Source organism: Actinomadura napierensis (genome assembly GCF_039529375.1).
In the GTDB taxonomy this organism is placed as follows: domain Bacteria; phylum Actinomycetota; class Actinomycetes; order Streptosporangiales; family Streptosporangiaceae; genus Spirillospora; species Spirillospora napierensis.
This window is the reverse complement of record NZ_BAAAMR010000063.1, coordinates 1-55,119: the sequence shown is the minus strand read 5'-3', so window position 1 is coordinate 55,119 and position 55,119 is coordinate 1. Positions and strand designations below refer to the sequence as shown.

Annotated in this window: 57 protein-coding genes (1 of these 57 only partly in view); 19 read left to right on the top strand and 38 right to left on the bottom strand. The window is 72.1% G+C overall.

What is annotated here, in order from left to right; translation table 11 throughout:
• Window positions 1–444 carry the start of an FAD-dependent oxidoreductase gene (locus ABD296_RS30360; protein ID WP_344274761.1) on the bottom strand. Its footprint begins 1,041 nt before the window's first position, so 444 of the gene's 1,485 nt are visible here — the first part of the coding sequence; it begins with the start codon at window positions 442–444; its stop codon lies beyond the left edge, outside the window.
• A 4-nt stretch (window positions 445–448) separates the two neighbouring features.
• Window positions 449–1,354: a VOC family protein gene (locus tag ABD296_RS30355; protein WP_344274758.1), complete on the bottom strand. Its 906-nt coding sequence runs from the start codon at window positions 1,352–1,354 to the stop codon at window positions 449–451.
• Window positions 1,355–1,501: 147 nt separating this feature from the next.
• Here ABD296_RS30355 and ABD296_RS30350 point away from each other — a divergent pair, with 147 nt between their 5' ends.
• The gene (locus tag ABD296_RS30350) at window positions 1,502–2,329 is read left to right on the top strand and encodes an SDR family NAD(P)-dependent oxidoreductase (protein WP_344274755.1); all 828 of its coding nucleotides are present in this window, start codon (window positions 1,502–1,504) and stop codon (window positions 2,327–2,329) included.
• 58 nt (window positions 2,330–2,387) lie between these two features.
• Here the strand turns inward: ABD296_RS30350 and ABD296_RS30345 are convergent, their stop codons facing one another.
• The 4 genes from ABD296_RS30345 to ABD296_RS30330 are packed head-to-tail and all read right to left on the bottom strand — an operon-like array spanning window position 2,388 to window position 7,208.
• Window positions 2,388–3,572: an acyl-CoA dehydrogenase family protein gene (locus tag ABD296_RS30345; protein WP_344274752.1), complete on the bottom strand. Its 1,185-nt coding sequence runs from the start codon at window positions 3,570–3,572 to the stop codon at window positions 2,388–2,390.
• Window positions 3,573–3,592: 20 nt separating this feature from the next.
• Entirely contained in the window at window positions 3,593–4,618 is a 1,026-nt protein-coding gene (locus ABD296_RS30340) for a ferredoxin--NADP reductase (protein ID WP_344274749.1), read from the bottom strand.
• A complete protein-coding gene (locus ABD296_RS30335) occupies window positions 4,615–6,342 on the bottom strand; it encodes an FAD-binding protein (protein ID WP_344274746.1) in 1,728 nt (575 codons plus the stop codon). Before ABD296_RS30335 ends, ABD296_RS30340 begins: the two co-directional genes overlap by 4 nt.
• Window positions 6,339–7,208 (bottom strand): alpha/beta fold hydrolase, encoded by an 870-nt coding sequence (locus ABD296_RS30330; protein ID WP_344274743.1) that lies wholly within the window; start codon window positions 7,206–7,208, stop codon window positions 6,339–6,341. Before ABD296_RS30330 ends, ABD296_RS30335 begins: the two co-directional genes overlap by 4 nt.
• 236 nt (window positions 7,209–7,444) lie before the next feature.
• On the opposite strand from ABD296_RS30330, the gene ABD296_RS30325 reads away from it, so the two are divergent.
• Window positions 7,445–8,035, top strand: a complete 591-nt coding sequence (locus ABD296_RS30325; RefSeq protein ID WP_344274739.1) for a flavin reductase family protein — start codon at window positions 7,445–7,447, stop codon at window positions 8,033–8,035.
• Between the two features lie 56 nt (window positions 8,036–8,091).
• On the opposite strand, the gene ABD296_RS30320 is transcribed toward ABD296_RS30325, so the two are convergent.
• On the bottom strand, window positions 8,092–8,988 hold the full coding sequence (locus ABD296_RS30320) for an IclR family transcriptional regulator (RefSeq protein WP_344274736.1): 897 nt from the start codon (window positions 8,986–8,988) through the stop codon (window positions 8,092–8,094).
• Between the two features lie 176 nt (window positions 8,989–9,164).
• Here ABD296_RS30320 and ABD296_RS30315 point away from each other — a divergent pair, with 176 nt between their 5' ends.
• On the top strand, window positions 9,165–10,040 hold the full coding sequence (locus tag ABD296_RS30315) for an LLM class F420-dependent oxidoreductase (protein WP_344274733.1): 876 nt from the start codon (window positions 9,165–9,167) through the stop codon (window positions 10,038–10,040).
• The gene (locus ABD296_RS30310) at window positions 10,037–10,531 is read left to right on the top strand and encodes a nuclear transport factor 2 family protein (RefSeq protein ID WP_344274730.1); all 495 of its coding nucleotides are present in this window, start codon (window positions 10,037–10,039) and stop codon (window positions 10,529–10,531) included. Before ABD296_RS30315 ends, ABD296_RS30310 begins: the two co-directional genes overlap by 4 nt.
• A gap of 52 nt (window positions 10,532–10,583) precedes the next feature.
• On the opposite strand, the gene ABD296_RS30305 is transcribed toward ABD296_RS30310, so the two are convergent.
• From ABD296_RS30305 to ABD296_RS30250, 12 genes are all read right to left on the bottom strand, one after another.
• Window positions 10,584–11,636, bottom strand: coding sequence for a phosphotransferase (locus tag ABD296_RS30305; protein ID WP_344274726.1), 1,053 nt, complete (start codon window positions 11,634–11,636; stop codon window positions 10,584–10,586).
• Window positions 11,633–12,613, bottom strand: a complete 981-nt coding sequence (locus ABD296_RS30300; protein ID WP_344274723.1) for a DUF7064 domain-containing protein — start codon at window positions 12,611–12,613, stop codon at window positions 11,633–11,635. The genes ABD296_RS30305 and ABD296_RS30300 overlap by 4 nt, the downstream gene beginning before the upstream one ends.
• A 27-nt stretch (window positions 12,614–12,640) precedes the next feature.
• On the bottom strand, window positions 12,641–14,122 hold the full coding sequence (locus ABD296_RS30295; protein WP_344274720.1) for a class I adenylate-forming enzyme family protein: 1,482 nt from the start codon (window positions 14,120–14,122) through the stop codon (window positions 12,641–12,643).
• Between the two features lie 10 nt (window positions 14,123–14,132).
• Window positions 14,133–15,170 (bottom strand): acyl-CoA dehydrogenase family protein, encoded by a 1,038-nt coding sequence (locus tag ABD296_RS30290; protein WP_344274716.1) that lies wholly within the window; start codon window positions 15,168–15,170, stop codon window positions 14,133–14,135.
• Window positions 15,167–16,387, bottom strand: coding sequence for an acyl-CoA dehydrogenase family protein (locus tag ABD296_RS30285; protein ID WP_344274713.1), 1,221 nt, complete (start codon window positions 16,385–16,387; stop codon window positions 15,167–15,169). The genes ABD296_RS30290 and ABD296_RS30285 overlap by 4 nt, the downstream gene beginning before the upstream one ends.
• Entirely contained in the window at window positions 16,384–17,772 is a 1,389-nt protein-coding gene (locus tag ABD296_RS30280; protein ID WP_344274710.1) for a 4-hydroxyphenylacetate 3-hydroxylase N-terminal domain-containing protein, read from the bottom strand. Before ABD296_RS30280 ends, ABD296_RS30285 begins: the two co-directional genes overlap by 4 nt.
• A 48-nt stretch (window positions 17,773–17,820) precedes the next feature.
• Window positions 17,821–19,047 carry an alpha/beta fold hydrolase gene (locus ABD296_RS30275; RefSeq protein WP_344274706.1) on the bottom strand — a complete coding sequence of 409 codons (1,227 nt, stop codon included), beginning with the start codon at window positions 19,045–19,047 and terminating at the stop codon, window positions 17,821–17,823.
• A gap of 8 nt (window positions 19,048–19,055) precedes the next feature.
• On the bottom strand, window positions 19,056–19,592 hold the full coding sequence (locus ABD296_RS30270) for a VOC family protein (RefSeq protein ID WP_344274703.1): 537 nt from the start codon (window positions 19,590–19,592) through the stop codon (window positions 19,056–19,058).
• Between the two features lie 226 nt (window positions 19,593–19,818).
• Window positions 19,819–21,246, bottom strand: coding sequence for an SDR family oxidoreductase (locus tag ABD296_RS30265; protein WP_344274700.1), 1,428 nt, complete (start codon window positions 21,244–21,246; stop codon window positions 19,819–19,821).
• Between the two features lie 134 nt (window positions 21,247–21,380).
• Window positions 21,381–22,472: a hypothetical protein gene (locus ABD296_RS30260; RefSeq protein ID WP_344274697.1), complete on the bottom strand. Its 1,092-nt coding sequence runs from the start codon at window positions 22,470–22,472 to the stop codon at window positions 21,381–21,383.
• A gap of 107 nt (window positions 22,473–22,579) precedes the next feature.
• Window positions 22,580–23,383 carry a maleylpyruvate isomerase family mycothiol-dependent enzyme gene (locus ABD296_RS30255; RefSeq protein WP_344274694.1) on the bottom strand — a complete coding sequence of 268 codons (804 nt, stop codon included), beginning with the start codon at window positions 23,381–23,383 and terminating at the stop codon, window positions 22,580–22,582.
• A 144-nt stretch (window positions 23,384–23,527) separates the two neighbouring features.
• Window positions 23,528–24,379 carry an SGNH/GDSL hydrolase family protein gene (locus ABD296_RS30250; RefSeq protein WP_344274691.1) on the bottom strand — a complete coding sequence of 284 codons (852 nt, stop codon included), beginning with the start codon at window positions 24,377–24,379 and terminating at the stop codon, window positions 23,528–23,530.
• Between the two features lie 100 nt (window positions 24,380–24,479).
• Here ABD296_RS30250 and ABD296_RS30245 point away from each other — a divergent pair, with 100 nt between their 5' ends.
• Window positions 24,480–25,745 (top strand): PucR family transcriptional regulator, encoded by a 1,266-nt coding sequence (locus ABD296_RS30245; protein WP_344274688.1) that lies wholly within the window; start codon window positions 24,480–24,482, stop codon window positions 25,743–25,745.
• On the opposite strand, the gene ABD296_RS30240 is transcribed toward ABD296_RS30245, so the two are convergent.
• Complete coding sequence (locus tag ABD296_RS30240; protein ID WP_344274685.1) at window positions 25,742–27,511, bottom strand: hydroxysqualene dehydroxylase; 1,770 nt, start codon at window positions 27,509–27,511, stop codon at window positions 25,742–25,744. The two genes, ABD296_RS30245 and ABD296_RS30240, sit on opposite strands and share 4 nt — an antisense overlap.
• Window positions 27,512–27,758: 247 nt before the next feature.
• Here ABD296_RS30240 and ABD296_RS30235 point away from each other — a divergent pair, with 247 nt between their 5' ends.
• From ABD296_RS30235 to ABD296_RS30225, 3 genes are all read left to right on the top strand, one after another.
• The gene (locus ABD296_RS30235; RefSeq protein WP_344274682.1) at window positions 27,759–28,175 is read left to right on the top strand and encodes a hypothetical protein; all 417 of its coding nucleotides are present in this window, start codon (window positions 27,759–27,761) and stop codon (window positions 28,173–28,175) included.
• A 135-nt stretch (window positions 28,176–28,310) separates the two neighbouring features.
• The gene (locus ABD296_RS30230; RefSeq protein WP_344274679.1) at window positions 28,311–29,396 is read left to right on the top strand and encodes a DUF6973 domain-containing protein; all 1,086 of its coding nucleotides are present in this window, start codon (window positions 28,311–28,313) and stop codon (window positions 29,394–29,396) included.
• Window positions 29,393–30,226 (top strand): hypothetical protein, encoded by an 834-nt coding sequence (locus tag ABD296_RS30225; protein WP_344274676.1) that lies wholly within the window; start codon window positions 29,393–29,395, stop codon window positions 30,224–30,226. The genes ABD296_RS30230 and ABD296_RS30225 overlap by 4 nt, the downstream gene beginning before the upstream one ends.
• A 43-nt stretch (window positions 30,227–30,269) precedes the next feature.
• On the opposite strand, the gene fusA is transcribed toward ABD296_RS30225, so the two are convergent.
• On the bottom strand, window positions 30,270–32,288 hold the full coding sequence (fusA, locus tag ABD296_RS30220) for an elongation factor G (protein WP_344274673.1): 2,019 nt from the start codon (window positions 32,286–32,288) through the stop codon (window positions 30,270–30,272).
• A gap of 141 nt (window positions 32,289–32,429) precedes the next feature.
• Window positions 32,430–33,254, bottom strand: a complete 825-nt coding sequence (locus ABD296_RS30215) for an SCO6745 family protein (protein WP_344274669.1) — start codon at window positions 33,252–33,254, stop codon at window positions 32,430–32,432.
• A 187-nt stretch (window positions 33,255–33,441) separates the two neighbouring features.
• On the opposite strand from ABD296_RS30215, the gene ABD296_RS30210 reads away from it, so the two are divergent.
• Window positions 33,442–34,722 (top strand): phosphodiester glycosidase family protein, encoded by a 1,281-nt coding sequence (locus tag ABD296_RS30210; protein ID WP_344274666.1) that lies wholly within the window; start codon window positions 33,442–33,444, stop codon window positions 34,720–34,722.
• Window positions 34,723–34,757: 35 nt separating this feature from the next.
• On the opposite strand, the gene ABD296_RS30205 is transcribed toward ABD296_RS30210, so the two are convergent.
• Window positions 34,758–35,840, bottom strand: a complete 1,083-nt coding sequence (locus ABD296_RS30205) for an FUSC family protein (protein WP_344274663.1) — start codon at window positions 35,838–35,840, stop codon at window positions 34,758–34,760.
• Window positions 35,841–35,957: 117 nt separating this feature from the next.
• Here ABD296_RS30205 and ABD296_RS30200 point away from each other — a divergent pair, with 117 nt between their 5' ends.
• A complete protein-coding gene (locus ABD296_RS30200; RefSeq protein ID WP_344274659.1) occupies window positions 35,958–36,227 on the top strand; it encodes a hypothetical protein in 270 nt (89 codons plus the stop codon).
• Here ABD296_RS30200 and ABD296_RS30195 read toward each other — a convergent pair.
• The 6 genes from ABD296_RS30195 to ABD296_RS30170 form a co-directional block, all read right to left on the bottom strand.
• A complete protein-coding gene (locus ABD296_RS30195) occupies window positions 36,221–36,670 on the bottom strand; it encodes a hypothetical protein (protein WP_344274656.1) in 450 nt (149 codons plus the stop codon). The genes ABD296_RS30200 and ABD296_RS30195 overlap by 7 nt on opposite strands.
• Before the next feature lie 215 nt (window positions 36,671–36,885).
• Complete coding sequence (locus tag ABD296_RS30190; protein WP_344274652.1) at window positions 36,886–37,728, bottom strand: VOC family protein; 843 nt, start codon at window positions 37,726–37,728, stop codon at window positions 36,886–36,888.
• Window positions 37,725–38,531 carry a VOC family protein gene (locus ABD296_RS30185; protein WP_344274649.1) on the bottom strand — a complete coding sequence of 269 codons (807 nt, stop codon included), beginning with the start codon at window positions 38,529–38,531 and terminating at the stop codon, window positions 37,725–37,727. Before ABD296_RS30185 ends, ABD296_RS30190 begins: the two co-directional genes overlap by 4 nt.
• 118 nt (window positions 38,532–38,649) lie before the next feature.
• Window positions 38,650–39,204: a hypothetical protein gene (locus tag ABD296_RS30180; RefSeq protein WP_344274646.1), complete on the bottom strand. Its 555-nt coding sequence runs from the start codon at window positions 39,202–39,204 to the stop codon at window positions 38,650–38,652.
• A 49-nt stretch (window positions 39,205–39,253) separates the two neighbouring features.
• Complete coding sequence (locus ABD296_RS30175) at window positions 39,254–40,519, bottom strand: alpha/beta hydrolase-fold protein (RefSeq protein ID WP_344274643.1); 1,266 nt, start codon at window positions 40,517–40,519, stop codon at window positions 39,254–39,256.
• 124 nt (window positions 40,520–40,643) lie between these two features.
• A complete protein-coding gene (locus ABD296_RS30170; RefSeq protein WP_344274640.1) occupies window positions 40,644–40,787 on the bottom strand; it encodes a hypothetical protein in 144 nt (47 codons plus the stop codon).
• A gap of 3 nt (window positions 40,788–40,790) precedes the next feature.
• Here ABD296_RS30170 and ABD296_RS30165 point away from each other — a divergent pair, with 3 nt between their 5' ends.
• Together ABD296_RS30165 and ABD296_RS30160 are read left to right on the top strand one after the other, a co-directional pair.
• Complete coding sequence (locus ABD296_RS30165; RefSeq protein WP_344274637.1) at window positions 40,791–40,931, top strand: hypothetical protein; 141 nt, start codon at window positions 40,791–40,793, stop codon at window positions 40,929–40,931.
• 28 nt (window positions 40,932–40,959) lie between these two features.
• Window positions 40,960–41,502, top strand: a complete 543-nt coding sequence (locus ABD296_RS30160; protein WP_344274634.1) for an NUDIX hydrolase — start codon at window positions 40,960–40,962, stop codon at window positions 41,500–41,502.
• Window positions 41,503–41,506: 4 nt separating this feature from the next.
• Here ABD296_RS30160 and ABD296_RS30155 read toward each other — a convergent pair whose 3' ends face one another.
• The gene (locus tag ABD296_RS30155; protein WP_344274630.1) at window positions 41,507–41,821 is read right to left on the bottom strand and encodes a hypothetical protein; all 315 of its coding nucleotides are present in this window, start codon (window positions 41,819–41,821) and stop codon (window positions 41,507–41,509) included.
• The gene (locus tag ABD296_RS30150; protein WP_344274627.1) at window positions 41,818–42,048 is read right to left on the bottom strand and encodes a hypothetical protein; all 231 of its coding nucleotides are present in this window, start codon (window positions 42,046–42,048) and stop codon (window positions 41,818–41,820) included. Before ABD296_RS30150 ends, ABD296_RS30155 begins: the two co-directional genes overlap by 4 nt.
• Window positions 42,049–42,216: 168 nt before the next feature.
• Here ABD296_RS30150 and ABD296_RS30145 point away from each other — a divergent pair, with 168 nt between their 5' ends.
• Window positions 42,217–43,011, top strand: a complete 795-nt coding sequence (locus ABD296_RS30145; RefSeq protein WP_344274624.1) for a helix-turn-helix domain-containing protein — start codon at window positions 42,217–42,219, stop codon at window positions 43,009–43,011.
• Window positions 43,008–43,331 carry a DUF397 domain-containing protein gene (locus ABD296_RS30140; RefSeq protein ID WP_344274620.1) on the top strand — a complete coding sequence of 108 codons (324 nt, stop codon included), beginning with the start codon at window positions 43,008–43,010 and terminating at the stop codon, window positions 43,329–43,331. Before ABD296_RS30145 ends, ABD296_RS30140 begins: the two co-directional genes overlap by 4 nt.
• 64 nt (window positions 43,332–43,395) lie before the next feature.
• Here ABD296_RS30140 and ABD296_RS30135 read toward each other — a convergent pair whose 3' ends face one another.
• Window positions 43,396–43,881, bottom strand: a complete 486-nt coding sequence (locus tag ABD296_RS30135; RefSeq protein WP_344274618.1) for a hypothetical protein — start codon at window positions 43,879–43,881, stop codon at window positions 43,396–43,398.
• Window positions 43,882–44,386: 505 nt separating this feature from the next.
• Entirely contained in the window at window positions 44,387–45,907 is a 1,521-nt protein-coding gene (locus ABD296_RS30130) for an MFS transporter (protein WP_344274614.1), read from the bottom strand.
• 115 nt (window positions 45,908–46,022) lie between these two features.
• Here ABD296_RS30130 and ABD296_RS30125 point away from each other — a divergent pair, with 115 nt between their 5' ends.
• Window positions 46,023–47,036: an Lrp/AsnC family transcriptional regulator gene (locus ABD296_RS30125; protein ID WP_344274611.1), complete on the top strand. Its 1,014-nt coding sequence runs from the start codon at window positions 46,023–46,025 to the stop codon at window positions 47,034–47,036.
• A 51-nt stretch (window positions 47,037–47,087) separates the two neighbouring features.
• Here the strand turns inward: ABD296_RS30125 and ABD296_RS30120 are convergent, their stop codons facing one another.
• A complete protein-coding gene (locus tag ABD296_RS30120) occupies window positions 47,088–48,056 on the bottom strand; it encodes a TIGR03557 family F420-dependent LLM class oxidoreductase (protein WP_344274608.1) in 969 nt (322 codons plus the stop codon).
• Between the two features lie 51 nt (window positions 48,057–48,107).
• Window positions 48,108–48,644, bottom strand: a complete 537-nt coding sequence (locus ABD296_RS30115; RefSeq protein ID WP_344274605.1) for a ferritin-like domain-containing protein — start codon at window positions 48,642–48,644, stop codon at window positions 48,108–48,110.
• A gap of 241 nt (window positions 48,645–48,885) precedes the next feature.
• On the opposite strand from ABD296_RS30115, the gene ABD296_RS30110 reads away from it, so the two are divergent.
• From ABD296_RS30110 to ABD296_RS30095, 4 genes are all read left to right on the top strand, one after another.
• A complete protein-coding gene (locus ABD296_RS30110; RefSeq protein ID WP_344274602.1) occupies window positions 48,886–49,173 on the top strand; it encodes a hypothetical protein in 288 nt (95 codons plus the stop codon).
• Between the two features lie 102 nt (window positions 49,174–49,275).
• Window positions 49,276–49,569, top strand: a complete 294-nt coding sequence (locus ABD296_RS30105; RefSeq protein ID WP_344274599.1) for a hypothetical protein — start codon at window positions 49,276–49,278, stop codon at window positions 49,567–49,569.
• Window positions 49,566–51,080: a hypothetical protein gene (locus ABD296_RS30100; RefSeq protein ID WP_344274596.1), complete on the top strand. Its 1,515-nt coding sequence runs from the start codon at window positions 49,566–49,568 to the stop codon at window positions 51,078–51,080. The genes ABD296_RS30105 and ABD296_RS30100 overlap by 4 nt, the downstream gene beginning before the upstream one ends.
• 348 nt (window positions 51,081–51,428) lie before the next feature.
• Window positions 51,429–52,445: an alpha/beta hydrolase gene (locus tag ABD296_RS30095; protein ID WP_344274593.1), complete on the top strand. Its 1,017-nt coding sequence runs from the start codon at window positions 51,429–51,431 to the stop codon at window positions 52,443–52,445.
• Between the two features lie 58 nt (window positions 52,446–52,503).
• Here ABD296_RS30095 and ABD296_RS30090 read toward each other — a convergent pair whose 3' ends face one another.
• The 3 genes from ABD296_RS30090 to ABD296_RS30080 form a co-directional block, all read right to left on the bottom strand.
• Entirely contained in the window at window positions 52,504–53,760 is a 1,257-nt protein-coding gene (locus tag ABD296_RS30090) for a PP2C family protein-serine/threonine phosphatase (RefSeq protein WP_344274590.1), read from the bottom strand.
• Window positions 53,761–53,780: 20 nt separating this feature from the next.
• Window positions 53,781–54,287 (bottom strand): MSMEG_6728 family protein, encoded by a 507-nt coding sequence (locus tag ABD296_RS30085; protein ID WP_344274588.1) that lies wholly within the window; start codon window positions 54,285–54,287, stop codon window positions 53,781–53,783.
• Between the two features lie 28 nt (window positions 54,288–54,315).
• Window positions 54,316–55,119 (bottom strand): hypothetical protein (locus ABD296_RS30080; RefSeq protein ID WP_344274585.1); only part of this gene is annotated, 804 nt, incomplete at its 5' end.

Sequence of the window (55,119 nt, the reverse complement as noted above, 5' to 3'; positions counted from 1 at the left end):
GCCGATCCACATCAGCCCGTCCTCGGACATGGGCATCCACGTCGGCGAGTCGTAGAAGCTGTGGTTGAACGCGACGCCGCACTCGCGGAACCACGCGAAGTGCTCGACGCTCCCGTCGCAGTACAGCCGGATCTTCCCGGTGTCGGCGTTCGGGCCGAGCGCCTTCACCAGGTAGGCGTACATGTTGTCGGGGTCGTCGTCGAAGCCGCACGCCTTCTGCACCTCGGTGCCGCCGCCGAGGTACAGCTCGCCGCCGGACTGCGCCGACGACCCGCCGGGCCCGCTCGCCCGCTCCAGCACCAGCACGTCCGCGCCGGCGCGCGCCGCCTCGTACGCCGCCGCCGCGCCCGCGCAGCCGAACCCGACGACGAGCACGTCGCACTCGTGGTCGAACGCGCCGATCTCCGCGAGCGGGACCGGCTCGACCGGGGAACGAGGGCTCACCCGATCACTTCCCGGGCGGGGCGAACGCGGCCAGCGGCTCGGAGCCCGACCAGTCGTGGCCCCAGTAGCTGTCCTTGGTGATCTCCTCGGCGGTGTAGTGCGCCTCGTCGACGAGCATGCCCTCGCAGCCGTACTCGATGTCCCAGCCGCCGGGGGCGCGCACGTAGAACGACACCATCTTGTCGTTGGTGTGCCGGCCGAGGGTGGAGGAGATCGAGAAGCCGTGCTCCTTCACCGCGTCCAGGGCGATGCCGACGGCGTCGAGGGTGTCGACCTCCACCATCAGGTGCACCAGGCCGGGCGCGCCGTCGTGCGGGGCCGGGCAGATCGCCGCGCTGTGGTGCCGCTGGTTGACGCCCATGAAGCGGATCCGCACCGGGCCGCCGACCTTCATCGCGCCGCGCGGCAGGAAGCCGAGCACCTCGTTGTAGAACGCGGCGGTCTCGGCGAAGTTCGGGGTGGGCAGCACCACGTGGCCCATGCCCATCGCGCCGGTGACGAACTTCTGCGCGAAGCGGGTCCGCAGCGGGCTGTGGTCCAGGACCGGGCCGAAGAACACCTCGACGGGCGTGCCGCCGGGGTCGGTGAACGCGATGACCTCCTCGGCGTCGCGCTCGGCGGCCTCCTTCGCCGGCAGCGCCGTCACGGCCGTGCCGGACTTCTCGACGGCCTCGCGGACGGCGGCCAGCGCGTACTGGTCGCGGACCTCCCAGCCGACGGCGAGCACCTTGTCGGTGTCGCCGGGCACCAGCCGCAGCCGCGACCGGCGCTCGTCCATGCGCAGGTACAGGCCGTCGGGATCGGGGCCGTCGCCCTCGGCGAACCCGAGCCCCTCGAGGGCGAACTCGCGCCAGCGTTCGATGTGCTGGGTCTGGACCTTCAGATAGCCCAGCCCTCGGATGTGCGTCACTGTCCTCGGTCCCTTCGGTGGTGCGGCCCGTACGGCGGCGCGGCCGACGCGGCGGCCGTTTCCGTCAACCTGCCAAATCCGGTGCCGGGACGCGGAGACCTTCCCGCTCAGTGAGAGTCTTTCGCCGCAACCCAACGAGGAGGTCGGATGGCGAAGGTCGCGCTTGTCACGGGGGCCAGTCGCGGGATCGGGCGGCGGACGGCGCTGGCGCTCGCGGGCGCCGGGTACGACGTCGCGTTCACGGCGCGGACCGCCGAGGAGGGCCAGGGCCGGATACCGCCGCGCTACGGGCACGCGGACGCCATCCCGGTGCCGGGCAGCCTGGCGCGGACGCGGACGGAGATCGAGGCGCTCGGAGTGCGGGCGCTGCCGGTCCGGATGGACCTGCTCGATCGGGCGAGCGTGACGTCGGCCGCCGCGACCGTCCTGGACGCGTGGGGCCGGGTGGACGTGCTGGTCAACAACGCGGTGGCGCACATCGCGGGTACCCACGAGCGGTTCCTCGACCTGGACGTCGACGTCGCCGCGCAGGTCGTGACCGGCAACTACCTCAACCAGATCGCGCTGATCCAGGCCGTGCTGCCGGCGATGCTGGAGCGGGGCGGCGGGACGGTCGTGAACCTGTGCTCGGGGTCGGCGACCAGCGACCCGCCGGGGCCGCCCGGCGAGGGCGGCTGGGGCGTTGCGTACGCGGCGTCCAAGGCGGCGTTCGGCCGGCTCGCGGGCGCGGTCAACGCCGAGTACCGCGGTCGCGGCGTCCGCGCGTTCAACCTCGACCCCGGCTTCGTGATCACCGACGCGGGCGCCGCACGCGGCGGCCTCACCACGCTGCAGGAAGAGGGGTTCGAGGCGACCCCGGAGGAGGCGCCCGGCGCCGCGGTCGTCTGGCTCGTCACCTCACCGGACGCCGACGCGTTCCTCGGCCGGGTGATCTGGACACCGAAGCTCGTCGCCGACCACCACCTGCTTCGTTGAGTTGCGGCGAGTCGTCGTTGAAGCGGCTCCCATAACGACGACTCGCCGCAAGTCAACGTCAGATCATGGAGCGCATCGGGCCCTGCGGGGGCTCGATGTCCAGGTCGGTCAGGGCGGACACGTGGTAGACCGAGCCGGGGACGTGGATGGCGTGCGCGAGGCCGACGTGCGCGTCCCGCCAGAACCGCTGGATCGGGTTGTCCAGCCGCATCGCGTTGCCGCCCGACCGCACCACGATCTCGTTCATCGCCTGCGCAGCGCGCCACGCGGCGCGGACCTGGGTGCGGCGGCCCGCCGCCCGGTCGGCGAAGCTGATCTCCTCGCCCGCCGCGACCCGGTCGTACATCCGCGAGCAGTTGTCCAGCAGTGCGGTCCGGGACGCCTTGATCTCCTCGGCGGCCTCACTGATCGCGTACAGCACGTACGGGTCGTCCTTGATCCGGGTACCGGTGATCTGGACGCGGTTGCGCTGGTAGGCCAGGTGGTGGTGCAGCGCGCCCTCGGCGATGCCGATCACGGCGGCGGTGATGCCGAGCGGGAACACGCACGAGAACGGCATCAGGTAGGACGGGTTGGTCAGCCCCGCCTCGCGCGGCGCCGAGCCGTCGACGACCTTGTCGTACCAGAGCGTCCGGTACGACGGGACGAACGCGTCCTTGACGATGATGTCCTTGCTGCCGGTGCCCTTGAGGCCGGCGACCTCCCAGGAGCCCTCCACGATCTCGTAGTCCGAGCGCGGCAGGATCAGGTGCAGCGACCGCGGCGGCTGCGCCATCTTGCCCTCGTCGTCGCCGAGCATCCCGCCGAGGAAGATCCAGTCGCAGTGGTCGGTGCCGGAGGAGAACTGCCAGCGGCCGTTGAAGACGTAGCCGCCGTCGACCGGGCGGGCGATGCCCATCGGCGCGTACGGGGACGCGATCCACGTGTCGGGGTCCTGGCCCCAGATCTCCTCGCGGACCTTCGGGTCGGCGTAGGCCATCTCCCACGGGTGGACGCCCACGATCCCGGCGACCCAGCCGGTCGAGCCGTCCAGGGAGGCGATGCCCATCACCGTCTCGGCGAACTCGCGGGGGTGCACCTCCAGCCCGCCGTGCGCGCGGGGCTGCAGCTGGCGGATCACACCGGAGTCGCGCAGCGCCTTGGCGGCCTGGTCGTCGAGCCGGCCGAGCGACTCGTTCGACGGGCCGAGCGCGCGGATCTCCTCGGCCCGCTCCATCATCGCGTCGAGCACGGGGTTGGTCATCAAGTCCTCCGATGTGTCCGTCAGCCGTCGTAGCTGATCCTGAGCCGGTCGCTGACCGGCCTCGCCTGGCAGGCGAGGATGAGGCCGTCGGCGAGATCCTGCTCGTCGAGGACCGAGTTGGCGTCGAGCGCGACCTCGCCTTCCAGGGCCACGCAGGCGCAGGCGGAGCAGTTGCCCTCCCGGCAGGAGAACGGGGCGTCGACGCCGGCGCGCAGCAGCGCGTCCAGCAGCAGCTGCGACTTCGGCCACGGCACCGTCTGGGTCTCGCCGTCGATCTCCACCTCGATCTCGGCGACGCCGGCCTCGTCGGCCTCCGTCGGCGGGTCCGCGTCCGGTTCCTCGAACGGGTCGCCGGCCAGGGAGAAGAAGCGCTCGACGTTCACCCGCATGCCGAGGCCGGTCAGCGCGGCCTCCGCCATGTCCATGAACATCCCGGGCCCGCACACGAACGCCTCGCGGCCGGTGAAGTGCCGGGCGAGGGAGTGGAACGCGGCGGGCGTCGGCAGGCCCTGCACGGACTCCAGCCAGTGCACGACCGTGAGCCGCTCGCCGTGCTCCTCGGTGAGGGCGCGCAGCTCCTCCGCGAAGATCACCGACCGTTCGTCGCGGTTGGCGTACAGCAGCGTGACGGTGCCGGTGCCGCCCGCGAGGACCGACTTCAGGATCGACATCACCGGGGTGATGCCGCTGCCGCCCGCGACCAGCAGCAGGTCGGCGTCCAGGGAGTGCGGGGTGAACGTCCCGGCGGGCCGCAGCACCTCCAGCACGTCGCCCGCGGCGACGTTGTCGCAGATCCAGTTGGACCCGATCCCCTCGGCGACCCGCTTCACCGTCACCTTGAGCCGCTCGTCGCAGACCGGCGAGCTGCACAGCGAGTACGAGCGCGCGACCCAGCCGTCCCCGGCGGGCACCCGGACCGTGAGGAACTGGCCGGGACGGTAGGCGAACCGGCCCCCGTCCCCCTCCATCGGTTCCAGGACGAGCGAGTTCGCGTCGGGCGTCTCCCGGACGACCTCGACGACGCGCGCCTTGAGCGATGCGGTCATGCCCTTCCCGAAGCCTTGTCCGCCGTGTCCGTCCCGCCTGCCGTGTCCGCCGTGCCTGCCGTGTCGAGGCCGGCGGCGTGCCGCGCCGCGATGTAGCCGAACACGATGGACGGGCCGATCGTGGCGCCCGGGCCGGCGTACTCGTTGCCCATCACCGACGCGGACGTGTTGCCCGTCGCGTACAGGCCGCCGATGACCGAGCCGTCCCCGCGCAGCACGCGCGAGTGCTCGTCGCAGACCAGGCCGCCCTTGGTGCCGAGGTCGCCGACCTCCAGCCGGAACGCGTAGTACGGCGCGGTCTCCAGCACGTCCAGGTTCGGGTTCTTCAGGTTCGGGTCGCCGTAGTAGCGGTCGTAGGCGGAGTCGCCCCGGCCGAACTCGGGGTCCTTGCCGTCGCGGGCGTAGCCGTTGAACTTCTGGACGGTCTCCTCCAGCGCGTCCGCCGGGACGCCGATCTTCTCGGCCAGCTCCTTCAGCGTGTCCGCCTTGAAGACGATGCCCTTGTCGTAGAACGCCTTCGGGATGGGCGCGCCGGGCAGGATCTGCGCGAACGGGTAGCGGGCGCGGGACTTGGCGTCCATCACGAACCACGCCGGGACGTGCCCGCCCTCCAGCTGGTCGTGGACGAAGTTGACGTACGGGGCGGCCTCGTTGGTGAACCGCCTGCCGTCCCCGGACACGATGACCTGGCGCGGGATGGCCCGCTCGGACACCAGCGGGATCACCGCGCCGAGCGGGTGCCGGACGGCCGGCATCCACCACGCGTCGTCCATCAGGTCGATCGCGGCGCCGAGGCCCTCGCCGGCGCGGATGCCGTCGCCGGTGTTCTCGCGGGCGCCCATGGCGAAGTCCTCCTGGCCGCCCTTGGGCAGGTACCTGTCCCGCATGTCCTGGTTGTGGTCGAACCCGCCGGTCGCCAGCAGGACGCCCTTGCGGCCGCGGATCCGCAGCGTCTCGCCGTCGCGGGTCTGCGCGACGATCCCGACCACGCGGCCGTCGCCGTCGGTGACCAGCTCGGTCATCGCGGTCTTCAGCCGCAGCGGGATCCCGGCGTCCTTCAGCGCCATCCGCAGCCGCGCGACGAGCGCCCGGCCGCCGGTCGCCATGTGTCGGCGGCGGACCAGGTTCGACGACACCCGCCACGCCGCGACCAGCGACGCCCGCCGGCCGGCCCACGTGCGCTTGGCCATCGCGAGGTCGTGGTAGTCCTTCGCGGTCACCCAGAGCCCGAGCGGGCCCTTCATGTTGTTCGGGCGCTGGTACTGCTCGTCCTCGCCGAGCTTGCGGGTGTCGAACGGCTTGGCCTCGATGGACCGGCCGAGCGGCCGCCCGCCCTCCAGCTCGGGGTGGTAGTCGGCGTAGCCCTTCGTCCAGAAGAACTGCATCCACTTGCTCCTGCAGACCAGTTCCATGGCGGCGGGGCCGTTGTCGACGTAGGCGTCCAGCCGGGCCGCAGGCACCTTCCCCTGGGTGAGCAGGTCGAGGTAGCGGCGGATCGACTCGCGGCTGTCGTCGTGGCCGCGCGCCTTGAGCGTCGGGTTGTTCGGGACCCAGATGCCGCCGCCGGACAGCGCCGTCGAGCCGCCGAACTTCTTGCCCTTCTCGATGATCAGTGGCTTCAGCCCGGCGTCGTGCGCGGTGAGCGCGGCGGCCATGCCGCCTCCCCCGCTGCCGACGATGACGAGGTCGTACTCCTCGTCCCAGGCGGCCTCCCCGCCGCTCATGCCTGGTCCTTCCGCGTCAGGAAGGCCAGCACGGCGCTCTCCCAGGCCGCCTTCTGCTCGATCATCACCCAGTGCCCGCAGTTCGGGAAGATGTTCACCTGGACGTTCGGGATGGTCCGCATCGGGATGAGCGCCATGTCGACGGGGCTGACCCGGTCGTCGCGTCCCCAGGTGATGAGGGTCTCGGCCCTCAGCTTGTGGAGCATCGCCCAGTAGGGCGGCTCGGGCGAGCGGGCCTGCGCCTTGAAGTTCGCGGTCATCGCGGCCGTCGAGTACATGCGGCGCGCGGCGGCGAGGGTGTCGGGGTCGGTGGCCTGCTGCCAGCGCTCCTCGATCAGCTCCTCGGTCACCACCTTCGGGTTGAACACCATGGAGTGCAGCCACCGGATCAGGCCCTCGCGGGTCGGGTCGTCGGTGAACTCCATCAGCAGCTTGATGCCCTCGCCGGGCCCGGGGCTGAAGATGTTGCGGCCGATCCCGCCGATGGTAACCAGCCGCCGCACCCGCTCGGGGTGCGCGAGGGCCGTCTGGGTGCCGACGATGCCGCCCATGGAGTTGCCGATCACGTCGACCTGCTCCAGGCCGAGGCCGTCCAGGAAGCGGACCACCGCGCCGGACGCGGCGGCCATCGGGTGCTCGTCGGTCGGGTCGCTCACACCGAAGCCGGGGAACTCCAGCACCAGGCAGCGGAAGTGCTCGGCGAACCGCGCGAGGTTGCCGCGGAAGTTGCGCCAGCCCGTCACGCCGGGGCCCGAGCCGTGCAGCATCAGCAGCGGCGGGCCGTCGCCGGCCTCGTGGTAGCGCAGGACGCCCTGGTCCGTGGCGAGTTCGCGCAGCGTCGACTCGTGGGTCAGCTCCGTGGGCATGTTCTCAGTCCTTCTGGGTGGCTTGCCGGAAACCTAACGGTCGTTTGGTCGGGACCGTCCAGTGGATTCCCGATCAGCGGGACGCCTCGCCGGGCCCCGCCGGAACCGCCCCCTTGACGGCCGGCCGGGCGCGGGCTTCCACTCATCGGGATCCGGTGGCGCGCGCGGCGCGGCGCGTGCCTACGGTCCCGTCCAACGAGACCGGCGACAGCGCCAGAGAGCCGCGAGGTGACTTCATGCCAGCAGAGCCAGCGCTCACCGCGGAGCCCGCAGAGCCCGCGGACTCCCCCGACCCCCTGGAGTTCCGGCGGGCGATGGCGGAGTTCGCCACCGGCGTCACCGTGGTGACCGCCGTCGACGGGGACGAGCCCGTCGGGTTCGCCTGCCAGTCGTTCGCGTCGGTGTCGCTGGATCCGCCGCTGATCCTGTTCTGCGCGGACCGGCGGGGCCGGTCGTGGCCGCGGATCCGCGCGGCCGGCCGGTTCTGCGTGAACGTCCTCGGCGAGGACCAGGCCGACCTGTGCGCGCGGTTCGGGTCGAGCCGCGGCCTGAAGTTCGAGGGGCTCGACTGGGACCTGTCCCCGCACGGCACCCCGCAGCTGCGGGACGTGCTGCTGAACGTGCACGCGACCGTGCACGCCGTGCACGAGGCCGGCGACCACGACGTGGTGATCGGCCGGGTGCTGTCCGTCCGGGTGCACGAGGCGCCCGGCGGGGTGTGGCGCCGCCCGATGCTGTTCTTCCGCAGCCGGTTCGGCGTGCACCCGCCCGACGTGCCGTTCGCCCCCGACCCGTGGGGCGAGGGCGACCGCTGGGGCTGGGGCTGAGGCCGCGGCCGAAGACAAGGCCCGAGACGGGGCCGGGGCGCGGCCGGTCGGCAGGGTCACATCCAGTCGCCGCGGCCGTCCACGGCGAGCAGCCGGTTCATCGTCGCGGCCGACCAGGTGTGCTCCGGGACGGGGCGGTCGGCGTGCGGGCGCCGGGTGCGGCCGCCGGCGCGTCCCGCCGAAGCGGCGCCGGGGAACAGCACCTGCGCGGTCTCGCGGGCGGCGGTGACCACCAGCGGCGCGACGTTCTCCAGCGGCGTGTGGATGTCGCCGACCAGGGAGATCCCGGCGACCGGGCCCTCGGCGCCGCGGACCGCGGCGGCCACGCAGGCGATGCCGGGGAACGACTCGCCGCGCTCGAACGCCAGGCCGCGGCGCTGCCGGACGCGGTGCAGCTCCTGGTGCAGGGTGCCGAGCTCGCCGATGGTGCGGCTGGTCAGCCGGGTGATCGCGGTGCCGAGCAGCGCGTCGACCTGCTCGGGCTCCAGCCAGGCGAGCATCGCCTTGCCGAGCGCCGTCGAGTGCGCGGGGACGCGGCCGCCGACCCGGGAGGGCACCGACGCGGCCAGGCGCCCGCCGAGCTTGTCCAGGTAGAAGACCTCGGCGCCGTCCAGCACGGCCAGGTGCGCGACGAGCCCGGTGGTGACCTGCAGCTCGTGCAGGTACGGCGCGGCGGCCTCGCGGATCTTGCCGTGCCCGCCGTCCTGCCCGCCGAGGCCGAGCGCCCGCTGGCCGAGGCCGTAGCCGAAGGAGTGGTGGGCGAGCCAGCGCTGCCGGACGAGCTGGTCGAGGATCCGGTGCGCGGTGGAGCGCGGCAGCCCGGTGCGGCGGGCCACGTCCTCGAGGGTGAGCCGGGCGGAGGGCCCGTTGAAGGCGTCGAGGATCAGCGTCATCCGCTCGATCATCGAGGGCGGCGCATCGCGCCGCACGGGCGCGTCCAGGGTCTCGGTCATCGCACCTCCCGGGAACACGACTGAAATGAATTCTTGTTGAGTGGAATCTAGCAAGTCCTGGCGCGGACCGGAAGGGGTAGCGTCAGGCCAGGTCACACCTGACCAGGTGGCACGCCCCCGGATCCTGGACGGTCCCCGGACGGCGAGTAGAACGTTTTCTTTCGAGAGGGGACGCGATGCGAGTCGGCATCGTCACGCCGGTGGTGGCCCAGCCGCCGCCCGGGCACGCCGGATGGGAGCGGGACGCCGGCGTCGAGGACGTGGGGCGGATCGCCGAGACCGCCGACCGGCTCGGCTACCACCACCTGACCTGCAGCGAGCACGTCGCGGTGCCGGTCGGCGCGGCCGAGCAGCGCGGCGGCGTGTACTGGGACCCGCTCGCCACCTTCGGCTACCTCGCCGCCCGCACCTCCCGGATCCGGCTGGCCACGCAGGTGCTGGTGCTCGGCTACCACCACCCGCTCGCGATCGCCAAGCGGTACGGCACGCTCGACCGGATCAGCGGCGGGCGCCTCACCCTCGGCCTCGGCGTCGGCAGCCTGGAGGAGGAGTTCGACCTGCTCGGCGCCCCGTTCGCCGGACGCGGCGCGCGCGCCGACGACGCCATCGCCGCGCTACGGGCGTCGCTGTCGCGGCGGGTGCCGGAGTACCACGGCGAGCACTACGACTTCTCCGGCATGGTCGTCGAGCCGCACGCCGTGCAGGAGCACGTCCCGTTCTGGATCGGCGGCCGGACGGCGCGCTCGCTGCGCCGGGCGCTCGCCGCCGACGGCTGGGTGCCGTTCGGGCTGCCCCTCACCGAACTCGCCGGGATGCTCGCCGAAGCCGACGTCCCGGACGGCTTCGACGTGGTGCTCGGGCCGTCCCGCCCGCTGGACCCGATCGGCGACGCGGAGGGCGCGGGCAAGGCCCTCGTCCGGCTGCGCGATGCGGGCGCGACGATCGCCGGCGTCCGCATCGCGGCGGAGTCGGCGACCCACTACTGCGAGCAGCTCGCCGCGCTCCGCGACCTCGCCGGCACCTACGGCCTCACCTTTGGAGACAAGCTTTGACCGATGTCGAGACCCGGCTGGCTGCCCTGGAGAACCGCATCCGCGCCCTGGAGGACGAGCAGGAGATCACCCGGCTGATCCTGTCCTACGGGCCGCTGGTCGACAGCGGCTGCGCCGAGGCCGTCGCCGGGTTGTGGGACGAGGACGGCGTCTACGACGTGGACGAGATCATGATGGACGGCCGTCCCGCGATCGACGCGATGGTCCGCTCCTCCAACCACCAGCGGTGGATCGCGGGCGGCTGCGCGCACTTCGTCGGGCCGCCGCACGTCACCGTGTCCGGCGACACGGCCACCGCCGTCGGCTACACGCTGATGATCGTGAACCGGGAGAACGGGTTCGCGCTGCGCCGCGCGACCGCCAACCACTGGACGCTGCACCGCACGTCCGGCGGCTGGAGCGTCACCAACCGGACGAACCGCGTCCTGGACGGCCGCGCCGAGTCCCCCGACCTGCTCGCCTCGCACTTCCCCGGGGCGGAACGGGTTTGAGCCGGAACCGCCGTGGCGCCCCCGGACGCGGGGGCGCCACGGCGGGCGGTGGTCACAGCAACGACGCGGCGTCGAGGTCGAGCGCGTGGTGGGCGTGCCGCGTGGTCATGGTGCAGAACATCTCGTCGCCCCGGTCGGTGCGTTCGACCAGCATCGACGCGCCGATGGCCATGACGATGCCCTGGAAGGCGTGCCGCCGGTAGCCGTCCCAGCACTCGTCCCAGGACACTTCCACGCCGCGTCCGGTGAGGGCGGCGTGGTAGCGGCGGACGAGTGCGTGCTCGTGCTCGCGGCGGGCCTCGACGGGCAGGCTGGAGCCGAGGAAGTACGCCAGGTCGGCGGCGCCCGGCCCGTAGGCGCAGGTCTGCCAGTCCAGGACGACCGGGCGCGGCCCGCCGAACAGCAGGTTGTCGGCGCGGAAGTCGCCGTGCATGAGGGTGGACGCGCCGTCCCGCGCGGCGAGGTAGCCGCCCATGGCCGGCAGGAAGTCCTCGATCAAGCCGATGACCTCGGGTTCCAGCCGTTCCGCGTACCGCTCCTTGAAGCCCTCGTACAGGCCCGCGACCATCGCGGTGGTGAACTCGGCGGCCTCGGCGCTGTGCCGGTTCAGCCACGGCAGGGCCGCAAGTTCCGGATCGTTCCACCCGGCGGCGTGGAGCGCGGCCATCTCGTCGACCGCGGCGGCGGCCTCGTCCGGCGAGACGCCCGCGAGCTGGTCGCCCGGCCGCGCGGGCGCGAGGTCCTGCAGCAGGACGACGTACTCGTCCTTCTCGGGCTCGTAGGCGGAGAAGTAGCAGGCGGGCACGCTGGCGTCGAGCCCGCCCGCGATCCCGGCGTAGAAGCTCGCCTCCACCTCGTAGGTGCGGATCGCGCGGGCCGCCGCGCGGCTCGCCTCGTCCGCCGCGGGCACCTTCGCGATCATCGTCGCGGGCAGCCCGACCCGGCCGTCGTAGGTCAGGCTCAGGCGCAGGCTGTCGGAGACCTGGCCGGTGCCGACGGGCTCGGCCGCGACGGCGGTGACCGACGCGCCGCCGAGGTCGCGCGCGAGCGCCTCGGTCAGCCAGCCGGCGGTCAGTCCGGCACCGCCGGCGACCGCCCCGGTCACTTCTCGTCGCCTTCCAGGAGGTAGGACCAGCCGTGGTCCTGCCAGCCGGGCGGCTGGTGCCATTCGGTCCAGCCGTGCCCGGTGCGGCCGTCCTCGGCGTCGAAGCGGCAGAGCGCGCGCGGGAAGTGCGCCGTCTGACCGTCCGGCGAGACGACGGCGACGGGCGCGAACGCCAGCGGCGTCGCGGTCATCGGGGCGCCCGGCACCCGCAGGTGCGACGACGCGGGCAGGTCGTCGGCGCCGAAGCGGGTCTCGGCGGAGAAGCCGTCGCGGTGCTCGATCTCGCCGCCCGGCGGCACCGCGAACGACGGCCACGGGATCGCGAACCCGATGTTGGCCTGCATGCAGTGGAAGAACGCGCCGTCGTCCAGCCGCCCTGACGACCAGAGCCACGACGTCTTCCACCAGTCGCGCTCGCCCCAGCTGTGGTCGCGCTCGCCCAGCGCGTCGACGGCGATCGTCTCGCCGCCGACCGTCACCGTCCCGGAGACCATGCACGGGATCTCGTAGCGCGGGATGTCCTTGTAGGGGTAGACGCCGCTGACGGTGTCCCATTGCAGGTCGAAGGCCAGACGTGTCGTCTCCGCGCCCGACGTGTCGCCGTAGGCGGCGGTGGGGTCGGGCAGGATCACGGCCTCGCCGTCCAGCCCGATCTTCGCGGGCCCGAACGGGTCGGCGATGCGCTGCGTGGCGTCGTAGGTGCCGGTGTGGACGTCGGTGGTGCCCGGCTTCGGCAGCGGCGCGTCGTTGTCGGCGATCAGGACGAGCGGACGGTCCTTGCCGGTGACGCACGCCCAGTACCAGGCGCGGTCCCAGTTCGGATACAGGCCGAGCCGGACGTACCCGGCGACGGACCCGTCCGGTGCGGCGAAGTCGAAGTAGTAGGACTCGTTCCACAGCACCTCGGGCCCGGGCTCGTGCAACCGCTCGTCCTCGGGCGTCAACTGCCAGGTGCCATGCTCGATGATCTTCGCCATGGGCGAACCTCCGGGGGTGGGCGGGGGTCAGGGGGCGGCGAGGCCGCGCAGGCGGCTCTTGGAGATCTTCCCAGTCGGGGTCCGCGGAAGCGAGGGCACGACGATCACTTCGGACGGGCACTTGTAGTGCGCCATCCGGGACCGGCAGAACCCGATCACCTCGGCCGGGGCCACGCCCGCGTCGGTGACCACGGCGGCGCAGACCCGCTGCCCCCAGTGCTCGTCCGGGACGCCGAACACCGCCGTCTCCACCACGCCCGGCAGCGCCATGATCATCCGCTCGGTCTCCGCCGGGTGCACGTTCTCCCCGCCGGTGATGATCATGTCGTCGGCGCGGCCCGCGATGTGCAGGTAGCCCGCCGCGTCGAGATGCCCGAGGTCGCCGCTGCGCAGCCGGCCCGACGCGTCGAGGACCTCGCCGGTGCGGGCCGGGTCGCGCCAGTAGCCGCGCATCATGAAGTCGGACGCGATCATGATCTCGCCCTGCTCGCCGGGCGCGCACTCCTCGCCGGTGCCGGGACGGACCACCGTGAACCGGACGCCGGGGATGGGCCGTCCGGTCGCGCCGAGCCGGCCGTCCGGGTCGTCCAGGACGTGGTCGGACGGCTCCAGGTGCGCGCAGAGCCCGCCCGCCTCCGTCAGCCCGTACGCCTGCGTGAACCCGGTGCCCGCGAGCACCTTCACCGCCGTCTCCAGCAGCGGGCGCGGGATCGGCATGCTGCCGTAGGCGATGTGCCGCAGGTCCGGGAGGGCCGCGCCGGTGCGGGACAGCTCGTCCAGCACGGTCTTGATCAGCGTCGGCACCATCAGCGCGTGCGTGACGTGGTGGTAGCGCAGCGCCCGGACGATCGACGCCGCGCCCGCGTCCGCCAGGAACAGCTGGGTCGTGCCGGACGCCAGGGCCATCTGCACCCAGCACGACCCCGCGACATGGAACACCGGCGGGACGATCAGCGCCGTCGACGACGGCGTCATCGCGAACGGCATCTCCATCGTGTAGCAGGCGTCGTTCGGGCCGCGGTCGAGGAGCACGCCCTTCGGGGCACCGGTCGAGCCGGAGGTGAAGAACAGCAGCGCGGCGTCGCCGGGCTCCGGGGCGAGGATCGCGTCCGGGTCGACCGGCCCTTCCGACCAGGGGAGTTCGCCGTCCGGGACGACGTGGCCCGGCTCGGCGAGGCCGGCGCTCCTCGCGTCGGCGACGAGCAGCGCCGGCTCGACGGAGTCCAGCACGGGCCGCAGCTCGGACGGGTCGAGCCGCCAGTTCAGCCCGGCGAGCACCGCGCGGCGCCGCCACGCGCCGAGCAGCAGTACGGGGTAGGCGACGTCGTTGCGGCCGAGCCAGCCGACGCGGTCGCCGGGCCCGACGCCGCGCGCGGCGAGGAACGCGGCGGCGCGGTCGGCGGCGGCGTCCAGCTCGCCCCAGGTGACCGAGGTGGTGGTGCCGATGACGGCGACCCGGTCCGGTTGCGTCCGGGCGAAGTGCCGCACGCGGTCGTCGATGCTGGGCACGGTGCCCTCCCTAGGCTCGGGCGCGGTCGGGGGTGCCGAGAAGGACATGGTCCGCCTTGGCCCGGCGGTAGTACAGGTGCGCGGGGTGCTCGAAGGTGAACCCGATCCCGCCATGGATGCGGATGTTCTCGGCGGTGGTGCGCGCGGCGGCCTCGCACGCCCAGGTGCGGGCGAGCGCGGCCATCGAGGCGGTCTCGCCGGGCGGGGCGTCCCCGTCCAGGGCGCGGACGGCGGCGGCGACGCAGGACCGGGCCGCCTCGACCTCGACGAGCATCTCCGCGCAGCGGTGCTTGATCGCCTGGAACGAGCCGATCGGCCGGCCGAACTGGACGCGGTCGCGGGCGTACGAGACGGCCATGTCGAGAGCGCGCTGCGCGACGCCGAGCTGTTCGGCCGCGAGCAGGATCGCCGCCGCGTCGAGGGCGCGGCCGAGCACCGGCCCGGCGCGTCCGGCCAGGGTCGCGGGCGTGCCGTCGCAGCGGACGCGGGCCATCTTGCGCGTCCCGTCCATCGTCTCGACGGGCGTGCGCTCGGCGGCGGTGACGGCGAACAGCCGGTCGCCGGTCCCGGTGACCAGGACGACGTCGGCGAGCGCGCCGTCCGTGACGAACCCGGCGGTGCCGGTGACGGTCCAGCCGCCGTCCGTCTCCACCGCGTCGAACGGGCCGTCGAGCGCGAGCGTCGCGATCGTCGTGCCGTCGGCGATGCCGGGCAGCAGGTCCTTCTTCGCCTGCCCGGTGCCGCAGTGCAGGACGGCCTGCGCGGCGAGCACCGCACTCGACAGGAACGGGCCGCAGGTCACGGCGCGTCCCAGCTCCTCCATCGCGACGGCCAGCTCCGCGTGCCCGAAGCCGGCGCCGCCGTACTCCTCGGGGATCGCGAGCGCCTGGAGGCCGAGCTGACCGGCCATCAGCGACCACAGGCGCGGGTCGTGCCCGGTCCCGGTCTCCATCCACCGCCGCACGTGCTCCTCCGGCGCGTGCGCGGCGAGGAAGTCGCGCACGACCTGCTGGAGCTCGCGCTGTTCGGGCGTCCGGACGAGGGTCATGACGCTCCCTTCGGCAGCCGCAGGCCGCGCTCGGCGACGATGTTGCGCTGCACGTCGTCGGTGCCGCCCGCGATGCTGAACGCCGGGATGCCGAGGACGAACTCCGACCAGCAGAACCGCCCCCACGAGCCGTCGTCGGCGACCAGGCCGCGGCCGAGCAGCCCGGTCAGCAGCCGCTCGGTGTCGGCCAGCGCCCGCACCAGCAGCAGCTTCGCCACCGACCCCTCGACCCCGTTCAGGCCGCCGCCCGCTCCCCCGCGCTCCTGCTCGCCGTAGCGTTCGGCGGTGAGGCGCATCGCGTCCACGCTCATCAGCGCCCGCTCCGCGTCCCGGCGGACCAGCGGGTCGTCCGCCTCCGGCAGCACCGCGACCAGCTGCCGCAGCCGCGGGACGAACCCGGCGGGCAGCGGGCCGCCGCCCTCCCCGCCGAGCGACGACCGCTCGCCGAGCAGCGTGGTCAGCGCGACCCGCCAGCCCTCGCCGGGGCCGCCCACCCGGTCCCGGTCGGGGACGCGGGCGCCGCCGATGAACACCTCGTTGAACGACGCGCCGCCGGTCATCTGCCGGATCGGCTCCACCCGCACGCCCGGGTCGCGCATGTCGACCAGGAACATCGTCAGCCCGGCGTGCTTGGACGCCTCCGGGTCGGTGCGGGCCAGCGCGAGCCCGATGTCGGCGAGGTGCCCGCCGGACGTCCACACCTTGTGCCCGTTGAGGACCCATGCGTCGCCGTCGCGGCGCGCCGCCGTCCGGACCGCCGCGAGGTCCGACCCGGCCTCCGGCTCGGAGAACAGCTGGCACGCCATCAGCTCACCGCGGTGCAGCCCCGGCAGGACCCGCCGTTTCAGTTCGTCGTCGCCGTGGGCGAGGACGGCCGGCGCGACGATGTCGAGGCCGACCGTCAGCGGCCGCAGGTCGGGCGACTCGAACCCGGCGAGCAGCCCCCGGAACGCCGCCTCGTGCTCGGCCGTCAGCCCGGCCCCGCCCAGCTCGGCGGGTCCGTCGATCCAGCCGAACCCGGCGTCGAAGAGGTCGCGCTGCCAGCGGCGCGCCGCGTCCAGGGTCCGCCGCTCCGCCTCCGGGTCGATCTCCTCGAACAGCGAGATCCGGTCGTCGCCCTCGCCCCACGCCGCGTCCTCGCGCGGGGCCCGCCGTTCGAGGCGTCCCGCGAGGAAGCGGGCGGCCCGCTCGCGGAACGCGGCGAGGTCCCCGCTCACCCCGCCTCCTCGCCGGTGAGGCCGGCGGCGGCGAGGCCGAGGCGTTTCGCGCGGTCCATGTCGTAGTGCTTGGCGACGACGAGGCGCTGCGCGTACAGGCCGCCGCCGGACTGGATCATGGTGACGAGCTGCCAGCCGCCGTAGGCGTCGGCGGTGATGTCGCGGATCGCGTGGAACAGCCGCATCCGGTACTCGGCGGGCACCCCGTCCATCGTCCGCATGTACTTCTCGACGAACGGGCCGACCTCGGAGCTGCGCAGGTCGTTCATCGACGGCGCGGTGAGCACGGCGCCGCCCGCGATGTCGTGCAGGTGCCGGACCATCAGGTTGAACTCGGCGGCGCCGTAGTGCTTGGCGGCGTTGGTGAACAGCTCGTCGGGATACACCCAGCCCTCGGGCGTCGTCTTCGCGTTGGCGATCGCGGCCTCCAGCCCGGCACGGGTCAGGGTCGCGTAGATGATCATCTCGGCGATCTTGTCCTTGATGTGCGCGACGCGCTCCAGCCCGTTCGCCTCCGCGATCAGCTGCGCGAGGCCGACCAGCAGGTCGCCGCCCTCGGCGAGGTGCGCGCTGCCGCCGAGTCGCTCCCACAGGCCCAGCGAGTGCGCGAACGTCGCCGAGTACTCGGTCTCCCCGCACAGGAACACCCGCTCGTTCGGGACGAACACGTCGTCCAGGACGACGAACCCCTCCGGCATGTTGTAGCGGGAGCTGTAGGGGAAGTGCTCCTCCTCGGCGCGCGGCGCGTACGTCGTGTTGACGATCTTCACGCCGGGCGCGCCGACCGGGATCGCGCAGGCGACCGCCCAGTCCTCCTCGCCGGGCTTCATCATCTTCGTCGGCATCACGACCAGCTCGTGGCAGATCGCCGCGGCGGAGATGTGCAGCTTGGCGCCGCGCACGACGATGCCGTCCGGGCGGCGCTCGACGATGCGGGTGTAGAGGTCCGGGTCGTCCTGCTTGGACGGCGGCAGCTTCCGGTTCCCCTTGGCGTCCGTGATCGCCTGGACGCAGCGCAGGTCGCGGGACTTGCAGTACTCGAAGTAGTCCTCGATGCGCCGCGCGTACCCGGGGTGGGTGCCGCGCATCCGGGCGGCGGCGGTCAGCAGCGCGAGCAGGCCCTGCGCGGTGGTCACCGTGACCATGTCCCAGCCGAGCAGCAGTTCGAGCTGCTCGCGCAGGTCTTGAGGAGAGCCGGGGATGTCGTAGTACGGGCCCGCCTCACCGTCACCGGGACGGTGGGTCGCGTCATAGCCGGACGCGACCCACCGCGTGGCCGCCTCGAACAGCGGCTCGGCGGCGACGTCGTCCACACGCTGTCCGTCCAGGTAGATCTGCCGGCCGTCGTCGAGGGAGTCGAGATACTGCTTGCCGGTCATCATCATCGCGCTGTGCTCCTCATCGGGCGGGGCTCCTCATCGGGCAGGGCTCCTTCAGTGCGAGCGCAGCCAGTCGGCGACGACCGCCGCGGCCTGCTCGCGTCCCTTGTCGGCCGGGAGTCCGTAGTGGTCGCCGTCCACGTCGTGCCTGGTCACCGGGCCCGCGAGGGACGAGGCGATCAGGTCGGTCTCGGACGGGAAGATGCCGTTGTCGGCGCGGTAGCCGACGACGAGCGCGGGCAGCGCGACGTGCGGGCCGGTGCGCGCGATGTCGGCGCGCGACGACAGGCCCGACCAGGTGGACAGCCACGCCTCGGGCGACACGACGCGCCCGAACCCGACCGCGCCGTAGTTGATGAGGTCGGGGCGGCCGCCCCACAGCGACCCGTAGTCGCGGTCGGACGGGTCGAGCGACAGGTCGACGTACCGGGGGTCGGCGTCGGTGCGGTACACGACGAGGAACTGTGTCGCGATGGACGTCCGGCGATCCGCCGTCGCGCCGGTCTCGGCGTACCGCGCCTTCGCCTCGCGGCGGATGCGGATCAGCTCGCGGGCCTGCGCGTCGAGGCGGGCGACGCGGTCGCGCTGCGCCTGCCGGTACCGCTCGATGAACTCCGGCTCGTAGCGGGTCTCCTCGGGCGGCGGCGCGAACCCGTTGCGCGGGTCGTACATGTCGAGGCCGGGGTCGCAGGACAGCGCGTCGGCGTCGTCGGTGACGGACGGGTCGACGGCCCCCATCAGGAAGTGGCCCTCGCCGACGTGCGCGCCGACGTGGACCAGGGCGTCGGCCAGCGGGAGGTCGAAGTCGCCGAGGCGGAACGGGTCGCCGGCGGCGGTGTCGGTCAGGCGCTCGTCCTCGGGGGCCCCGGCCTGTGCGGCGTAGAACGTCATCAGCGACCCGCCGCCGGAGTTCCCGCACAGGACGACCCGGTCGTAGCGGGCGCGCAGCGCCTTCACGCACTCCGCGACGTCCAGCAGCAGCCGCTCGTGCACCAGCATCGAGTCGTTGTTCAGCCAGCGGCTCGCCCCGCACATCACCGCGTACCCGGCCTCGACCAGGCCCGGGACGAGGTAGTGGTGGAAGAAGTCGCCGCGCGGATGCATGATCAGCACCGCGGTGTCCTCGCCGCCGCGCGCGTACAGCCGCGCCTGCGCCAGGCCCCGGTCGGGCGTCGGGAGCAGCAGCGACTCCGTCTCCGTCCCGGCGGGCGGCTCGCGGTGCCAGTTCGCGACGCCGTAGGCGTTGCCGTATCGGCCGATCCGCTGCTTCGCGCCGCTCACCGCGCCGCTCACCGCGCCGCCCCGGCGCGCTCCTTCGGGCGGTGGACGACGCCCTCGATCTCCGGCTCCGGCTCGACCGCGTCGTCGAACAGCTCGCGCTCGGCGGCCAGCCGCTCCTCCTCGGTGAAGGGCCGCACGTCCAGGCAGAACTCGACCATGATCTTGTTCGGGTCGTGCACGTAGACCGAGCGGCAGAAGCCGTGGTCGACCTCGATCGCGGTGTACCCGTGGTCGAGGATCCGGGCGAGCCTCGCGTCGAGGCCGGCCTCGTCCTCGGCGCGGAACGCGATGTGGTTCGCCCAGGTCGGCAGGCCGAGGCCGCGCGAGATCGCCGGGTCGAAGTCGCCGGGGACGCCGTCCACGTGCAGGTCCCAGACGGCGAAGAACTCCCCGCCGCCGGTGTCGTAGAAGGCGTGCTTGGACCAGCCGCCCTCGGACGCCCGCGCCCGGACGATCTTGACCAGCGTGAAGCCCATCGCGCCGGTGTAGAAGTCGTGCGTCTCGCGCAGCCGGGTGGTGGCGATCGCGATGTGGTGCAGCCCCATGACGCCTCCGCTAAAACCGGATTCAGGTTCGTCGAGTATGAGCTGATTTTAGATTCGGATTCGGTTCTGTCAAGGGTGCGCGGGCGCCCGGTCGCGGCCGTCCGGGCATGCGCGAAGGGCAGGCGGCCGCCCTGGAGCGGCCTGCCTGCCCTTGCGAAAGCGAATCCGGATTCGGTGCGCGGGTCAGAGGATCGGCGGGTGAGCGCGGTCGGCGCGGTCGGCGCGGTCAGCGCGCGGTCCAGCCCCCGTCCACGGGGATCGTCTGGCCCGTGATGTAGGAGCCGGCCTGGCTGGCGAGCAGCAGCAGCGCCCCGTCCAGCTCCTGCGGCTCCCCCGGGCGGCGCATCGGCGTGTTCCGCTGCAGCCACCGCATGCTGCCCTCGTTGGTGAACATCTCCCCGGTCATCTCGCTCGGGAAGAACGCCGGCGCCAGCGCATTCACCCGCACCCCGCGCGACGCCCACTGCACGCCGAGCTCCCGCGTCAGGTTCACGACCGCCGCCTTGGACGCGGTGTAGCTGGCCTGCTTGACCGGCGACGACGCCACCAGCCCGAAGATCGAGGCGATGTTGACGATGCTGCCCGACCCGGCCTCCAGCATCGGCCGCGCCACCAGCTGCGTCAGCGCGAACACCGAGGTCAGGTTGGTGTCGATCACCCGCCGGAAGTCGGCGATGTCCTCGTCCTCGGCGGGCGCCTCCACGCTCGTCCCGGCGTTGTTGACCAGGACGTCCAGGGACCCGCAGCGCTCCAGCGTCGTCTCCACCAGCGCGCGCAGCGACGCGTCGTCGCCGACGTCGCAGCGCACCGGGACGAGCCGGTCGTCGCCGGCGGCGAGTTCCTCCAGCCGCTCCATCCGGCGGGCGGCGAGCACCACGGTCGCACCCGCGTCGGCGAGCACCCGCGCGAACCTCGCGCCGAGCCCGCTGGACGCGCCGGTCACCACCGCGACCTTCCCGTCCAGCGAGAACAGGTCGGCGGCCTGGTGCGCGGCGCTCGCCGGCCGCCCCGACGTGACCGACAGCGGCGCGGCGCCCGCGTCCGGCTCCGGCTCGGCCGCGCCGTACAGCGTCCGGTACCAGACCTCGGCGAGCGCGACGACGGCGCGCTCCTCGTCGAACTCGCCCTCGATCGGGTCGCCCTGCCGGGCCAGCCAGATGTAGCAGAAGTACTCGATCATCCCGGACAGCGCGGACGCGGTCAGCCACGGGTCCAGGTCGCGGGCGGCGCCGTGCCGCTGCGCCTGCCGGATGCCGCGCATCATGCCCTCGATGCCGTACCGGCGCACGGCCGCCCACCGCTCGGCGAACCGGTCGTCCACCATGGACAGCTGGAACACCCCGACGAGCTCGCCCATGTGCTCCTTGTAGAGGTTCCAGTAGGTGCGGACGGCCTCCAGGATGTTGCGGTGCGGCGCGCCGTGCCGGTGCGCCTGCTCGGTGCGCCCGAGCACCTCGCCGGCGAACCGGTCGGCGAGGCCCTCCAGCATGGACTCCTTGCTGTCCCAGTAGTTGTAGAAGGCCGCCGACGAGCGGCCCGCCTCCGCCGCGATGTCGGCGATCTTCGCGTTGAAGAAGCCCTTCTCGGCGATGACCTTGCGGGCCGCGTTCATGAACGCGGCCTCGGTCTCGCTCCCCCTGCGGGTGACCGCCATCTCGCCCTCCCCGTCCGGCCGGCGGCCAGCGTAGCAGCGACCTGAATCCGGATTCACCCGGACAGCGGGCGGGGGCGGTCTGCACCTCCCGAGGGGGGACGACCCCCCACACCCCCCGGCCGACGTCGTCGGGGTCAGTGGAACCGGTCGATCAGCAGCCGGTCGCCCGCGCCCGGTCCGACGCCCCAGACCGACTGCGTGCGGCCGACCTGCGCGAGGTCGTAGACCTGCGGCCAGCCGCCCAGGTCGTTGGCGGGACGCGGCACGTCCGTCCAGGCCGTGCCGTCGAAGTGCCGGTAGTAGGCGGTGCGGCTGTCCTGGAGCCAAATGCCGCCGCGCCCGTCGGACGCGATGTCGCCGAGGAACCCGACGTCCTGGGCGTAGGTGCCGACCTTCGCGGACGGCGACGGCGTCTTGGTCACGGTGAACGCGGTGCCGTCCCAGTGGACGAGGTCCGGGCCGGAGAACAGCGGATCCTGCGGGATCGTGTAGAACCACACGTCCTTCGGCGACAGCGCGACTATCTGCAGCACCCACTGCGGCCAGTTGCCGGGGATGTCCATCTGGGTCCAGCTCGTCCCGTCGTAGTGCCACAGGCCGTCGGCGGACGAGGAGGTCGCGCCGCCGACCCAGACGTCCTTCGGCGTGCGCGCGGCCAGCGCGTCCACGACTCCCCTGTCCGGGAGCGCGAACCCCTTGTCCGTCCAGGCGCCGCCGGTGCGGCGGAAGACGGCGGCGCCGCTGCCGTCGGTGTTGGAACCGATCGACCAGGCCTTGCCCCGGGAGTCGACCGAGACCGCCATCGCCAGTGGCAGCGGGTAGGCGACGGCCTTCCACGCGCGGCCGTTCCAGTGCAGCGACTTCGCGGTGGCATCGCCGCCGCCCTGCCCCACGGCCCACACGTTGGACGGGCCGCCCGACGCGACGTCCACCAGTTCGGGTGCGGTTCCGGCGGGCGCGGCCTGCTGCGTCCAGGCGCCGTGCCGGTAGCTCAGGATCAGCGGGGCGGACGAGGACGACTGCGTGCCGACGGCCCAGGCGTGCGCGCGGTCGGGCGCCGTCACCCCGTAGAGCGCCGGAGCGGTCAGACCGGTGATCTCGGTGGCGGTCCAGGCGCCGGGCGGGGCGTCGGCCAGCGCGGTGCCGGTCATCCCGGCGCCCGCGGCGGTGACGGCGGCGACGGCGAGGGCGAAGGGCGCGGTGCGGCGGGCGACTGCGGTTCTCACGGGACGGTCTCCTCCCCTAGAGGGAACTCGATCATGCCAGCATTCACTGGCGCAATCGAGGTGCGAGGCCGCCGTGGCCGGATCCGGCTACCGTCCGGCAGCCCGCCTCACGGGGTCAGCGACATCCCGGCCAGCACCCGGTGCGCGAGCTCCGCGTCCCCCTTGACCTGCGTCTTCACAGCGTCCGGGCCGCACCGCCCCGCGGTGAGCCGCACGTAGCACTCCCAGTCCATGTCCAGCTCGGCCGTCGCGGCGTCCGGCACGTCGCCGGCGAACGCGCCGCGCCCGCCGTCGTCCACCACCACGGCCACCCGGCGCTCGACCGGCCCGGTGATCCGGAACAGCACCGACTGCCCCGGCTCGGCCCCGGCCTTGCGCGCGACGACGAGCGGCAGCCCCTTGGCGAGGATGTCCCAGAAGCAGGCCGCCGCCGGCGCGTCCAGATTGCCCGGACGGCCCACCGCGCGGCGCACGTCCTGCTCGTGCGTCCAGCAGTCCATCGCGCGGAACTTCACGAACAGCGCGTACGTGCCCTCCTTGCCGTTCGGCAGCATGGTCCGCTTGCCGGGGTCGATGCCCGGCAACTGGGCGAGACGGCGCTCCAGCACGTCCGCCAGCTCGGCGGCGACCTGCGGCCCGGGGACGGACCGCCGCGCGTGCACGCCGGCCTCCAGGAACCGTCCGAAGTCGTTGCGGACGTGGTCGAACTCAGGGACCTCGACCTCGGGAGGCGGGTCGCCGAGCAGCGACGCCTCCACCGAGACCAGGTGGGCGAACTGGTCCTTGACCGTCCATCCCGGGCAGTCGGTCGGGCGGTCCCACTCGGCGGCGCCCAGCGTCGCCGCCAGCGCGAGCGAGGAGCGGACCGTCTGCTCGAACGCGGCGACATCGGCGCGCATCTCGTCGTTCATCCCGGCGTCCTTCATCAGGGGGAGTGAGGCGCCCTCAATGTACCGATCGCTCCCCGACGCGCCCGGGCGCCGTCCCTGCCGATGAGGGACGGCGCCCGGGCCGGGAGGCGGCGCCGCGTCGCCGAACGCGTCGCCGCCCGGGTCCTATGCCGCGTCGATCGTGGTGCGGATGACGGTGGCGTAGGCGGCCTCGCCCGTCACGTTCGGGTGCAACGGCGCGGCGGCGTGCACCGGCACGTAACCCTCCAGCCAGCGCTGGGACGCCGACTGGCACGAGTCGTGGCCGGCGCTCGGCGTGACGAGGTCGATGTAGGTGTCGCCGTGCGCGAGCGTCTGCCGCTTGATGACCGCGTTCATGGCGTTGACGGAGCCCTGCAGGAAGTTCGCGTCGGTGGACAGCACGGGCTGGACGGGCCAGCAGCCGTTCGGCTTGATGTAGAGACCGTAGCCGGTGACGACGATCCGCGCTTGCGGGGACCGCTGCCGGATGCCGTCCAACACGGCCGACAGCTTCGGCTCGAAGTCGGCGGTGCGCTGCGCGACCTGCGCCTCGTACTCGCCCTTGCACGGCGTCGCCGTCGGGTCGAGCGTCGCGCAGTTCTGCGCGACCCCGACCAGCCCGACGTCGTTGCCGCCGATCGTCAGCGTGACCAGGGTCGTGTTCGCGGTCAGCGCGTCGAACTGCGGCGGGACGGTCCCGGTGTCGACGCCCGCGACGCTGGTGTCCTGCGACTGGGTCATGTGCTTGGTGGACGCGCCGCTGCACGTCACGTCCTTCAGGTTCAGGTTCATCGCCGAGGCCAGGTCGTGCGCGTAGTTGCGGGTGGACCGGCCGCACCCGAGGTTGCCGGTGATGTCCGGGATGAGCGGCCCGGACGCCATCGAGTCGCCGAGCGCGACGTACTCCCCCGTGGCCGCGTGCGCGGGCGCGGCGACCGCCAGCGCCGCGCCCATGGTGAGGATCGACCCGACAACGCCGCCGAGCAGACGCTTCATCAGAACTCTCCCTGGCCGTCATGGACGATGTCGTCGTGATCGTCCAGACTTTTGACACGCCGTTCAATTGGTGCGGGGGCAGAGTTTCCCGGGAGCCGTTGTGCCGGAGGACAACAAGGGGCCGCTGAGCACGGACGCGCCGCCCTCACGGGCGGCCGGGCGGGCGTTGCGCATGGGCGGGCGTCCGCTGGCCGCGCATCTGCGGGCCCGGGCGCCGGAGCTGACCCGGCGCGTCCTCGCCCGGCTGCTGGACGAGCTGCCCGTCTACGCCGAGCTGCCGCAGGAGGAGATCGCCGGGGACATCGCCGGGATCGTCCAGCACAGCCTCCGCCAGTTCGCGGACGTGCTGGAGCGCCGCCGCCCCGCCGGCGCGGGGGAGTTCGGCCGGCAGCGCGACTCGGCCGCGCTGCGCGCCGAGGAGGGCGTGCCGCTGGAGGCGATCCTCACCGCATACCGGATCGGCGCGGCGATGGCGTGGGACGAGCTGGCGGCGGGTGCGCTGCCGTCCGACCTGCGGGATCTGCAGGAGGCGCTCGGCTACTTCGTCGACTTCCAGGCGCGGCTGGCCACCGCCGTCAGCGGCTCCTACCTGGAGGTCCGGCAGGTCCTGGACAGCCAGGAGCACGGCGGCCGGCACGCGCTGATGACGGCGCTGCTCGCCGGGGACCCGCTGGAGAGCATCGTCCGCCGGACCGGTCTGCGTCCCGCCGCCCGGTACGCCGTGCTGACGCTCGCGTTCGCCCCGACGCCGGACGAGCGCGGCGCGGGCCAGCGCGCCCGCGTCGCCGCCCGCCGCAAGATCCGCCGCGTCCGGACGGTGCTGGACCGGTTCGCCGGCGAGCCCGCCCTCACCGCGCTGGACGCCTCCGGCGGGACGGCGCTGCTGCCGTTCGCGGCTCCGCCGTCCTGGGACCTGGTGCACGATGTCGTCGCGCAGGCCGGAAAGGCCGCCGACACCCGCGTCACCGCGGCGGCGGAGATCACCGGGCCGTCCGGGATCCCCGCCGCCGTCACCCAGACCGCCGAGATCATCGACCTGGTGCGCGGATCGGGCCGGCCGCCCGGCCTGTACCGGCTCGCCGACGTCCTGCTGGACTACCAGCTCAGCCGGCCGAGCGGCGCGCTGGCCGTGCTGGCCGGGCTGCTGGAGCCGCTCGACCGCAAGCCCGAGCTGCTGCACACGCTGCGCCGCTACCTGGCGGACGACCTGGACCGCCGCGCCACCGCGGCGGCCCTGCACGTCCACCCGAACACGGTCGCCTACCGCGTCCGCCGGATCTGCGAGCTGACCGGCCTCGACCCGGCCCGGCCGGCCGATCTGCAACTGCTCAACGCGGCCCTGGTGGCGCGCCGCTCGCTCGGCTAGGGCCAGCGGGCGTCGAGGACGTCGAACTCGTGCGGCAGCCCGAGCGCGTAGCGGGCCTTGTCGTTGGCCTTGAACAGCGTCCACAGCGGCGACTCGTACAGCTGGTGCACCGCGCAGCGCGACGCGTTCGACCCGGCCGCGTCCAGCAGCGCGTTGACCGCCTGCCGGCCGCCCTGGTTGGCGCCCTCCATCGTGGTGACGTTGATCGGCGTCTTCACCCAGTCACCGGCCAGGAACAGGTTCGGGATCCTCGTCTTGGAGTCCGGCCGCAGCTTCCACGAACCTGGCTGCTGGATGAACAGCGGCGTGTCGTTGGTGACGCCGCTGCCGCTGCGGACGATCGCCGGGTCCAGGAACCACGAGTGCAGCATGTCGTCGGTGAGGACGGTCCCGGTGTCGTTGAGGTGCGCCTTGATCTCGGCCCACGTCTCCGCGGCGATCTCGGCGGGCGTGCATTCGCTCGCCTTCTTCTTGTTGAACGTCCCGGGCGTGAACCAGTCGGAGATGATGGACGACAGGCAGTCCTGCACGGTGCCGTCACCGTAGGTGGAGAAGTCCCGCTTCCAGAACTGCTCCTGGCTGATGGACGTCACCGCCCAGGCGGAGTCGCCGTAATTGACGTGGCCGGGCGCCAGCGGCAGCTTCTTCTTGAGGAAGAACTGCAATCCGGTCATCCAGTCGGTCCGCAGGCTCTTGATCCCGGCGAGCGACGGGTCCGCCTTGAGAATGTCGGCGCTGAGCAGTTTCGCGGTCCGCTCGCACGGCGTCGAGACGATGTACCAGTCGGCCGTCACCGTGCTGGACGTCCCGTTCGACGTCACCCCGGCGCCGGTGATGGCGCCCTGGGAGATCTGCAGCGAGTCGACGTTGCACCCGACGTGGAAGGTGACGCCGAGGTCCTTCAGGTGCGCGATCCACGGGTCGAGCCACATCTCCGACGTCGACCCGTCCAGCACCCGGTCGACCGTCCCTCCGGGCTCGTTGCCCAGGTCGAGGATGCTCCAGACCGTCGCCTCGCCGACCATGGCGATCGAGTGCGTGCTGGCGTCCTTGGACTTGGTCGCGGCCAGGTTGCGGATCGTCCCGTCGGCGATGAACTTGTTGTACTCGTCGGAGAACCAGTCGGCGCGGATGTAGTCCGCCCACGTCAGGTTCTCCCATTGGCCGAGTTTCCGCGCGTCGCAGCTCGTGACGTACACCAGCAGTTTCTGCGCGGCGAACGCCGCCTCGGTGACCGACAGTTTCGCGACCGTCTGCAGCCCCGACTGGATCGTCGCGAGGAAGCTCGCCTTGTCGTAGATGCTGGCGTTCGGCGGCAGCGGGAACGGGAACGGAATGGTGAGGTCGGGCCTGTCCTGCCGGGCCATCATGTAGGCGTCGGCGCGGACGAGGTTGTCCCAGCAGCCTTTCGCGTTTCCCGGGAAGGGCGTCCGGCGCATGTTGTCGGTGAGGTTGAAGTAGAAGCCGGGGAAGAACCGGAACCCGTGCTCGCCGGGGAGGTCGAGGCGGCCGCCCGTCCCGGTGCCGGCCGGGAAGATGCTGCGCGCCTTCCCGCCGAGGGCGGTGCGCTCGTAGACGTCGACCGCGAAGCCGCGGTCCGCCAGTTCGTGCGCCGCGCTCAGTCCGGCGACCCCGCCGCCGAGCACCGCGACCCGCTTGCCGCCCGCGGCCCTTGCGGGACCCGCCCCCATCGCCAGCGCTCCGGCCGTGGCGGCGCCCATCAGCCCGGCGTCGCGCAGGAACCGCCTGCGCGTGGTCTCACCCATGGTGACCTCCTCTGGCGCTCCGGCCTCCCCGGAGCCCGCAGGGCGCCCCGCGCCCCCGACCGGGCGCTGCATAAGTGTTGGGTTACTTGTAACACGCTATTAACGCGCCGCCAATAGCAACTGAACCCTCGCCAACACCTGGCCAGGGACGGCCGCCGCATCCGGCCACACGGGAACCGCGCGACCGCTCAACACGTCACCAGCAACAGGACAGTTCTCCCGATATCTGCCCGAAAGGCCCCTCCCGGTGACGACCGAGATCGGCAAGCTCATCAACACCCAGGTCCCCGCCCGCCCCACCGTTCCCCCGGCCGACCCACCGCCCCCCGGCGGCGGCCACGAACTCCAGGTCTTCCCTGAGGCGATCAAGAAGCTGGCTCCGGACGCCCGGCGAACCGAGGGCGACGTCCGAGCCGCCACGCACAAGATGGTCCCCGAGTCCGAGCAGGCGGCCCGCGGCCTCGGTCCCGAGTGGTCCACCTCAGCGAAGATCACCGAACTCACGACGAGCTGGGAGGCCGCGCTCAACAAGCTCGCGGCGCAGATCGGCGAGGTGGGTCCGAAACTGTCGGCGACCGCCGACAACCACCTGCTCGCGGAGGCGCGGAGCAGACAGGCGGTCCAGGCGGTCACCCGCACGATCACCGCGATGACGGGCGACTGACGAATGGTGTCCTTCGCAGCGCTCCGTGACGCCCGGCTGGACTCGGTGGCCGATGCCGCAGAGGCCTGGAAAACTCTCGGCGCCCGGCTCCAGCATTCGTACACCGCGGTTCGGCAACTGCAGAAGAACGTCCGGATGAATTGGAAGGGGGACGACGCGGAGGCGGCCAACGCACAGATGCAGACGCTGCACGACAAGACGTACGGCGCCTACCTGACGGTCAGCGGAGTCAGCCGCGTCCTGGACGCGGCCCACCAGCGCCTTGTGTCGGCCCAGTCCGTACTCCGCCAGGCCATCGAGAACGCCGGCGCTCTGCACATCAGGGTCGGAGACGACGGCTCGCTGCGATTCCCGCCCACCAACGGTCCCACCACGATCGCCGAGCAGACGCTGATGCAGCAACACGGCAAGGCCATCCAGTCCCGCATGCAATACGCGCTCCAGTCCGCCGCCGATGCCGACAAGAGGATCACCGAAGCACTGGCGACCCTGACACCGGACGTCCTGGAGGTCGGAGCGGCGGGCCTGGATCCGCTCCAGATCGCCTACCGGGCGGTGTGGATGGCCAATCCCCACGATATCGAAGGGCGCCGGTCGCTCGCCGACATCATGAAGCTGTACCAGGTGCAGAAGGATCCCAAGGGGATGACGCAGTATCCGGATGGCTGGCTCGAATGGGTGGCGAAGCGGTTCGGCCATGATCCGCAAAAGGTCACCGCAAGTGAGAAGGAGTTGCTCGACGACCTCTTCTACAAGGAAGGAATGAAGGGGCTGAGCAAGTTCCAGCATGACCGCGACTCCGCTACTGACGGCCCACCGAGATGGCTACCCGAAGGGCGCTACGACGGGCATGGTGATGCTTGGCGGCACGCCTACTGGAACGCCCTCATGACCCGCGACTTCGGCGAGGAGTGGACGAAGAAGTTCGCCATCTCCCACGAGCGCACCTCCACGGACAACCCCGGCCCCCGTGAGGCCATGGACCTGTACAACAACGAGGTCGGACGTCAGATCGCGCTGCGGTACCCCGACGCCACCGACGAGGAACTCGCGGCGCACATCAGGCAGGCCGTCGACGACGGCAAGATGGTCGTCGTCGGTCCCGACGGCCAACTCAACTGGAGCGACCGCGTCCCGAGGAACCAGACGATGCCGGAACGGGCCGTCAACGAACTGCCCGAATACGGGCCCGGACGTCCGCCGTCCGAGGTCGGACGGTGACCATGAGACGGGCGCACTGCCGCCGGACGGCCCTGGCCGCCGTTGCGCTGCTGTGCTGCACCCTGACGGCCTGCGCTCCCCGGCCATGGGAAGAGGCCATCGACGAACGTGCGACCGCCAAGGTGGCCGCGCTTCTCAACCGGACGTCTCAGGCACATCCCGAATTCCCCGGCGTTCTGATGCGAACCGTAACCCCCTTCCCGTGGGACCGTCTGTTCGCCTTCCGTCCGGGCGCCACCGGCCGGGACGTCCGCGCCAGGACGGGATTCACCTTCATGCCCGATCGGAAGGTGCTCGATGAGGACAACTATCTCCTCGTCTTCGCCCGTGGAACGACCTTGGCCAAGGTCGTTCGGCTGGCGTTCAACACGGACCATCCGCTGGACTACGAGGGCGGCAAGGAATACCCGGCGGACTCCTACCTCGTCGACCCCGAGGGGGACGGCATATTGAGGCTGAGAGAGCCCAGCGAGTTCCGGCGTCTTTTTGACACCGCCGCGAGGGATTCCCTCGTCGAGAAGGTCGACGGCCTCGACAACGGAGATCACGTCGCCATCGGCGACCTCGGTTTCTCCTGGGACCATATGCGGGTCATCGAGCCGTCCGATCTGAAGAAGAAGACCGGCATCTCCTACCCGAAAGACGTATACCAGCCATTCGACAACGGCCTCATGGTCTTCACGTCCGAAGGCCGCACGGTCAGGATCGTCGAGATGCGCGATCTGGATTTCCGCAAGGAGGACCGTGTCCCGTGGCATGGCCGTAGTTGGAGTTCGCGGGTTCAGATCGCTCAGGACGACCACGGGAGGCTCGATCTGCGGGAGCCCTGACCGGGGGCCGGCCGCACCGGGGAAGGTGCGGCCGGCCGGTGGGTCAGGTGGCCTGGGCGGCCACGCCGGGTGGGACTTCGGCGTACGAGTCGAACTGCATGGTGTACACCGCGCGGCCCGAGGTGGCGCCGCGGAGGTGGCCGACGTAGCCGAACATCTCCGCGAGCGGGACCAGGGCGCGGACGACCTCGGCGCCGCCCTGCGGACGCGTGTCCTCGACCCGGCCGCGGCGGGCGTTGAGGTCGCCGATGACCGCGCCCATGTGCTCGGCGGGCGTGGTGACCTCGACGGCCATCACGGGTTCGAGCAGCGCGGGCGACCCGCGGCGGACCGCCTCCTTGAAGGCCAGCGAGCCGGCGATCTTGAAGGCGAGCTCGGACGAGTCGACCGGGTGGTGGTCGCCGTCCAGCAGGGTGACGCGCACGCCCGTCATCTCGTGGCCGGCCAGCGGGCCGGTCCGCATGGCCTCCTGGCAGCCGGCGTCCACGGACGGCACGAAATGCCGCGGGACGCGGCCGCCGGTCACCTCGTTGACGAACTCATAATGCTCCTCGATCGGCTCGATGGAGATCTGGACCTTCGCGAACTGCCCCTTGCCGCCATTCTGTTTCCGGTAGGTCACCTCGACCTTCGAGGCGGCCCGGCGAATGGTCTCCCGGTAGGCGACGCGGGGCCGGCCGACATTGGCGTCGACCCCGTGGTCGTCCTTCATGCGGGCGGTGAGGACCTCCAGGTGGAGCTCCCCCATCCCGCCGATGACGGTCTGGCCGGTCTCCGGATCGGCGTGCACCTGGAAGGACGGGTCCTCCTCGGCGAGACGCTGGATCGCGGCGGCCAGTTTCTCCTGGTCGCCCTTGGAGCGCGGTTCGATCGCGACCTCGATGACCGGGGACGGGAAGTCCATGGACTCGAGGACGACGGGGTGCGCGGGGTCGCAGAGCGTCTCGCCGGTCGTGGTCTGCTTGAGGCCCATGACCGCGACGATGTCGCCCGCGCCCGCCGACGCGATCTCCTCGCGGCTGTTCGCGTGGACGCGGTAGATCTTGCCGATCCGCTCCTTTCCGTTCTTGACGCTGTTCAGCACCGGGGCGCCGGTCTCCAGGCGGCCGGAGTAGATCCGGACGAAGGTGAGCCGGCCGAGGTGCCGGTCGGTCATGATCTTGAAGGCGAGGGCGGACAGCGGTTCGCGGTCGGACGCGGCGCGCGGTCCGCCCGCGTCCAGCGGCGAGGGCAGGTACCGCGCGATCGCGTCCAGCAGCGGCTGGACGCCCTTGTTCTTGTAGGCGCTGCCGCACAGCACCGGGGTCGCGGCGGACGCGACGGTGAGCCGGCGGATCGCCTCGTGCAGCCGCTCGGCCGGCGGCTCGGCGCCGTCCACGTACAGCTGCATGATCGCCTCGTCGTGCTCGGCGAGCGTCTCGACGAGCCGGGCCCGCCCCTGCCGCGCCTCGGCCGCGAGGCCGGGCGGGACGGGCCGGACGTCCGGTTCGCCGCCGTCCGTCCAGACGAGCGCGCGCTCCTCGACCAGATCGACGACGCCGGTGAAGCCGGATTCGGCGCCGATCGGCAGCTGCAGGACGAGCGGGACCGCGCCGAGCCGGCCGGCGATCATGTCGACGCAGCGGCCGAGGTCGGCGCCCGCGCGGTCGAGCTTGTTGACGAAGCAGACGCGCGGGACGCCGTACCGGTCGGCCTGGCGCCACACGGTCTCCGACTGCGGCTCGACGCCGGCGACGCCGTCGAACACGGCGACGGCGCCGTCGAGCACGCGCAGGCAGCGTTCGACCTCGATGGTGAAGTCGACGTGGCCCGGCGTGTCGATCAGGTTGATCGTGTGCCCGCGCCAATGGCAGGTCGTCGCGGCGGAGGTGATGGTGATTCCGCGTTTGCGTTCCTGGTCCGTCCAGTCGAGGGCGGTATTGCCGTCGTGCACTTCTCCGATGCGGTGCGAGACGCCGGTGAAGTAGAGAATGCGTTCGGCGGTGGTGGTCTTGCCGGCGTCGATGTGCGCCATGATCCCGATGTTGCGAACGGTCGTCAGGTCAAGGAAGGTCGCGGTCATCGGGAATCACTCCTTTTCTGGCTCTCGCCGGCGTGGCCGCGGGACGGTTCCGCGGCCACGCGACGATAACCGGCGGCCCGGAATCGGCGCCAAGGGTTTTCCGGTTCCGGGACCGCCGCGGAGTGTTTCAGCGTGAGGGATTCAGCGGGAGGGATTCAGCAGACCGGCGTCGACCACGGCGCGGCCGAAGGGACGGGCCAGTTCGGCGAGGCGTTCGCAGCCGGCCTCGCCGAGGACGGTGTAGGCGGGGAGGGCGAGTTCGTCAGTGCGGTCCTCGATGCGCTGCCGGAACGCCTTTCCCTCGGTGGTCAGCTCGTCGCCTTCGAGCAGGCCGCGGGCGCGGAGCGCGTCCTCGGCGGCGGCCCATTCGTCGGCGGGCCAGGCACGGGTGGCCTTGAGGAAGGGCGTCGGGACGGTCCCGGTGCCGGCGTGCAGGACGAGGGCTTCCAGCGGGGCAACGCCCGCGTCGGTCAGCGCGGCCACGTGCCCGTCGCCGCGGAACTCGCGCAGCAGCGTCTGGGCGTGCCAGAGCCGTTCGATCGGCTCGTCCGGCCAGGGAAGCGCGGCGTGCGCGGCGAACAGGGGCCGGCCGTGCAGGTGCTCGCAGGCGGCCTCGGCGGCGCGGGTGGCGAGGCCGAGGGTCTCTTCGAGGCCATCGACCCGGTCGACGCGGCCGCGGCGCAGCGCGGCGCCGGCCGCCTCCAGCCGCGCGGCGAGCAGCCGTTCCGGCGTGGTCCTGTCCCAGGCGGCGGGCAGGTGGCGGCGGACGAGCCGGGGGTCGAAGTTGTAGAACGTGGCGATCACCAGTTCGGCGGACGCCCGGCCGAAGGCGGCGGCGCGGGAGGCGAAGTAGCCGGCCGCCGCGTCCAGTCCGAGCGCGGCGTAGCGCTCGGGTGCCTCCGGCACGAAGTAGATCATGCCGTGCACCGGCTCCAGCCGGCGCCATGCCTCGCGCGCTGCCCGCATCGTCCGCTCCTCCGTTACCGACCAGTAGGTATCCGAACGTAATTCGGTCCTGGCCCACCCGTCAATCCCCCGCAAGCCGGACGGCCCAGGTAGATCGTTGGCCAAAGTTCGCACCGGCAGCACCAACGGTTCACCCCCGCCGCGCCATGATCATCGAGCTGTCCTCCAGAGAAGGGTGTGACCGGGGATGAGAAAGTGGACGGCCGCGATCGCGGCGGGGGGCGCGCTGGCCGTGCTCGGGGGAACGCTTCCGGCGGGCGCCGCGCCGACGCCCCCGGCGGGGGACGGCGCCGGCTCGGGCGAGCGGCCCACCGCACGCGCGATGGCACCGCGTTCGACGGCGGTCGCGGGGCTGCGCTACACGTCCGCCGCGCGGCTCTCGCCCGGCGTCGTGGCGCGCACGTTCGAGACGACCGGGATCGGGGGCAAGGCGGTCGGCGACCTGCTCGACGTCGACCTGCGCGCCCCGCACGTACGGGTCGGCCTCCTGCACCCGAGCGCGATCGCCCAGCGCGCGACCGTGTCGGACATGGCCAACGCCCAGCACGCGGTCGCGGGCATCAACGGCGACTTCTTCAACATCAGCGAGACGCACGCCGGGGTCCAGCCGACCGGGTCGTCGTCCGGGCCGGAGGTGGACGGCGGCCGGGCGCTGAAGGCGGCGGTGCCGGACGGGCAGCGGTTCGGGCCGGCGCTGCCGCCCGGAACGTCCGCCCGCGACGTCATCGGGGTCGGCCCCGACCGGCGCGGGCACGTCGCGAGCCTGCGGTTGGCCGGGACGGTCCGGTCCCGGCTGGGGACGCTCAAGCTGCGCGGGCTGAACCAGTACGCGGTGCCGGTCGGCGGCGTCGGCGCGTTCACCGCCGAGTGGGGCACGGTGTCGCGGCAGCGCGCGGTGTGCGGGACGGACGAGGTCCGCACCGCCCCGTGCAGCACCGACACGGCGGAGGTGGCGGTGCGGCGCGGCGTCGTCACGAGCGTGTCGGACGCGGTGGGCGGCGGCGCGATCCCCGCGGGCACGACGGTCCTCGTCGGCCGCGACAAGGGCGCGGACGCGCTGCGGAGGCTGCGCAAGGGCGACCGGGTGAACGTCCGCTACCGGCTGGCCGGCAGGACGCGGTTCCGGTTCGCGATCGGCGGCTTCCCGATCCTGCGCGGGGGCTCGCCGCTGGACGGCCTGGACGCGGCGGGCCCCGCGCCGCGCACCGCCGCCGGGGTGAGCCGCGACGGCCGCCACTTCTACCTGGCCGTGGTGGACGGCCGGTCGGAGACGAGCGGCGGGCTCACGGTCGCGGAGCTGGCGTCGCTGCTCGCGCGGGCCGGCGCGTCCGACGGGGTGAACCTGGACGGCGGCGGCTCGTCCGCGTTCGTCGCGCGCGGGCCCGGCGAACCGGCGGCGACCGTGCGGAACGTCCCGTCGGACGGGAGCGAGCGCGCCGTGGCGAACGGCATCGGCGTCTTCTCCTGACGCACCGTGGAGCCGCCGCTCACCGGAGCCGCGGCTCACCGGGGCGGGCGCGGGCACAGGTCGTCCAGCACGAGGCGGCTGAGCCGCAGGACCTCCTTGTGCGGGTCCCAGAGGCCCGGCGCGTCCGTGCCCGGCCCGTGGTGGGGGCGTTCCAGCTGCGCCTGCAGGCGTTCGGCGTCCGCCATCTCCGGCTCGCCGGGCGCCTCGGGCAGCGGCCGGACGAGCCCCGCGAGCGTGCCGAGCATGCGCGCGTAGTCGTGCCGGAACGCCTCGGAGAGCCGCAGCTCCGGCGTCTCGGCGCCCATCGCCTCGTCGTAGGTGGCGGCGATCGACCGCAGGTACGTCGTGGCCTGCTCCAGGGTGTTCATCAGGCGGGTCGCGGGCCAGCGCTCCGGCTCGTCCCGCCACCGCAGCTTGTAGCCGCGCAGCTTCGCGCGCGGGTTGGCGCGCATGCTGTCGCGGCCCTGCTCGTAGGCGTGCCGCGCCTGCTCCTGGACGCCGCGCAGCCGCTCGTCCGCCTCGTCCCAGCCCGCGCGGCCGTCCTCGGGGTCGGTGACGGCGCCGGCGAGCGCGTCCATCGCCTCCGCGAGGGCGTCCCGCAGCTGGTCCGCGGCGTACTCGGCGCGGCGCAGGTAGAGCGGCGGGAACACCAGCGCGTTGACGGCGAGGCCCACGGCGAGGCCGACCGCGACGTCCGCGAGCCGCGGCAGCGTGTACTCCACGGCCTGGCGGCCGCCGAGCAGCAGGGCGAACAGCGCGGTGAAGGCGACCTGCGACGCCTGCCCGCCGAGCCGCCGCCACCCGGACGCCATCATGGCGAAGACGAGCACGACCGCGATGCCGAGCGCGTTGGGGCCGATCCAGATGCCGACTGGTATCGCCAGTGCGGCGCCGATGACGAATCCGGCGGCGTAGGCGAGGCTCTCCCGGACGGACCGGACGACCGACGGGTACACCCCGAGCAGCGCGGCGAGCGGCGCGAAGTAGGGCTCGGAGTGCCCGACGAGGTACCGCGCGACCACCCAGGCGATGACCGCCGCAACGACCGCCTTCGCGGTGAGCTTCAGCCGCTCCTGCCAGTACCGCCATCCGGCCCAGGGCAGGAGGTACCGGCGCATTCCGGTGATCCGCACCGCTGTCCGATTCCCGATGATCGCCGGTCGAATCGCTGCCCGCCGCCACCGGCCGGTGGCGCCCACGACCTGTCCGCCGAGCTGACGCGGTCCGACCGCCGCGTGGTGTCCGACGCGGGGATGCGCAGGATGCTGCGGGAGACGTTCGCCGAGGCGTTCCGCACGTCCGCGGACGGCTGGATCGACGACCTGCTCGCCTTCTGCGCCCCGTGGGGGTCCGAACTCGACGGACCCACGACCGCGCTGGTGCGCTGGGAGACCCGCGCGTTGCTCGCGCCGTTCGCCGGGCCTTCAGGACTTCCGGCCGGGTGTCGAGGAGCCGACCGCCCGCTCCATGAAGGCCTGGATGCCCACCGCCGGCGAGGTCAGTGACGGAGTTCGGCGAGGATCTGGACGGAGTGGTCGTCGGCGAAGACGTAGGTGATGACCGACCACGGTGAGGCCTCGTTGCGGACGGCCTCGAAGCTCCAGTTGGTAGGTTCCCTGCCTGGGTCCTTGATCTCGTATCCGGCGGCCTTCACCTTCGCCATGGCGTTCTCGTAAGAGCCCCTCTGATCGGTGACCGTCATGTTGATGGTGTACGTCAGGCAGCCTTCGGCGGACTCGATCTTGTTCTTCAGCGTCGCGCCGTCCGGCAGCGGGATCTTGTCGGTCGGGCACTGGGAACCGCTCTTGGACGGGGCGGGCAGGGTGGTGGCACCGGTCGTCGCTTTGCCGGTGGATCCGCCGGCCTTCGCGTCGTCCGAGTTGCAGGACGAGGTGGCCATGACCAGCGCGGCGGCGCCGAGGGCTAGGGCGAGACGGAGACGCGGCATGCGGCCAAGTTAGGGGCGCCGCAGGTGACGCGGTACCGGGAAAACACCGGCCTTCCTCACTGCTGCCCATCACCCGAGACACCTGCCCGGACGCCCTCGAACTCCAGTGGACGAGCGGCTCCGGAGCCTCGGTCCCACGATCCATCACCGGCGCCGCCGAGACGGGCACGCCGGCGTGCGCGGTGCCGGACCGCGCGTGACGCGCGGTCCGCGGTCTACGGCGGGCCGGGCGGGGAGCCGAGGGAGAGGCCGGGGCCGTCGATGACCCTGGGGGTGATGATCGCGAGCCGGGCGCCGGTGGGGTCGGTCATCATCGCGTACCGGCCGGGCTGGATGTCGGCGGGCTGGATGCGGACGTTCCCGCCGAGCTCGGTGGCCCGGGCCGCGGCGGCGTCGCAGTCCTCGACCCAGAAGTACGGGATCCAGTGCGGCGGGTAGTGCGGCGGCCACCGGTCGTCCATGGAGACCATGCCGCCGACGGACCAGTCACCGATCTTCCAGTTGGTGTAGACGGAGCCGTAGTAGTCGCGGTCGACCGCCTTCCAGCCGAACACCCCGCCGTAGAAGCGCCGGGCCTCCTGGACGTCGCGGCAGGCGAGCTCCGCCCAGCACATCGCGAACGGCTTGTTGACGATGCCGAACTCGATGGCGTTGCCGGGCGTGGCGACCCCGAAGTCGACGCCCTCCGGGTCCATGCAGAGCGCCATGGACCCGATCCCGGCGTAGTTGGTCGGCGGGATGAGCTCCTGCCCGCCCAGGGCTCGGACGGTGTCGACCGTCTCCTGGAGGTCCTCCACCTTGAAGTAGCAGGTCCAGGAGGGCGGCTGGGCGTCGTCGGCGAGCGACTGCATCCCCGCCACCTCCGGCCCCTGGACGTCCCCGAGCGTGAACATCGTGTAGTCGCCGTAGTCGGGGACGTTGAGGGTGTAGGAGTACCAGCCGAACAGTTCGCAGTAGAACGTCCGGGCCTCGTCCGGGCGGGGGCTGGCGAGGTCGATCCAGCCCGGCCAGCCCGGCTCCGGCCTCACCGGCTCCGGCGTCATCGGCTCCTGCGTCATCGGGCCTCCCTGGGGCCGTCGTCGCGTGCCGGGGTGATCACGGCCAGCCGGGCGCCGGCCGGATCGGCGAGCACCGAGTACCGGCCCGGCTCGATGTCGGTGGGCTGGAGCAGGACGCGGCCTCCGAGCTCGGCGGTCCTGGCGGCGGTCGCGTCGCAGTCCTCGACCCAGAAGTACGGGATCCAGTGCGGCTCGGCCTCGTAGGCGTACCGGCTCAGCTGCTCGATGGAGACCATGCCGCCGACGGACCAGTCGCCGACCTTGAAGTTGGTGTACGGGGTGTAGTAGTCGCGCTCGACGGTCTGCCAGCCGAAGACCTTGCCGTAGAAGCGGCGCGCCTCCTCGGTGTCCCGGCACGCCAGCTCCACCCAGCACATCGCGGAGGGCTCGTCGACGACGCCGGCCCCCTTCAGGTTCCCGGGCACCCACAGCGCGAAGTCGGCGCCCTCGGTGTCGGTGCACAGCGCCATCTGCCCGAGGTCGGAGACGTCCGTCGGGGGCACCAGTTCCCGCCCGCCCGCGGCCTTGATCGTGTCGAGGGTGGCGTCGATGTCGTCGGTGCGGAAGTAGCAGGTCCAGGACGGCGGCTGGGCGTCGTCGGCGAGCGACTGCATCCCCGCCACCTCCGGCCCCTGGACGTCGCCGAGGGTGAAGACGTCGTAGTCGCCGAGCTCGGGGACCGTGAGCGTGTAGACGTACCAGCCGAACAGGCGGCAGTAGAACTCCCCCGACGCCTTGACGTCGGGGCTCGCCAGCTCGGCCCAGGAGGGGCGGCCGGCGGCGTGTCCGGTCACTTCGGGCATGGTCCCGCCTTCGGAGCGCGCATGAACACCACGTTATGGGCGGATGTGCCATCACGGCGGGCGCGGCGATGCCGGAATACCCCAAAGACCAGCCAAAACTTGACCAAAGCGGGCGAGCCTAGACGCTCACCACTTCCTGCAGCAGACCCCATACGAAGTGGGCCACATAGGACGATCCGTCGGGGGTGGAGAAGCCGACATGCCAGCGGCTCGGCGCGTCGCCGTCCTGGTGCGCGAGGCCGTCCCACCGCGCGGCCAGGTCGCCGACCACGCACGTCCACGGGACGAGGTCGTCGACGGTGCGCAGCTCCGGCACGGGCGCGTCCTCCGGGCGGACGAGCCACTCCTGCGCGACCGACCCGTCCGGCGCCATCATGATCTCGAACCGCAGGCCGGGCCACAGCGGGAACGGCGGCCAGGAGGCCACCTCGCACACGACGTCGCCGACGCGGCGCTCCCCCGCGTCGGCGGGGCCGAGGACCGCCTCGTAGCGGCGCCGGCCGCGCGGGAACGTCCGGGACCGCAGGATCCGCTGCCAGCGGGCGTTGACCTCGCGCATCTCGGTGCGGGAGGCGTTCAGGGCGCGCACCGCGTCCTCGACGAGACCGGGCTGGTAGTCCGCCATGCGGCGCAGCAGCACGAGCTGGAACTCGCGCCGCGCCAACCCCTTCACGCGGCCACGCTACCGCCCGCGCGTCCCGCGACCGCCGGAGTGAGAGGGGTCAGGACTTCTTGGCCCCGATGGCGGCCATCATGGCCGGCCAGCTGAGGTTCACCTCGCGGCGCCAGTACTTCCAGTTGTGCATGCCCGGCCCGTACAGGTGGGAGGTGATGGGGACGCCGGCCCGCTTGGCGGCGTTCACGAAGTTGACGGTCATCTGCCCGGCGAGGTCCTCACCGACGCGGCCCGCGTCGCCGGGCGCCGCGTTGGGGTTGTCGTAGGGGCCCGGCTTGCCGTTGCCGGAGGAGATGTAGAGGCCCGTCCCCTTGAGCTTGCGGACGTTGACGGCGGCGTCGTGCGACTCCCAGTTCGACCGGTTGAAGATCGGGTCGCCCCAGATCTTCGTGCCGGCGTCCTTGTTCATCATGGTCAGCACCGTCGGCATGCCGGGCGCGGTGATGTTGAGCGCGCCGCTGTAGGACGCGGCGTACTTGAAGTAGCCCGGGTGGCGCTCGGCGTAGGTGATCGATCCCTGCCCGCCGGACGACAGGCCCATCGCGGCGCGCGTGGAGCCGGCGTGGAAGTTGGCCTCCATCAGCGGGATGACCTCACCGATGTGGAAGCTCTCCCATTCGGGGATGCCGCCCTTGCCGCCGTTCCACCAGTTGGCGTACGAGCCGTTCGAGCCGCCCTCGGGCATGACGACCATGACGTTGTAGTTCTTGGCCACGTTCTCGATGTGGCCGTCATGGCTCCACGACGTGTACTTGTTGTTGCCGCCGTGGTAGGCGTACACGACCGGGTAGGTCGTGGTGTCGCTCGCCTTCCAGCCCTGGGGGACGAGCACCCGCGTCTGCACGACCGCGCCGAGCGCCGGGGAGGCGATGCTGACGTCGAACTCCTGCGCGTGCACCTTCTTGATCGCGGTGATCGTGGCGCCGTCGGGGGCCTTGCGGTACTTGCCGTCGCCGACGCCGGGCGGGAGGTGCGGCTTCTGGCCGTGCGAGCCGTTGTTGGTGTCGGGGTCGTTCTTGGCGGGCGAGCCGCCGGTCCCGAACGGGTTGCCGCCGTGCGTCAGCGGCACGTTCGGGATCTTGATCGGGGTCTGCTTCGGGGCCGGCGCCGTCGGCGACGGCGACCCGGAGACCTGCGACGGCTGGGTCGGCGGCCCGAAGGACGGGATCGGCTGCGCGTTGCCCGCGGCCTGCGGCTTGCCCTTCGGCACGCCCACCCCGGCCTGCGCGAGCCCCACCATGACGGCGGGCAGGATCACGGCCGCCGCCGCCGTCCCGGCGATGGCGATCTTCCTGTCGGTACGCTTCTTCATGGACTCCCCAGCCGATCGGACCGAACCGGACCGCGCGCCTGTCCCGGCCTTGTGCTCGCTCGCCCGAAGAAACTACTGTCCCGGCAGTCACATTCGCAAGTATTGACAAGAATTCCAATAAAAGTCACGCATTCCGGCTTGCCCGAATGGCGCGGCTCCGGCTCACCACCAGTCCGATCGGCAGCGGAGCGACCTGCAGCACCACCACGCCGCCGATGAGCGCGAGCCGCCGCGCGGCCTGCCCGGCCTTCATCTGGATCGAGATCATGGAGTGCCGCCGCGTCCTCGAGGGGCCGACATCTCCGGCCAGAGCACCGTCGCGAACCTCATCGGGCGCCTCAGCGCCCAGCTCGCCCAGCGCACCGGCCGGCCCCACTCCTCGACCGGCGAGCACGGCGGCATCATGGCGTAGGCGAAACTTCGGGTGAGGGGGCCTTGCGATGGTCGAGCATCCGGCGCCCGTGGTCGTCTCGTCCCGCGGCGTTTACGAGAACCCGTGGATCTCCGTCCGCGAGGACCGGGTGATCCACGCGTCCGGTGAGCCCGGCCTGTTCGGCGTCGTCACGATGACGGACGGCGTCACGATCCTGCCGATCACGCCGGACCGCCGGGTGTTCCTGGTCCGCGAGTACAAGTACGGGCTGGGCCGGCCGTCGATCGAGCTGGTCAGCGGCGGTCTGGACGACGGCGAGGCGCCGATCGCGGCGGCGAGGCGCGAACTCGCGGAGGAACTGGGACTGACCGCACGCGAATGGATCGACTGCGGCCACGTCGACCCGTTCACGGCCATCGTCCGGTGCCGCAACCACCTGTTCATCGCCCGCGACCTGACCGAGGGCGAGGCGGCACCGGAACCGACCGAGCACATCGAGCCGCTCGCGATGCGATTCGACGAGGCACTGGAGATGGTCCTCGACGGGACGATCACGCACTCCGCGACGTGCTGCCTGCTGATGCGTGCGCGCCTGCGCTCGATCGCCTGATCCCTCAGGCGGGGGCGCCCAGGTATCCCTTGATCATCACCACGGCGTCGGTGATGCGCTCGGACTCGGCGATCGGCTGCCGCCAGGACGTGAAGTACCAGTAGCGCCCGCCGTCCCCGTCGTGCGGACGGCAGGTGATCATGTCACCGGCCACCTGCTGGGTGGCACAGCATCCGGCCCTGGACATGTTCCGGACGACCAGACCGCCGGCCACGGTCTCGACCGCGAACCCGTGCACCCTGAGGTGCATGGCGAGAGCCTGGAGCCGGACGTACGACTCGGCACCCGGGTTGCGCTCGTGGTGGTCGGAAACGCTCACGGCCGCCTCCGGACGGACTCGGCCAGCGCGACCCTCTCTGCCAGGCGCGTCTGAGCGTCGCACAGCAACCAGAGTTCGCCCTCATCACGGGCTTGCACCTCCGGCAGGCAGCCGTTGAGCAATTGGTAGTCGCTCAGGCCGCCGAAGCGACGCGCAACGTAACCGTCCCCCATGGCCTCGCCGTACCAGCCGGGCGCGAACTGCCCGTTTTTCAGTGAATCGGTCACTATCGTCCTGCAACTCATCCAAGGAACCTCGTGTCGGAGTTGACGAACCGCTGTGACCACATTCACACCGTGAGTTATGGTCGGCCAGTAACCGCAGGACACCCCCGGTCAAGCGGACAACAAGATCAACTCAACCACGCCGCCTGGTTAACCCCTCCGGAGGCCGTAATGGCTGAGAACCAAGCCCGCATCTTCTTCGGGGAAGAGCTGCGCCGCATGCGCGAGAAGGCCAAGCTCACCGGCAAGGAGCTCGCCGACGCGCTCGGCTGCACCCCGCAGTGGATCAGCACGATGGAGAGCGGCCGCAAGGTATCCGAGCAGAGCGCCAAAGACCTCGACACGTACTTCAAGACGGACGGCCACTTTTACCGTCTATGGAAGCACGCCAACAAAGTCGAAGTACAGATCACCCTTCCGCCCGGGTTCACCGAATACGCCGAACGCGAGAAGAAGGCGTCCGCTATACGCGTCTTCTCGGCGCTTCTCGTGAACGGAATGTTTCAGAACAAGCAATACGCGAGCGCCGTTTTGGGTGCCGAGAGGGCCAGTGGCACGGATGAGCTAGTAGAGCAACGTCTCGAACGCCAAGCAGTGTTCTTGCGCGATCCCCCGCCTTTTGCGTGGTTCGCCTTGGACGAAACCGTGCTCCACCGCATGGTGGGAGGCTCAGAGGTCATGAAGACACAGCTCGCGTTCCTGCTCGAACTCAGCGAGCGACCGAACATCATGATCAACGTCGTCCCCCAAAACGTCGGCTATCACGCAGGGCTTGGCGGGAGCTTCACAATCCTCGGATTCGATGGCTCGGATGTGGCGTATTCGGAGTCGGCCGGGGTCGGAACCCTGATCGAACAACCCGACAAGGTTGCTGGATTCGCTCTACGCTGGGACTTGCTTAGAGGTCACGCGCTCCCCGTAGCAGAGTCACGTGCGCTGATCAGGACGGTTTTGGAGAGCCTATGAACAACACGCACCTCCTCCGCTGGCGTAAGAGCAGCCACAGCGACCACCAAGGCGGCGAGTGCGTTGAGGTTGCGGGGCTGTGGCGCAAGAGCAGCTACAGCGACCATCAGGGCGGCGACTGCGTCGAGGTGGCAGGCCTGTGGCGGACGAGCAGCCACAGCGGCCACAGCGGCGGGGAGTGTGTTGAGGTGGCTGGCCTCGCTCCTGCTGTCGGGGTGCGGGACAGCAAGGATCCGGACGGGCCGAAGCTGATGTTCGGTGCGGCGGCCTGGCGTGCGTTCACGCGCGAGGTCAAGGGCAGCGGGCACGATCTGGGCTGATGTCCCGGGGACCCGGGCGGCGGTGCGCCGCCCGGGTCGTGGTGTGGGGATCAGGGTCCGGTGGTCACTGGGAGAAGACGTAGGTGGCCGTGAGGGTGACGGACTGCACCAGGCAGAATCCGCCCGTCGCCGAGACCTTCTGGTTGCTGAAGGTGACGGTGGCCGGGAGCGTGTCCCCGCCGGAGTAGGTGCCGTTGATGGTGCCGCCGTAGGTGCAGCCGAGGGCCTGGACCGAGAAGCCGGTGATGCTGGCGTTGCCGCCGCTCAGGCTGCCGCTCCACGGCAGGTTCTGCGGCGTGACGCTGGCGGGGCAGCCGGAGATGCTCGCGGAGGTGACCGTGAGGGAGCCGTCGGCGGCGAGGTCGCCGCTGAGGGTGGATCCGCTGCAGGTCACGGCGGTGCCCGCGTCGATCGTCATGTTCCCGGACAGGTTGGCGGTGTAGGGGCCGGCCGTCCAGGCCAGGGCGGGGGCGGCGGTCGCGGCGACGGCGATGGCGGTGGCGGCGGCCGAGGTCGAGGCGATGGCGGCGAGCTTCTTGATGCGGGACAAGGGAGTCCTCATTTCGGGACGGCGGGCGTCGCGCCTGCACCCGGCGAACGGGGTGGGAGATTCCGCGACCCGGGACGCCCCGATCCGCACATGTCGGGTGGGCGGTGGGAGCACCGCGGCGTCGAGGAACGGTGTCCGGAACCGTCGCGCCACTCGACATCGGTTTCCGGTCACCTGGGTAGAACGCGTTCTAGTGAGAACGTAGACAGCGACCGGGGGCCCGTCAATACCCGGATGCGAATTATCAGGTCAAGCCGGGGCTCCACCTGAGACGACAGGAAACTAGAACCGAATTCTGTTTGGATTCGGACGGCAGAATCCCGGCCCTTCGGGCGAGCCGGATCGCATTTCGCCTTACCGGTACCGTCGCGTCAGCAGACGCGCACGGATGGGGATATCTCCTGGTGGACGGGGCTTTGCGGGACCATCCGGTAAGTGTGCGTACCGGCCGTGTCCTCGCTCTGGGACGAGGACACGGTGAAGTCGGGTTCGGCGGCGATGTGGATCATCGGGCTCCGTTCGATCCGGTCATTTTCGCCGCCGTCGCGACGGGCTCGGGCGTAGCCGCGCCGGCCGCCGGCCTGTCCCGGCGTACCAGGGCGAACACCGCGATCCCGGCGGCGATCGCGATCACCCCGGCGGTCGCCGTAGCGGCGTCGAGGGCGGCGGCGAAGGCCGACTCGACCGCCCCGCCGGGCGTCCGGTGGATGACCTCGGCGGCGTGCCCGCCGGCGACCGCGCGGGCCGTTCCGGCCGGATCGCGGACGTCGCCGTGGAGGGAGCGTTCGAGCACGCCGTGGAAGACGCTGCCGAGCACCGCGATCCCGAACGCGAACCCGAGCTGCCGGAGCGCGCTGACCGCGCCGGCCGCGCTCCCGACCCGCTCGGGCGGCACCGCGGCCGTCGCCGCCGCCGTGACGTTCGGCAGCGCGACGCCTACGCCCACCCCGGTGAGCGCGAAACCGGGGACGAGCGCGGACCAGCCCGATCCCGCGGTCAGCACCGACTGGCCCAGCGTCCCCGCGCCGACGAGCAGCAGCCCGATGCCGACGGTGAGCCGTGCCGGGACCGCGTGCAGGAACCGCCCGGTCAGCCAGGACGCGGCGAACGCCAGCCCGCTCATCGGCAGGATCGCGAGCCCGGCGCCGATCGCGCTCAGCCCGGCCACCGACTGCAGCCACAGCGAGGTGTAGAGGAGGTAGCCGAAGGCCGTCCCGGACATCGCCAGCGAGGCGATCATGATCCCGGTGAAGGCCGGCGCGCGGAACAGGCGCAGGTCCACCAGCGGGTGCGGGCTACGGATCTCGACGGCGGCGAACGCGGCCAGCGCGACCGCGCCGGCGGCGAGCCATCCGAGCGTCACCGGGGACGTCCAGCCGGCGTCCCCCGCGCGGGTCAGCCCGTAGGTCACCGCGCCGGCCGCCGCGGCGAACAGCGCGACCCCGGGCAGGTCGATCCGGCGGGCCGCCGGGTCGCGCGACTCGCGCACCACCCGCAGCGTCAGCGCGACGGCCAGCACGCTGACCGGCAGGTTCAGCAGGAAGATCCACCGCCAGCCGAGCGCCTGCGTCACCAGTCCGCCGAGCACCGGCCCGACACCGGCGGCGGCGCCGTTCGCCGCGCCCCAGACGCCGAACGCCGCGGCCCGGTCGCGGCCGTCATAGGAGGCGGTGATCAGCGCGACCGTCGTCGCGAACATCATCGCCGCGCCCGCGCCCTGCACCGCCCGCGCGGCGAGGAGCACCGGCGCGTCCGGTGCCAGCCCGCAGGCCAGCGACGCCAGCGCGAACAGCACCAGCCCGATCACGTACACCCGGCGGCGCCCGGCCCGGTCGGCGAGCGCCCCCGCACCCATCAGCAGCGCGGCCAGCACCAGCGCGTAGACGTCCATGACCCATTGCAGGGAGGAGAACGACGCCCCCAGCCCCACCGCCATGTCCGGCAGCGCCACCGTCACGATGTTCACGTCCACCAGCAGCATGAACGCCCCGAGGCACACCGCCGTCAGGGGCCACCACTTGCCCATCTCGTTCCTCCGCGATCGTCCGTCGTCCGTCCCGGCAACGATCACGCGGAGGATGCCAAGAAACCACTCAGCGTCGGTTCATCTACTAGTTTTCGACATCTTCTACGCTGTGGCGGTGGAAATCCTTGAGGCGGACGATCTCGACCGGCAGCTGATCCACGCCCTCCAACTGGACGGCCGGGCGTCGTTCAGCCGGATCGCGGAGGTGCTCGGCGTCTCCGATCAGACCATCGCCCGCCGGTACCGGCGGCTGCGCACGCGGGACCTGCTGCGGATCGTCGGCGTCCCGTCCGCCGACTCGGCCGCCCACGGCCGGTGGCTCCTCAGGCTCCGCTGCGTGCCCGGCGCCGCGCGGGACGTCGCCGCCGTCCTCGCGCGCCGTCCCGACACCGCGTGGGTGCAGATCGTCTCGGGCGGCACCGAGGTGCTGTGCATCGCGCGGGCCCGCAGCGAGGACGACAGCGAGCAGTTCCTGCTCGACCGGCTCCCCCGCAGCGCCCGCGTCGCCGACATCGCCGCCCACTCGGTGCTGCACACCTACTACGGCTCCCCGCACCGGGTCCGCGGGCTCAGCGCGCTCACGCCGCGGCAGGTCCGCGACCTCACCCTGGACCCGGTGCCCGAGACCGCGGACATCGGGCCGCTGAGCGACGGCGACCAGCGGCTCCTGGACGTGCTGGCCCGGGACGGCCGGGCCGCGCAGGCCGAGCTCGCCGCCGCGACCGGATGGTCCCAGTCCACCGTCGGCCGCCGCCTCGACCGCCTCCGGGCCAGCGGCGTCCTGCACTACTACGCCGAGTTCGACCTTCCCTACGTGGGCCTGCACACGGCGGCGCGGCTGTGGGCGAGTGTGCCGCCCGCCGACCTCGCGGCCACCGGGCGGGCGCTCGCCGGGCATCCCGAGGTCGTCTTCGCCGCGGCCACCACCGGCTCCGCGAACCTCGCCGTGCAGGTCGTGTGCCGCGACTCCCGTCATCTTTACCGGTACCTCACCGAACGGGTCGCCGCGTTGAAGGCCGTCCGGCAGCTGGAGACCACGCCGATCGTCCGGAACGTCAAGCGCGCCGGAACGATCCTCGACCCGGCGTTCCGCGCCTCGCGCAGACCGCGCCCGGACGCGGGCCGCTAACCGCCCGCCCGTCCGTCCCGGACGCGGACCGGGACCGGGGCCGGGCGGGGGTCAGCCGAAGCGCTCCCGCAGCGCCGGGAGGAGGTCGGCCTCCGCCCACGTGCGGAAGTCCTTCTGGTGGTCGGGCCCGCTCTGGCAGAACGCGATGTGGGTGAACCCCGCGTCCTTCCACTGCTGGACGGCCTGGAGGTAGTCCTCCACGTTGTCGCCGCACGGCACCGACTCGACGACGTCCTCCGGGCGGACGGTCTGGGTGGCCGCCTCGAAGTTCACCGTGCCCGGAAGCTCGGCCATCACCTTCCAGGCGGGCGCCGAGAACTTCCAGTAGCGGTGCGCCCGCTGCTTGCACTCCTCATAGTCCTGCCCGTAGGCGACGGGGATCTGCCCGTAGACCGGCTTGCCGCCGCCGCCCTCGCGGTGGAAGAGGCTCACCACGTCGCCGACGGGCTGGTCGGAGATCAGCAGGTCCGCGTGGCGCGCGGCCAGCCGCCCGGCGCGCGGCCCGAAGGCGGCCATGCCGATCCGGACGGGCTGGTCCGGCAGGTCCCACAGCTTGGCGGAGTCGACGTGGAAGTGCCGGCCCTCGTAGTTGACGTAGTCGCCGCCGAACAGCGCCCGGATGATCTCGACGGCCTCGGCGAACATCTCGTGCCGGACGTCCACCGACGGCCAGCCGCGCCCGACGACGTGCTCGTTCAGGTTCTCGCCCGCGCCCAGGCCGAGCGTGAACCGCCCGTCCGACAGCACCCCCACGGTGGCGGCCTTCTGCGCCACCACCGCCGGGTGGTACCGCATGATCGGGCACGTCACGAACGTCATCAGCGGGATGCGGTGGGTGGCCTGGGCGAGGGCGCCGAGCACCGACCACGCGTAGGCCGAGTGGCCCTGGTCCTCCAGCCACGGGAAGTAGTGGTCGGAGATGACGGAGTAGTCGAAGCCGGCGTCCTCCGCCTCGACGAGGTCGGTGACGAGCTGTTTGGGCGGTGTCTGCTCGCAGAGCAGGGTGTATCCGAATTCCATGACGGCTCGGATACCCCCGGGAACGCGCCCAATCGTCAAGACGCTCGAGATTCAGTTGCCGAGGAGGTCCATGATGTCGTCGGCGTGGTCCTCCTCCTCGGCGAGGATGTCCTCCATGAGGCGGCGGGTGGTGACGTCCCCCTCCCCGAGCCACCGGATGATCTCCTGGTACGACTCGATGACGATCCGCTCGGCGACCAGGTTCTCCTGGAGCATGCCCTTGAGGTCGCCGTCGTCGAAGGTCTCGTACGTGGTGTGCGAGCGCGCCGCCAGCGTCTCGGGGTTGAAGTCGGGGTCGCCGCCCAGCTGGCTGATCCGCTCGGCGGCGCGCATCGCGTGGTCGCGCTCCTCGTCGGCGTGCTCGGTGAACTCGGCGGCGACCTGCGCCCGGTCGATGCCGGTGGCGCTGATCGCGTGCTGCGAGTAGCGCATCCAGCAGACGATCTCGGTGGCGAGCACGTCGTTGAGGACGCCGATGACCTCCTCGGGGTTCCGCTTGTAGCCGGTCGTCACCGGCCCGTCGGCCATCTTCTCCCGGGCCCGTTCCCGGATCGCCGCCACGTCGATGCTGAAGCTGTTGTCGGCCATGCCTCTCCTCCTGGTCAGCGCGGACGCTGCTTCCCCTACCCAGCAGGCGATCTCCATGCCTGCGCGGAAGGGGCCGCGCGGACGGCGCCGCGGTGGCGCGTCCCGGTGGCGGCCCGCCCTGCTTGGCCACCGTGAGTCACACGTGCTATACGTAGAGCTATCTCGTCTCGACCTGAGGCGGGAAAGGGACATCCGGGCTCCACCTTGAGATCCGGGCGTGACAAGGAAGAAAAGGAACCACATGAAGTCCTTCAGCTACACCGAGCTGGACAAGCTGGCCGGCGAGGTTCTGCCGGAGCGCGCCGTGCTGTCCACCCTTCTCGTCGGCGGCGGCAGCGACAACGACAACTCGAACCTCAACTTCAACCACGGCGGCGGCCACGACGGCGGCACCACCGCGGTCGTCCCGAACTGCCAGAGCAACATCAACCACTCGCAGGGCGGCCTCATCGGCGCGCTGGGCCTCAGCTCCGAGAACCCCAGCACGTCCTTCACCTGCGCCGGCAGCTCGGTGGTCTCGGGTCACTGATCCGATTCGACGTGCTCGCGGGCTTCGGCCCGCATGGGAAGGGCCGGCGTTCTCCCGCCGGCCCTTCCCCCCTTTTTCCCGGACGATCTGTTAAGGCAACCGATGAGCCAGACGAACCCTCATGCCTTCAGCTACGCCGAACTCGACCGGCTGACGGGCGAGGTGCTGCCGCAGCGGGCCGTGCTGTCGACCCTGCTCGCCGGCGGCGGCGACAACGGCAACAAGAACATCAACATCAACGACGGCGGATCCGGCGGCTCCGACACCGAGGTCACCTACGCCTGCCAGTACGCCCACTCCACCGGCACGCCCGGCCTGCTCGGCACCGGCCTGTTCGCCGAACCCGGATACACGACGACGACCTGCGTCCCGGTCGTGGTCCACCACGGGTCATGAGCGGAGCGCACCGGAAGTCCACCTCCCAGCGCGGCGCGGACGCGGACGCGGGCGCGCCGGCGCGCCCGGCGCGGCCCGCGGCGGTGGCGCAACCCGCGGCCGCCGCACAGCCGTCGGCCGCCGCACAGCCCGCGGCCGCGGCACAGTCCGCCGGCGCGGGGCAAGCCGTCGGCACGGCCGTACCGGCGGACGCGGGGCGGCCGGTCGCGCCCCTCACCCTGCCGGTCCTCGCCGACGGCGTCGAACTCGTCGGCGAGTTCAAGAACTCCGGCTACCGGGAGCCGCCCCAGCTCGTCTGCCTGCCGAACCGGCAGCTCGTCCGGCTCCCGCCGCTGCTGTTCCTGGTCGCCAAGGCGCTGCACGAGCACCGCGGCCTCGCCCGCACCGCCGACATCGAGACGGCGCTGGACCGGGTGGCCGAGGCGGTCTCGCGGGAGGCCGGCGCCCGGCTCACCGGCGAGCAGGTCGTCTACCTCGCCGACCGCAAGCTCGCCCCGCTCGGCGTCACCACCTACAGCGACGGCACCGCGCCGCGGGTGGTGAAGGCCGACCCGTTCCTCGGGCTGCGGTTCCGGATCGCGGTGTTCCCCGAGTCGGCCACCTGGTTCGTCGCCGGGCTGTTCGCCTGGCTGTTCCGGCCGTTCGTGCTGGTGCCCGCGCTGATCGGGGTCGTCTCCGCCGAGGCCTGGGTGGTGAGCACCCGGTCGATGAGCGTGGCGCTGCAGCACGCCATCCTCGCCCCGGTGAGCATCCTGCTGATCATGGGGCTCGGGGTCGCGTCGTGCGCCTTCCACGAGATCGGGCACGCCGCCGCCTGCCGGTACGGGGGCGTCCGGCCCGGCGTGATGGGGTGCGGCATCTACCTGGTCTGGCCGGCGTTCTACACCGACATCACCGAGTCCTACCGGCTCGGCCGCGCCGGGCGGCTGCGCGCCGACCTCGCCGGCGTCTACTTCAACGGGATCTTCGTGATCGCGCTGACGCTGGCGTACCTGCAGACGGGGTTCGAGCCGCTGCTGGTCGCGGTGCTGTACGTCAACCTGGAGATCCTCCAGCAGCTGCTGCCGACGCTGCGGTTCGACGGCTACTACATCATGTCCGACCTCGTCGGCGTCCCCGACCTGTTCAAGTACATCGGGCCGATCCTGCGGCGGGCGCTGCTGCGCCGCCGCGCCGACGACCGGCTGAACGACCTGAAGCGCTGGCCGCAGGTCTTCGTCACGATGTGGGTGCTGATCATCGTGCCGGTGATGCTGTTCCAGCTCGCGCTGATCTCCACGCAGGTCCCGGCGCTGATCCGGATGGACTGGCGGAAGATCCAGGGGCTGGCCGCCGACGCCGCGCACGGCGCGGGCGCGCTGCAGCTGATCGCCTCCGGGCTGCAGATCGTGCTGCTCGTGCTGCCGCTGCTCGGGCTCGCGCTGATCCTGCTCCGGACGCTGCGCGGGGCGGTGCGGATGGCCGTCCGGTACGTCAACGGGCCGACCGCCGAGCCGGTGCCGAACGCCTGACCCGTCGCCGGGCACCGGCCGCACCGCACAAATCAACGACACCGCGGAAATCACGTTCACCGCACGCGCCGGGCGCCCTCACGGGTGCCCGGCGCGACGCTTGTACGGCAACATTCTCTTACCTTTTCGGATAGGACGCTTGGCGCGGCTCCGAAACGGGAACCTACTCGGAGTAAGTAGCAGAATCCACCCACCCCCCACCGCACTTCACCACCGGGCCGGATAACGGCTCGAAGGCACCTGGCAAGGGCGAGACCCGCCCTTCACCGGGCTGCGCGCATTCGCCGAACAACGGCGCTCCCCTTTCCCTTGCCGGCCCACCCCGCCGGCGTCCCCGGAAGGCCCGCATTGCTCCGACGCCCCACCCCCGGCGCAGGGCCGGGGTTCCTCGCCCTGCTGCTCCCGCTCATCCTGGCCGCCGCGCTCGTCCCGGGCGCCCCCGCGCTCGCCGGCACCGCTTCCGCCGGCACCGCCGCGGCCACCGCGACCGGCGCGAAGGTCGTCGCCGAGACGACCGTCGCCCCCCGCACCATCGATCTCACCGTCCAGTCCCCCGCCATGGGCGACCGGGAGAAGGTGCGCCTTCTCGTGCCGTCCGGGTGGTCGAAGAGCGCCGAGCGGAGATGGCCGACGCTGTGGCTGCTGCACGGCGGCGTGGACGACTACACCGCCTGGACGCGCGGCACCGACGTCGCGTCCCTCACCGCCGGAACCCCCGTCATCGTGGTCATGCCGGAAGGCGGAAGCTGCGGCAATTACTCCGACTGGTGGAACTACGGAGACGGCGGATCACCCGAATGGGAGACCTTCCACATGAAGGAGCTCCGCGCGATCCTCGAGAACGGCTACCGGGCGAACTCCCGCCGCGTCGTCGCGGGGAATTCGATGGGCGGCCTCGGCGCCATGCTGTACGCGGCCCGGTTCCCCGGAATGTTCCAGGCGGCCGCGGCATTCAGCGGGTACGTCGACACCATGTACGGCTACAAGCCGGGCGACGACTCGATCGGCTGGGGCCCGTCGTTCTCCTGCCCCGGCACCGACTGGCGGCGCGTCTGGGGCGAGCCGGACGCGCAGGCCGCGATCTGGCACGCGCACAACCCGACCGACCTCGCCGGCCGCCTCGCCGGCGTGAAGCTGTACGTGGCCTGCGGGAACGGCAAGGCCGGATCGCTCGGCGGGCTCCCGATCACCGATCCCGTCGAGACCGCCGCGAACGACGTCTCGCACGCCTTCGCCGACCGGCTGGACGCCCTCGGCATCCCCGTCACCACCCGCTTCTTCGACGGCCAGCACTCCTGGCCGTACTGGCAGCGCGACCTCCACGACGCCTACCCGATGCTGATGCGGGCCCTCGGCATCGCGTGAACGGCAGCACCCCAGGCCGCCGCCCTGCACAGTGTCAGGGCGGCGGCCTTTCCGCGCGTCAGCCCGCGCCGGGCTCGGCGCGTCTGATGCCCGTGGAGCCGCGCCATTCCAGCAGCAGGACGGTCGCGTCGTCGTCGAGCCGGCCCTCGTGGTGCTGCAGGATGCTGTGGACGAGCCGGCGCAGCGTCTCGGGGACCGGCAGGCCGTCGGCGTTGCGGCGGATGATGAAGTCGACGAACCGGACGAGCCCGAACTCCTCCTTGTTCGGGTCGCGCGCCTCCACGATCCCGTCGGTGTAGAGCAGCAGCCGGTCGCCGGGCTCGAGCTGCTCGCGGCACACGGACGGCTCGACGCCGAGGTCGGTGCCCAGCGGGTGGCCCGGCTCGCACTCCAGCGTCGCCACCCAGCGGCCGCCGCGGATGACGACCGGCGGCGGATGGCCGTGCGAGATCCACGACAGGCTGCCGGTACGGGTGTCCAGCTCGGCCAGCACCGCCGTGACGAACCGTCCCGAGTCGTCCTCCTCGATCAGCACCTCCTCGATGGCGCGCCCGCTCTCCACCAGGCCCGCGCCCTGCAGCCTGCTGTTGCGGTGCGCCGCCACCGCGAGGTTCGCCGTGATGCCGGCCGAGGTGTCGTGGCCCATCGCGTCGAAGACGGCCAGGTGGACGGTGTCGCCGGCGAGGCCGTAGTCGAAGGTGTCGCCGCCCAGCTTGTACGCCGGCTCCAGCGCCGCGCCGATCACCATCGCGTCGTTGGCGAACGTCATCGGCGGCAGCAGCCGCCACTGCATCTCCGCCGACACGGTCATGTCCCGGGTCCGCACCAGCCGGGCGAGCGAGTCGCTGGACGGCCCCTTGCTGACGATCATCAGCGCGACCAGGTCCGCGAGGAACTTGGCGGTCGCCGCGGCCTCGGCGTCATCGGGCGCGGTGGTGACCCGCATGACGCCGATCCGCTCCGTGCCGTCCAGGATCGGGACCCAGAGGTGGTGGGCGCCGTCATCCTCGGGGTGCCCCGTCACCGTCTCCACGGTCCGGTAGGCGCGGCCGGCCAGGGTTCCCTCGACGCGCAGCTCCTCCGGCTCGTCCCCGGATCCGCGCCCGGCGTCGGCGCCCCGGCCGGTCAGCAGCCGCAGGACCTGCTGCTGGAGGTCCACCACGTAGATGCGCACGTCCGCGAGGCCGGCCGGCGCGGCGTGGCCGGCGACCATGTCCGGCAGCTGCTCCAGCGAGATCAGGTGGCTGGCGTCCAGCATGTCGCGCAGCAGCCGCTCGCCGCCGGGCCGCCCGTCCGGCCGTCCATCGGTGCTCATCGGTACCTCCGGGTGGGGCCCTACCCGGCATCGTCCCTGGTAAGTCGCGCCGCGCCGGCGGGCCGTTCGCGGTCGGAGCGCGGCCAGACGTAGGGGAGATCGTCCGGAATGTCCGGGAACAGCGGCCCGTAGTGGCCCGGGTCCTTGCGGACGAGCGCGGAGCGGTGGCTCAGATGGAACGCGGGCTCGCCGAGCCACGGCGGCGCCTCCCCGGCGCGGGCCAGGGCCGCCTGGTCGCGCACCGGCGCGGGGCCTCCGGCGGCGGCGAGGTCGGCGGTCATCGTCGCGGCGCAGGTGTCGGCGCGTCCGAGCGCGGACCAGCCCGCGCAGATGTCCAGGCCGTAGCGGACGAGCGCCTCCTCGTACCCGGTCCACATCAGGACCGCGGGATGGCGCTGCCAGCCGTATCCGGGGACGGTGAGGGCCCGCAGCACCTGGAGCGCCTCGACCCGCTGCTTGCCGAGCCGCCGCGGGTCCAGGACGCGGGCGGTGGCGGCGAAGTCGGGGCAGGGCAGGAACGTCTGCACGCCCCTCCCCTACCCGCCACCCCGGGCCTCACTTGGGCAGCAGCGCGGCGAATTCGGGTTTCAGCAGGTCGCGGACCTTGGCGTAAGGGGCACCGAAGTCGAGGTTGCCGCAGCCGTCGCTGCCGGAGTCCAACCAGGCGAGCTGGAAGTCGGACGGGGTGAGGAAGGCGCTCAGGTGCGGCGGGGTGTGCCCGGCGCCCTTGTACAGGCCCTCGGGCGCGGTGGCCTGGAAGTCACCGGGCCGCCAGGCCTTGCCCCCCGAGCAGTCGGGCTCCCACGGGCGCCCGTCACGCTGGACGAGCCGCGACTTCAGCGTCCCCACCCCGGCGGCGGTCAGCGTGCCGGGGCGGAAGACGTCGGCCGCGGTGATCCGGCGGCCGGTGCGCAGGTCGACGGTGACGACCTCGCCGCCGGGGGCGCCGTCGGCCTTCTGGCACCAGTCGGACATCTGGAAGTACCGGACCGACACCAGGCGCGGGCCCTGGAGCCCCAGGCGCGTCTGAACGGTCACGGTGGTCGGGGTGCTCCCGCACGCGACCTGCTTGCGGCTTTCCTTCGCCAGCGCGATCAGCTCGTCGAGCGGGGCGCGGAGCGCGGCGTTGATGCGCCGTTGCAGAGCCGCGTCGTGCAGTCCGGTGACGGTCGCGTACTTCGCGCCGTCCACCTTGACGGACGTGCCGGGGATCGTCTCGGTCTGGGCGGCGAGGGCCAGGACAGGGTGGTCCTTCGGGGGCGGCTTGGTGGAGTCCTTCGTCGCGTACACGGCGCCTCCGGCCGCGGCGGCGACGACGACGGCGCCGGCCGCCGCCAGCGCGCCCTTGCCCGCGGCGGT

Bases quoted from the DNA above. Each gene is read 5' to 3' on its own strand.
- ABD296_RS30350 (WP_344274755.1), top strand. From the start codon at position 1,502: ATGGCGAAGGTCGCGCTTGTCACGGGGGCCAGTCGCGGGATCGGGCGG.
- ABD296_RS30345 (WP_344274752.1), bottom strand. From the start codon at position 3,572: ATGACCAACCCCGTGCTCGACGCGATGATGGAGCGGGCCGAGGAGATC.
- ABD296_RS30340 (WP_344274749.1), bottom strand. From the start codon at position 4,618: ATGACCGCATCGCTCAAGGCGCGCGTCGTCGAGGTCGTCCGGGAGACG.
- ABD296_RS30335 (WP_344274746.1), bottom strand. From the start codon at position 6,342: ATGAGCGGCGGGGAGGCCGCCTGGGACGAGGAGTACGACCTCGTCATC.
- ABD296_RS30330 (WP_344274743.1), bottom strand. From the start codon at position 7,208: ATGCCCACGGAGCTGACCCACGAGTCGACGCTGCGCGAACTCGCCACG.
- ABD296_RS30325 (WP_344274739.1), top strand. From the start codon at position 7,445: ATGCCAGCAGAGCCAGCGCTCACCGCGGAGCCCGCAGAGCCCGCGGAC.
- ABD296_RS30320 (WP_344274736.1), bottom strand. From the start codon at position 8,988: ATGACCGAGACCCTGGACGCGCCCGTGCGGCGCGATGCGCCGCCCTCG.
- ABD296_RS30315 (WP_344274733.1), top strand. From the start codon at position 9,165: ATGCGAGTCGGCATCGTCACGCCGGTGGTGGCCCAGCCGCCGCCCGGG.
- ABD296_RS30300 (WP_344274723.1), bottom strand. From the start codon at position 12,613: ATGGCGAAGATCATCGAGCATGGCACCTGGCAGTTGACGCCCGAGGAC.
- ABD296_RS30290 (WP_344274716.1), bottom strand. From the start codon at position 15,170: ATGACCCTCGTCCGGACGCCCGAACAGCGCGAGCTCCAGCAGGTCGTG.
- ABD296_RS30280 (WP_344274710.1), bottom strand. From the start codon at position 17,772: ATGATGATGACCGGCAAGCAGTATCTCGACTCCCTCGACGACGGCCGG.
- ABD296_RS30270 (WP_344274703.1), bottom strand. From the start codon at position 19,592: ATGGGGCTGCACCACATCGCGATCGCCACCACCCGGCTGCGCGAGACG.
- ABD296_RS30265 (WP_344274700.1), bottom strand. From the start codon at position 21,246: ATGGCGGTCACCCGCAGGGGGAGCGAGACCGAGGCCGCGTTCATGAAC.
- ABD296_RS30255 (WP_344274694.1), bottom strand. From the start codon at position 23,383: ATGAACGACGAGATGCGCGCCGATGTCGCCGCGTTCGAGCAGACGGTC.
- ABD296_RS30250 (WP_344274691.1), bottom strand. From the start codon at position 24,379: ATGAAGCGTCTGCTCGGCGGCGTTGTCGGGTCGATCCTCACCATGGGC.
- ABD296_RS30240 (WP_344274685.1), bottom strand. From the start codon at position 27,511: ATGGGTGAGACCACGCGCAGGCGGTTCCTGCGCGACGCCGGGCTGATG.
- ABD296_RS30230 (WP_344274679.1), top strand. From the start codon at position 28,311: ATGAATTGGAAGGGGGACGACGCGGAGGCGGCCAACGCACAGATGCAG.
- fusA (WP_344274673.1), bottom strand. From the start codon at position 32,288: ATGACCGCGACCTTCCTTGACCTGACGACCGTTCGCAACATCGGGATC.
- ABD296_RS30215 (WP_344274669.1), bottom strand. From the start codon at position 33,254: ATGCGGGCAGCGCGCGAGGCATGGCGCCGGCTGGAGCCGGTGCACGGC.
- ABD296_RS30210 (WP_344274666.1), top strand. From the start codon at position 33,442: ATGAGAAAGTGGACGGCCGCGATCGCGGCGGGGGGCGCGCTGGCCGTG.
- ABD296_RS30205 (WP_344274663.1), bottom strand. From the start codon at position 35,840: ATGCGCCGGTACCTCCTGCCCTGGGCCGGATGGCGGTACTGGCAGGAG.
- ABD296_RS30195 (WP_344274656.1), bottom strand. From the start codon at position 36,670: ATGCCGCGTCTCCGTCTCGCCCTAGCCCTCGGCGCCGCCGCGCTGGTC.
- ABD296_RS30190 (WP_344274652.1), bottom strand. From the start codon at position 37,728: ATGACGCAGGAGCCGATGACGCCGGAGCCGGTGAGGCCGGAGCCGGGC.
- ABD296_RS30185 (WP_344274649.1), bottom strand. From the start codon at position 38,531: ATGCCCGAAGTGACCGGACACGCCGCCGGCCGCCCCTCCTGGGCCGAG.
- ABD296_RS30175 (WP_344274643.1), bottom strand. From the start codon at position 40,519: ATGAAGAAGCGTACCGACAGGAAGATCGCCATCGCCGGGACGGCGGCG.
- ABD296_RS30170 (WP_344274640.1), bottom strand. From the start codon at position 40,787: ATGATCTCGATCCAGATGAAGGCCGGGCAGGCCGCGCGGCGGCTCGCG.
- ABD296_RS30160 (WP_344274634.1), top strand. From the start codon at position 40,960: ATGGTCGAGCATCCGGCGCCCGTGGTCGTCTCGTCCCGCGGCGTTTAC.
- ABD296_RS30145 (WP_344274624.1), top strand. From the start codon at position 42,217: ATGGCTGAGAACCAAGCCCGCATCTTCTTCGGGGAAGAGCTGCGCCGC.
- ABD296_RS30140 (WP_344274620.1), top strand. From the start codon at position 43,008: ATGAACAACACGCACCTCCTCCGCTGGCGTAAGAGCAGCCACAGCGAC.
- ABD296_RS30130 (WP_344274614.1), bottom strand. From the start codon at position 45,907: ATGGGCAAGTGGTGGCCCCTGACGGCGGTGTGCCTCGGGGCGTTCATG.
- ABD296_RS30120 (WP_344274608.1), bottom strand. From the start codon at position 48,056: ATGGAATTCGGATACACCCTGCTCTGCGAGCAGACACCGCCCAAACAG.
- ABD296_RS30115 (WP_344274605.1), bottom strand. From the start codon at position 48,644: ATGGCCGACAACAGCTTCAGCATCGACGTGGCGGCGATCCGGGAACGG.
- ABD296_RS30110 (WP_344274602.1), top strand. From the start codon at position 48,886: ATGAAGTCCTTCAGCTACACCGAGCTGGACAAGCTGGCCGGCGAGGTT.
- ABD296_RS30105 (WP_344274599.1), top strand. From the start codon at position 49,276: ATGAGCCAGACGAACCCTCATGCCTTCAGCTACGCCGAACTCGACCGG.
- ABD296_RS30100 (WP_344274596.1), top strand. From the start codon at position 49,566: ATGAGCGGAGCGCACCGGAAGTCCACCTCCCAGCGCGGCGCGGACGCG.
- ABD296_RS30090 (WP_344274590.1), bottom strand. From the start codon at position 53,760: ATGAGCACCGATGGACGGCCGGACGGGCGGCCCGGCGGCGAGCGGCTG.